Source organism: Citrobacter freundii complex sp. CFNIH4, assembly GCF_002934505.1.
Lineage (GTDB): Bacteria > Pseudomonadota > Gammaproteobacteria > Enterobacterales > Enterobacteriaceae > Citrobacter > Citrobacter freundii.
In genome coordinates this window covers 2176992-2231076 of record NZ_CP026231.1, presented here as the reverse complement: position 1 = coordinate 2231076, position 54085 = coordinate 2176992, and the positions used below count along the sequence as shown (strand labels likewise).

General features: G+C 51.3%; 67 protein-coding genes, 1 tRNA gene and 2 pseudogenes (2 of these 70 only partly in view). 48 read left to right on the top strand and 22 right to left on the bottom strand.

Annotated elements, in window-relative coordinates; genetic code table 11:
• The 3 genes from C2U41_RS11505 to C2U41_RS11490 form a co-directional block, all read left to right on the top strand.
• A protein-coding gene (locus C2U41_RS11505) for a phage tailspike protein (RefSeq protein WP_103848800.1) crosses the window boundary here: on the top strand, positions 1-893 show its end. Its footprint begins 1315 nt before the window's first position; only the last 893 of its 2208 coding nucleotides appear in the window; its start codon lies off the left edge, out of view; its stop codon occupies positions 891-893.
• Positions 894-941: 48 nt separating this feature from the next.
• Positions 942-1172 carry a hypothetical protein gene (locus tag C2U41_RS11500; protein ID WP_103848799.1) on the top strand — a complete coding sequence of 77 codons (231 nt, stop codon included), beginning with the start codon at positions 942-944 and terminating at the stop codon, positions 1170-1172.
• Positions 1173-1642: 470 nt separating this feature from the next.
• On the top strand, positions 1643-2053 hold the full coding sequence (locus C2U41_RS11490; RefSeq protein WP_048217473.1) for a hemerythrin domain-containing protein: 411 nt from the start codon (positions 1643-1645) through the stop codon (positions 2051-2053).
• A gap of 85 nt (positions 2054-2138) precedes the next feature.
• Here C2U41_RS11490 and C2U41_RS11485 read toward each other — a convergent pair whose 3' ends face one another.
• From C2U41_RS11485 to C2U41_RS11475, 3 genes and pseudogenes are all read right to left on the bottom strand, one after another.
• Complete coding sequence (locus C2U41_RS11485; RefSeq protein WP_000497460.1) at positions 2139-2378, bottom strand: DinI family protein; 240 nt, start codon at positions 2376-2378, stop codon at positions 2139-2141.
• Between the two features lie 261 nt (positions 2379-2639).
• Positions 2640-2735 (bottom strand): annotated as a pseudogene (locus C2U41_RS29700) (hypothetical protein); the annotation flags it as partial.
• Positions 2732-3298, bottom strand: coding sequence for a hydrolase (locus tag C2U41_RS11475; RefSeq protein WP_103848797.1), 567 nt, complete (start codon positions 3296-3298; stop codon positions 2732-2734). The pseudogene C2U41_RS29700 and the gene C2U41_RS11475, both read right to left, overlap by 4 nt.
• A gap of 412 nt (positions 3299-3710) precedes the next feature.
• Here C2U41_RS11475 and aspS point away from each other — a divergent pair, with 412 nt between their 5' ends.
• The 6 genes from aspS to ruvB all read left to right on the top strand — a co-directional run bounded on the left by aspS (position 3711) and on the right by ruvB (position 8967).
• Entirely contained in the window at positions 3711-5483 is a 1773-nt protein-coding gene (gene aspS / locus C2U41_RS11465; protein ID WP_103848795.1) for an aspartate--tRNA ligase, read from the top strand.
• Between the two features lies 1 nt (position 5484).
• Positions 5485-5928 (top strand): dihydroneopterin triphosphate diphosphatase, encoded by a 444-nt coding sequence (nudB, locus tag C2U41_RS11460; protein WP_103848794.1) that lies wholly within the window; start codon positions 5485-5487, stop codon positions 5926-5928.
• Between the two features lie 28 nt (positions 5929-5956).
• Positions 5957-6700 (top strand): YebC/PmpR family DNA-binding transcriptional regulator, encoded by a 744-nt coding sequence (locus tag C2U41_RS11455; protein ID WP_003034865.1) that lies wholly within the window; start codon positions 5957-5959, stop codon positions 6698-6700.
• Positions 6701-6734: 34 nt separating this feature from the next.
• Entirely contained in the window at positions 6735-7256 is a 522-nt protein-coding gene (gene ruvC / locus C2U41_RS11450; protein WP_003034867.1) for a crossover junction endodeoxyribonuclease RuvC, read from the top strand.
• Between the two features lie 80 nt (positions 7257-7336).
• Positions 7337-7948, top strand: coding sequence for a Holliday junction branch migration protein RuvA (gene ruvA / locus C2U41_RS11445; RefSeq protein WP_003034869.1), 612 nt, complete (start codon positions 7337-7339; stop codon positions 7946-7948).
• 8 nt (positions 7949-7956) lie between these two features.
• Positions 7957-8967: a Holliday junction branch migration DNA helicase RuvB gene (gene ruvB / locus C2U41_RS11440; RefSeq protein ID WP_003034872.1), complete on the top strand. Its 1011-nt coding sequence runs from the start codon at positions 7957-7959 to the stop codon at positions 8965-8967.
• 78 nt (positions 8968-9045) lie between these two features.
• Here the strand turns inward: ruvB and znuB are convergent, their stop codons facing one another.
• Complete coding sequence (gene znuB / locus C2U41_RS11435; protein ID WP_003034874.1) at positions 9046-9831, bottom strand: zinc ABC transporter permease subunit ZnuB; 786 nt, start codon at positions 9829-9831, stop codon at positions 9046-9048.
• The gene (gene znuC / locus C2U41_RS11430) at positions 9828-10583 is read right to left on the bottom strand and encodes a zinc ABC transporter ATP-binding protein ZnuC (protein WP_003034877.1); all 756 of its coding nucleotides are present in this window, start codon (positions 10581-10583) and stop codon (positions 9828-9830) included. The genes znuB and znuC overlap by 4 nt, the downstream gene beginning before the upstream one ends.
• 78 nt (positions 10584-10661) lie before the next feature.
• Between znuC and znuA the strand changes: the two genes are divergently transcribed.
• The 3 genes from znuA (at position 10662) to lpxM (ending at position 14032) form a co-directional block, all read left to right on the top strand.
• Positions 10662-11606 carry a zinc ABC transporter substrate-binding protein ZnuA gene (gene znuA, locus C2U41_RS11425; protein ID WP_003844151.1) on the top strand — a complete coding sequence of 315 codons (945 nt, stop codon included), beginning with the start codon at positions 10662-10664 and terminating at the stop codon, positions 11604-11606.
• Between the two features lie 15 nt (positions 11607-11621).
• Positions 11622-12941 carry a murein DD-endopeptidase MepM gene (gene mepM, locus C2U41_RS11420; protein ID WP_003034883.1) on the top strand — a complete coding sequence of 440 codons (1320 nt, stop codon included), beginning with the start codon at positions 11622-11624 and terminating at the stop codon, positions 12939-12941.
• Between the two features lie 119 nt (positions 12942-13060).
• Complete coding sequence (lpxM, locus tag C2U41_RS11415) at positions 13061-14032, top strand: lauroyl-Kdo(2)-lipid IV(A) myristoyltransferase (protein ID WP_003034887.1); 972 nt, start codon at positions 13061-13063, stop codon at positions 14030-14032.
• Between the two features lie 43 nt (positions 14033-14075).
• Here the strand turns inward: lpxM and pyk are convergent, their stop codons facing one another.
• Together pyk and C2U41_RS11405 are read right to left on the bottom strand one after the other, a co-directional pair.
• Complete coding sequence (gene pyk / locus C2U41_RS11410; RefSeq protein WP_003034890.1) at positions 14076-15518, bottom strand: pyruvate kinase; 1443 nt, start codon at positions 15516-15518, stop codon at positions 14076-14078.
• 118 nt (positions 15519-15636) lie between these two features.
• The gene (locus tag C2U41_RS11405) at positions 15637-16506 is read right to left on the bottom strand and encodes a MurR/RpiR family transcriptional regulator (RefSeq protein ID WP_103848821.1); all 870 of its coding nucleotides are present in this window, start codon (positions 16504-16506) and stop codon (positions 15637-15639) included.
• Between the two features lie 367 nt (positions 16507-16873).
• Between C2U41_RS11405 and zwf the strand changes: the two genes are divergently transcribed.
• From zwf to kdgA, 3 genes are all read left to right on the top strand, one after another.
• Positions 16874-18349: a glucose-6-phosphate dehydrogenase gene (gene zwf / locus C2U41_RS11395; protein ID WP_003034896.1), complete on the top strand. Its 1476-nt coding sequence runs from the start codon at positions 16874-16876 to the stop codon at positions 18347-18349.
• 233 nt (positions 18350-18582) lie between these two features.
• Positions 18583-20394 carry a phosphogluconate dehydratase gene (gene edd, locus C2U41_RS11390; RefSeq protein WP_003841668.1) on the top strand — a complete coding sequence of 604 codons (1812 nt, stop codon included), beginning with the start codon at positions 18583-18585 and terminating at the stop codon, positions 20392-20394.
• Positions 20395-20428: 34 nt separating this feature from the next.
• Positions 20429-21070 (top strand): bifunctional 4-hydroxy-2-oxoglutarate aldolase/2-dehydro-3-deoxy-phosphogluconate aldolase, encoded by a 642-nt coding sequence (gene kdgA, locus C2U41_RS11385; protein WP_103848793.1) that lies wholly within the window; start codon positions 20429-20431, stop codon positions 21068-21070.
• Between the two features lie 68 nt (positions 21071-21138).
• Here kdgA and purT read toward each other — a convergent pair whose 3' ends face one another.
• Entirely contained in the window at positions 21139-22317 is a 1179-nt protein-coding gene (purT, locus tag C2U41_RS11380; protein WP_003034904.1) for a formate-dependent phosphoribosylglycinamide formyltransferase, read from the bottom strand.
• Between the two features lie 131 nt (positions 22318-22448).
• Between purT and yebG the strand changes: the two genes are divergently transcribed.
• The 4 genes from yebG (at position 22449) to ptrB (ending at position 26109) form a co-directional block, all read left to right on the top strand.
• A complete protein-coding gene (yebG, locus tag C2U41_RS11375; RefSeq protein ID WP_003034906.1) occupies positions 22449-22739 on the top strand; it encodes a DNA damage-inducible protein YebG in 291 nt (96 codons plus the stop codon).
• 121 nt (positions 22740-22860) lie between these two features.
• A complete protein-coding gene (gene yebF, locus C2U41_RS11370) occupies positions 22861-23214 on the top strand; it encodes a protein YebF (protein ID WP_003034909.1) in 354 nt (117 codons plus the stop codon).
• Between the two features lie 94 nt (positions 23215-23308).
• Entirely contained in the window at positions 23309-23968 is a 660-nt protein-coding gene (locus C2U41_RS11365; protein WP_016150461.1) for a tellurite resistance TerB family protein, read from the top strand.
• 86 nt (positions 23969-24054) lie between these two features.
• Complete coding sequence (ptrB, locus tag C2U41_RS11360; RefSeq protein ID WP_103848792.1) at positions 24055-26109, top strand: oligopeptidase B; 2055 nt, start codon at positions 24055-24057, stop codon at positions 26107-26109.
• On the opposite strand, the gene exoX is transcribed toward ptrB, so the two are convergent.
• The 3 genes from exoX to C2U41_RS11345 all read right to left on the bottom strand — a co-directional run bounded on the left by exoX (position 26100) and on the right by C2U41_RS11345 (position 27779).
• Positions 26100-26762, bottom strand: a complete 663-nt coding sequence (gene exoX, locus C2U41_RS11355; RefSeq protein ID WP_003833802.1) for an exodeoxyribonuclease X — start codon at positions 26760-26762, stop codon at positions 26100-26102. The two genes, ptrB and exoX, sit on opposite strands and share 10 nt — an antisense overlap.
• A gap of 23 nt (positions 26763-26785) precedes the next feature.
• Positions 26786-27442 carry a carbon-nitrogen hydrolase family protein gene (locus C2U41_RS11350; RefSeq protein ID WP_003841657.1) on the bottom strand — a complete coding sequence of 219 codons (657 nt, stop codon included), beginning with the start codon at positions 27440-27442 and terminating at the stop codon, positions 26786-26788.
• Between the two features lie 121 nt (positions 27443-27563).
• Complete coding sequence (locus tag C2U41_RS11345) at positions 27564-27779, bottom strand: DNA polymerase III subunit theta (protein WP_103848791.1); 216 nt, start codon at positions 27777-27779, stop codon at positions 27564-27566.
• 143 nt (positions 27780-27922) lie between these two features.
• Here C2U41_RS11345 and yobA point away from each other — a divergent pair, with 143 nt between their 5' ends.
• Genes yobA through C2U41_RS11330 form a run of 3 tightly spaced genes read left to right on the top strand, consistent with a single transcriptional unit; the run spans position 27923 to position 29532 of the window.
• Positions 27923-28297, top strand: coding sequence for a CopC domain-containing protein YobA (yobA, locus tag C2U41_RS11340; protein WP_003034928.1), 375 nt, complete (start codon positions 27923-27925; stop codon positions 28295-28297).
• A 3-nt stretch (positions 28298-28300) separates the two neighbouring features.
• Positions 28301-29173: a copper homeostasis membrane protein CopD gene (gene copD, locus C2U41_RS11335; RefSeq protein WP_032935389.1), complete on the top strand. Its 873-nt coding sequence runs from the start codon at positions 28301-28303 to the stop codon at positions 29171-29173.
• 20 nt (positions 29174-29193) lie between these two features.
• The gene (locus C2U41_RS11330; protein ID WP_003034934.1) at positions 29194-29532 is read left to right on the top strand and encodes a YebY family protein; all 339 of its coding nucleotides are present in this window, start codon (positions 29194-29196) and stop codon (positions 29530-29532) included.
• Between the two features lie 336 nt (positions 29533-29868).
• On the opposite strand, the gene C2U41_RS11325 is transcribed toward C2U41_RS11330, so the two are convergent.
• The 7 genes from C2U41_RS11325 to C2U41_RS11300 all read right to left on the bottom strand — a co-directional run bounded on the left by C2U41_RS11325 (position 29869) and on the right by C2U41_RS11300 (position 35965).
• Positions 29869-30954, bottom strand: coding sequence for a tyrosine-type recombinase/integrase (locus C2U41_RS11325; protein ID WP_103848790.1), 1086 nt, complete (start codon positions 30952-30954; stop codon positions 29869-29871).
• Positions 30923-31195 (bottom strand): excisionase, encoded by a 273-nt coding sequence (locus C2U41_RS11320; protein WP_057107390.1) that lies wholly within the window; start codon positions 31193-31195, stop codon positions 30923-30925. Before C2U41_RS11320 ends, C2U41_RS11325 begins: the two co-directional genes overlap by 32 nt.
• 64 nt (positions 31196-31259) lie before the next feature.
• Positions 31260-31502, bottom strand: coding sequence for a DUF4060 family protein (locus C2U41_RS11315; RefSeq protein WP_103848789.1), 243 nt, complete (start codon positions 31500-31502; stop codon positions 31260-31262).
• Positions 31503-31541: 39 nt separating this feature from the next.
• On the bottom strand, positions 31542-32582 hold the full coding sequence (locus C2U41_RS11310) for a RecT family recombinase (RefSeq protein WP_103848788.1): 1041 nt from the start codon (positions 32580-32582) through the stop codon (positions 31542-31544).
• A 14-nt stretch (positions 32583-32596) separates the two neighbouring features.
• Positions 32597-35443, bottom strand: a complete 2847-nt coding sequence (locus tag C2U41_RS11305) for a RecE family exodeoxyribonuclease (RefSeq protein WP_103848787.1) — start codon at positions 35441-35443, stop codon at positions 32597-32599.
• 140 nt (positions 35444-35583) lie between these two features.
• Positions 35584-35745: a YdaE family protein gene (locus C2U41_RS29515; RefSeq protein WP_181013973.1), complete on the bottom strand. Its 162-nt coding sequence runs from the start codon at positions 35743-35745 to the stop codon at positions 35584-35586.
• 13 nt (positions 35746-35758) lie between these two features.
• Positions 35759-35965 (bottom strand): hypothetical protein, encoded by a 207-nt coding sequence (locus C2U41_RS11300; protein ID WP_016156718.1) that lies wholly within the window; start codon positions 35963-35965, stop codon positions 35759-35761.
• Between the two features lie 422 nt (positions 35966-36387).
• Between C2U41_RS11300 and C2U41_RS11295 the strand changes: the two genes are divergently transcribed.
• The gene (locus tag C2U41_RS11295) at positions 36388-36585 is read left to right on the top strand and encodes a hypothetical protein (protein WP_103848786.1); all 198 of its coding nucleotides are present in this window, start codon (positions 36388-36390) and stop codon (positions 36583-36585) included.
• Between the two features lie 29 nt (positions 36586-36614).
• On the opposite strand, the gene C2U41_RS11290 is transcribed toward C2U41_RS11295, so the two are convergent.
• From C2U41_RS11290 to C2U41_RS11280, 3 genes are all read right to left on the bottom strand, one after another.
• The gene (locus C2U41_RS11290; RefSeq protein WP_233901295.1) at positions 36615-37136 is read right to left on the bottom strand and encodes a hypothetical protein; all 522 of its coding nucleotides are present in this window, start codon (positions 37134-37136) and stop codon (positions 36615-36617) included.
• A 6-nt stretch (positions 37137-37142) separates the two neighbouring features.
• Positions 37143-37424 carry a hypothetical protein gene (locus C2U41_RS11285; protein ID WP_103848785.1) on the bottom strand — a complete coding sequence of 94 codons (282 nt, stop codon included), beginning with the start codon at positions 37422-37424 and terminating at the stop codon, positions 37143-37145.
• Between the two features lie 115 nt (positions 37425-37539).
• A complete protein-coding gene (locus C2U41_RS11280) occupies positions 37540-38007 on the bottom strand; it encodes a helix-turn-helix domain-containing protein (protein WP_103848784.1) in 468 nt (155 codons plus the stop codon).
• A gap of 13 nt (positions 38008-38020) precedes the next feature.
• On the opposite strand from C2U41_RS11280, the gene C2U41_RS11275 reads away from it, so the two are divergent.
• The 20 genes and pseudogenes from C2U41_RS11275 to C2U41_RS11175 all read left to right on the top strand — a co-directional run bounded on the left by C2U41_RS11275 (position 38021) and on the right by C2U41_RS11175 (position 48938).
• Positions 38021-38230, top strand: a complete 210-nt coding sequence (locus C2U41_RS11275) for a transcriptional regulator (protein WP_000145712.1) — start codon at positions 38021-38023, stop codon at positions 38228-38230.
• An 11-nt stretch (positions 38231-38241) separates the two neighbouring features.
• Positions 38242-38781 carry a toxin YdaT domain-containing protein gene (locus C2U41_RS11270; RefSeq protein WP_103848783.1) on the top strand — a complete coding sequence of 180 codons (540 nt, stop codon included), beginning with the start codon at positions 38242-38244 and terminating at the stop codon, positions 38779-38781.
• Positions 38782-38859: 78 nt separating this feature from the next.
• Positions 38860-39777: pseudogene (locus C2U41_RS11265) on the top strand (replication protein).
• 2 nt (positions 39778-39779) lie between these two features.
• On the top strand, positions 39780-40532 hold the full coding sequence (locus C2U41_RS11260; protein WP_103848782.1) for an ATP-binding protein: 753 nt from the start codon (positions 39780-39782) through the stop codon (positions 40530-40532).
• A 250-nt stretch (positions 40533-40782) separates the two neighbouring features.
• Complete coding sequence (locus C2U41_RS11250; protein ID WP_100272338.1) at positions 40783-41268, top strand: class I SAM-dependent methyltransferase; 486 nt, start codon at positions 40783-40785, stop codon at positions 41266-41268.
• Between the two features lie 532 nt (positions 41269-41800).
• A complete protein-coding gene (locus C2U41_RS11245) occupies positions 41801-42568 on the top strand; it encodes a hypothetical protein (RefSeq protein ID WP_100272339.1) in 768 nt (255 codons plus the stop codon).
• A complete protein-coding gene (locus C2U41_RS11240; RefSeq protein ID WP_100272340.1) occupies positions 42565-42963 on the top strand; it encodes a hypothetical protein in 399 nt (132 codons plus the stop codon). The genes C2U41_RS11245 and C2U41_RS11240 overlap by 4 nt, the downstream gene beginning before the upstream one ends.
• A 704-nt stretch (positions 42964-43667) precedes the next feature.
• The gene (locus C2U41_RS29965; RefSeq protein ID WP_103848781.1) at positions 43668-44051 is read left to right on the top strand and encodes a DNA polymerase III subunit theta; all 384 of its coding nucleotides are present in this window, start codon (positions 43668-43670) and stop codon (positions 44049-44051) included.
• A 212-nt stretch (positions 44052-44263) separates the two neighbouring features.
• On the top strand, positions 44264-44497 hold the full coding sequence (locus C2U41_RS11230) for a DinI family protein (protein ID WP_032944444.1): 234 nt from the start codon (positions 44264-44266) through the stop codon (positions 44495-44497).
• Positions 44498-44607: 110 nt separating this feature from the next.
• Positions 44608-44856 carry a hypothetical protein gene (locus tag C2U41_RS11225; RefSeq protein WP_071992545.1) on the top strand — a complete coding sequence of 83 codons (249 nt, stop codon included), beginning with the start codon at positions 44608-44610 and terminating at the stop codon, positions 44854-44856.
• Positions 44857-44890: 34 nt separating this feature from the next.
• A complete protein-coding gene (locus C2U41_RS11220) occupies positions 44891-45490 on the top strand; it encodes a DUF1367 family protein (protein ID WP_103848780.1) in 600 nt (199 codons plus the stop codon).
• Positions 45490-45696, top strand: coding sequence for a hypothetical protein (locus C2U41_RS11215; protein WP_103848779.1), 207 nt, complete (start codon positions 45490-45492; stop codon positions 45694-45696). The genes C2U41_RS11220 and C2U41_RS11215 overlap by 1 nt, the downstream gene beginning before the upstream one ends.
• 2 nt (positions 45697-45698) lie before the next feature.
• The gene (locus tag C2U41_RS11210) at positions 45699-46307 is read left to right on the top strand and encodes a recombination protein NinG (protein ID WP_103848778.1); all 609 of its coding nucleotides are present in this window, start codon (positions 45699-45701) and stop codon (positions 46305-46307) included.
• Entirely contained in the window at positions 46304-46441 is a 138-nt protein-coding gene (locus tag C2U41_RS11205; protein ID WP_016156248.1) for a YlcG family protein, read from the top strand. The genes C2U41_RS11210 and C2U41_RS11205 overlap by 4 nt, the downstream gene beginning before the upstream one ends.
• Entirely contained in the window at positions 46438-47127 is a 690-nt protein-coding gene (locus C2U41_RS11200; RefSeq protein WP_103848777.1) for a bacteriophage antitermination protein Q, read from the top strand. Before C2U41_RS11205 ends, C2U41_RS11200 begins: the two co-directional genes overlap by 4 nt.
• A 96-nt stretch (positions 47128-47223) precedes the next feature.
• Positions 47224-47299: transfer RNA gene (locus C2U41_RS11195), tRNA-Thr, on the top strand.
• Positions 47300-47453: 154 nt separating this feature from the next.
• The gene (locus tag C2U41_RS11190; protein WP_061353777.1) at positions 47454-47852 is read left to right on the top strand and encodes a putative holin; all 399 of its coding nucleotides are present in this window, start codon (positions 47454-47456) and stop codon (positions 47850-47852) included.
• Positions 47849-48130 (top strand): phage holin family protein, encoded by a 282-nt coding sequence (locus tag C2U41_RS11185; protein ID WP_086530032.1) that lies wholly within the window; start codon positions 47849-47851, stop codon positions 48128-48130. The genes C2U41_RS11190 and C2U41_RS11185 overlap by 4 nt, the downstream gene beginning before the upstream one ends.
• A complete protein-coding gene (locus C2U41_RS11180) occupies positions 48127-48669 on the top strand; it encodes a glycoside hydrolase family 108 protein (RefSeq protein WP_103848776.1) in 543 nt (180 codons plus the stop codon). The genes C2U41_RS11185 and C2U41_RS11180 overlap by 4 nt, the downstream gene beginning before the upstream one ends.
• Positions 48666-48938: a hypothetical protein gene (locus C2U41_RS11175; RefSeq protein ID WP_103848775.1), complete on the top strand. Its 273-nt coding sequence runs from the start codon at positions 48666-48668 to the stop codon at positions 48936-48938. The genes C2U41_RS11180 and C2U41_RS11175 overlap by 4 nt, the downstream gene beginning before the upstream one ends.
• Positions 48939-49160: 222 nt before the next feature.
• Here the strand turns inward: C2U41_RS11175 and C2U41_RS11165 are convergent, their stop codons facing one another.
• A complete protein-coding gene (locus C2U41_RS11165) occupies positions 49161-49712 on the bottom strand; it encodes an ATP-dependent Clp protease proteolytic subunit (RefSeq protein WP_103848773.1) in 552 nt (183 codons plus the stop codon).
• Positions 49713-49907: 195 nt separating this feature from the next.
• Between C2U41_RS11165 and C2U41_RS11160 the strand changes: the two genes are divergently transcribed.
• The 5 genes in view from C2U41_RS11160 to C2U41_RS11140 are tightly spaced (at most 28 nt apart) and all read left to right on the top strand, a layout consistent with a single transcriptional unit that may run on beyond the window.
• Positions 49908-50111: a hypothetical protein gene (locus tag C2U41_RS11160; protein WP_103848772.1), complete on the top strand. Its 204-nt coding sequence runs from the start codon at positions 49908-49910 to the stop codon at positions 50109-50111.
• 3 nt (positions 50112-50114) lie between these two features.
• Positions 50115-50765: a helix-turn-helix domain-containing protein gene (locus C2U41_RS11155; RefSeq protein ID WP_103848771.1), complete on the top strand. Its 651-nt coding sequence runs from the start codon at positions 50115-50117 to the stop codon at positions 50763-50765.
• Positions 50762-52324 carry a terminase gene (locus tag C2U41_RS11150; protein WP_103848770.1) on the top strand — a complete coding sequence of 521 codons (1563 nt, stop codon included), beginning with the start codon at positions 50762-50764 and terminating at the stop codon, positions 52322-52324. The genes C2U41_RS11155 and C2U41_RS11150 overlap by 4 nt, the downstream gene beginning before the upstream one ends.
• A 28-nt stretch (positions 52325-52352) precedes the next feature.
• On the top strand, positions 52353-53804 hold the full coding sequence (locus C2U41_RS11145; RefSeq protein ID WP_181013974.1) for a DUF1073 domain-containing protein: 1452 nt from the start codon (positions 52353-52355) through the stop codon (positions 53802-53804).
• Positions 53737-54085: the 5' end (the start) of a phage minor head protein gene (locus C2U41_RS11140; RefSeq protein ID WP_103848768.1), read on the top strand. It continues 656 nt past the right edge of the window; only the first 349 of its 1005 coding nucleotides appear in the window; it begins with the start codon at positions 53737-53739; its stop codon lies off the right edge, out of view. The genes C2U41_RS11145 and C2U41_RS11140 overlap by 68 nt, the downstream gene beginning before the upstream one ends.

The following is a 54085-nucleotide window of genomic DNA, read 5'->3' as shown; positions in this document are numbered from 1 at the left end:
CTAACTATGAGATAAAAGCCGGGATTGTCACTTATAACTGCACCCAGCGCCCGAGCGCCGATAATCAGTTCGATTATGGTTCCGCTGCTTATCGTGGGAGAACTGCGTACTTTGGCACTGGGTCGATTAACACCTCCGACGACCGTCACAAGCCAATTAAAGAATTGATCCCTGATGCCGTGCTGGATGCATGGGCGGTCGTCGACTGGCGTACCTGGTTCAAATATGATGATGCGATAGCAATCAAAGGCGAAGACGGCGCGCGGTGGCACTTTGGCCTTATTGCTCAGCGCGTGGAGGAGGTTTTTACATCGCATGGCATTGATGGATTCGGCCTCGGGATCCTCTGTTACGACGAATGGGAAGACCAATATATTTCAGTGCGAACCAACGAGGGAGAGCGAGTAACAAAAACCCGCACTGTCAGCCGCATGATGGAAGTGACAAAAACCCGTACAGTAAAACGACCTGTGATGATGACAGCCACACGCGAAATTCTTGTGGATGAAGAAACAGAAGATGGAAAACTCATTAAGAGGTTTGTTAAGGAAGAGTATCAGACACCTAAGCTTATCCAGGTATTTGTCTTTAACGATGATGGTACTCCGCGCCTTGACGAGGAAGGCAAGCATCTTTTTGTTTATGAAGCAGAGCTTGAAGATGTCGAAGAGGAGTATACCGAGCAGGTGCCGACTGAGGTAATTGAGGAATATACCGAACCTGCAGAGCCAACTTACAGCCAGGTTCTTGAAACCCCAGCAGGATCCCGCTATGGCATTCGTTATGAGGAAGCTTTGTCACTGGAGGCCGCTCTTCAGCGCCGGAACTATGAACGAATGCAAGACCAGTATGAAAATCTGGTAGCGCGTGTTGAGGCCCTCGAATCAAAATAAAAATGCCCGCTCCGGCGGGTTTTATTTTACATCCTAACAGAGGTGAATATGAAAATTGAATTAAACGATCAGCAGATGCAGGTGATAAATCAGGCGCTTGAGCAGTTGCCATACAATATTGCCGCGCCGATTATTGAACACATTAGCAGGCAGAGACAGTCGCAAGAAAACTCCCTTGTCATACTCGGAAACTGTCACGGACAATCAATACTAGGTGGCCACATTCAATGCAGTAATTTAATCGCTACATCAGATCAGCGATTAATGGGAGCGCAATAGGCTGCTAGCGGCGTATCCCCTGCGAGCACACCCAGGCTGAGTATCGCTGGATCGCGCAGTTCGGCGCAGGGAAGCGCGCCAACATGCCGTGGTGTGGAGGGTTCTCCTGGCGGTCGAACGCAGTTTGCGAAACTCAGGGGCAGGGCATTAATCACGGATGACGGCGAAGCGATCGAAGGTGATGCAGCTGAAGAGGCTGAGGTTATGAGGCGGGTGACGCACTTTATCAACAGCACTGATGCTGCGATATCTCCTGAGGCGGCATTGGCGCAGTTTTGAGACATATGTACGATAGAAAAATTCCGAAGATTGGCAATAGATCTCTTTATATTTGCATTCAAATTTTGTTTATTATGTATTTACATAACGTAAATTTATAAAATTTAATAAAAACAACTCAGGTTGCTTATTTTTAAAGATGCATTTAGTATATATGTTATAAATTGCAAAGCTCATTAAGGGATTCCCCAGTGAATATTGATAAAATGAAGATCCAGCATGCCGAGATTATCCATAAAATTAGCCGCCTCAGGGAGCTTAGCCGGGCGGGTGTGACGGCTCATGCGCAAGAAATCGCTCAAACCGTTATCAGTATGAGTTCTGTGATTAAAGTACACCTTTCTGCCGAAGATCAGTTTTTATATCCTTATCTGGAAAAGGTGAACGATCAAAAGCTAAAAACAATGAGCGTAAATTTTCAGCGCGAGATGGCTGATATTGTTGCCGAGTATGAAAAGTTTTCCCGTCGCTGGAATACGGCAAATAAGCTTATCAATTGTGACGAGGCATTTCGCCGCGACGCGAATGTAGTGTTGCGCAAGGTGCATGAACGAATGCAGCGCGAGGATCATAATTTTTATCCGCTGGTAGAGCAGCTTTAAAAAAGGGCGGCAATGGTTCATCCAATACGGGAATTTGGTTTCCCGTATCCAGAAAGGTATGAAAAGGACTTGGTAAAAGCTGGCACTACTCCGAAACTAACCACATATCGGATTCTTCAAACATTTCCTCCAGCATGCGGTTCAGCTTCTCCCGATCGCTTTTGCTGGCATCGCTGTTTAAGCCGTTCGCCTGCATCGGCTTAACCTTCACTTCTGCATCCGGAAAGATCCGGTGCACTCGCTTTGTTAACTCATTCAGAATTATTTCTCTGGCACCTGTTAATCCTTCAACATTCCGTTTGTCGTACACCAACTCAACGAACATACCGCCTCCAAAGCAACAATGATTTTGCACGCAATTTATACTGTTTATTTATACAGTGTCAACGGTTGGGCACGTAGCTTTTTAAGGAAGGTTTTTGGGGCATGTATGGGGCATAAATGCCAGTTTTGGGGCATGGTTGGGACATTTTAACTCATATGAACTTAACCGAATTTCATATGGAGGCGTCTTATAATGCACTGATTAACCTAAAGAAAACACATGCTCTTGGGCGTTCTTTAGTGATTTTAAAAATTACCGCGTCACGCAGTTAAAGTGGCGGGCATACTCTTCAAGGCTTGTGATCCCCAAACGCACCCATTTTGGATGCGACCACTGGGGTAAACCGATATAGATCATAGCGCTTGCAAAATCTCTTCCACGCTGCGAACGCGCGCAATGCGGGGGAAAATGTGAGTCATGCTGCCCAGGTGTTGCTCAGCACTGGCGGCACTACAGGCATCCTCTGCAATGATAAGACTGAAACCCAGCTCCCACGCATTTCGCGCCGTCGACTCAACGCCAATGTTCGTAGAGATGCCGCACAGGACGATGGTATCGATACCCCGGCGACGCAGCTGTAATTCCAGATCGGTGCCGTAGAATGCGCCCCACTGGCGTTTGGTTACTTCGAGGTCGCTGGTGCATTTACCCAGAGCAGCCGGGTAATCCCACCAGTTTTCGGGCAACGCTTTTGCTGGAGTCTGAGCATCTACTGGTTGTTTCAGCGCTTCGGCGTAATCGTCAGACCACCCGACGCGCACCATTACCACCGGGGAACCGTGGGTACGGAATTTTTCCGCCAACTGCGCGGTGCGGGCAATCACAGCGTGTGCCGTATGAGGTCCGCCAGCGAAAGGCAGGATCCCTTCCTGTAAGTCAATCACGACAAGGGCAGTTGTTTTTGCGTTCAGTTCCAGCATGTTCACTCCAGTAAAAAATAGAATTCCGTTACACCTTAAGCGCGAATCAGTGTGAAAGGGGCGACAATTTTTGTTATTTTTTGTGAGATTACGCAATGCCCGTCCAGGAAACAGGCGTACAGTCAGTACCGGACGTAGAGTCTATCCCAGTAAGCGTAATTGTTGCCGCCAGTTTGTCCGCGGACAGCGCGGAACAACCACAGCGTACATGAAGTACGTGAGGATTGTGAGCACTGCCCAAGGGTAAAATGGCAAATAAGATAGCCTACTGGGATAGGCTCTTATCGTGCGGCAGAATTTCCAGTATAATAGCCGCCTTTTTTCATTCAGTTGTGACATTCAGCTAAAGCTGCGACTTCGTCATCTGCGAGACAGGTGACAATCCGCCTGCGGCAAAGTTAAGGGATATCTCATGCGTACAGAATATTGCGGACAGCTACGTCTGTCCCACGAGGGGCAGCAGGTGACTCTGTGTGGTTGGGTCAACCGTCGTCGTGATCTTGGTAGCCTGATCTTTATCGATATGCGCGACCGCGAAGGTATCGTGCAGGTATTTTTCGATCCGGACCGTGCGGACGCGTTAAAGCTGGCCTCCGAACTGCGTAATGAGTTCTGCATCCAGGTTACGGGCACCGTGCGTGCGCGTGACGCGAAAAACGTCAACGCCGAGATGGCGACGGGCGAAATTGAAGTGCTGGCCTCCGATCTGACCATCATCAACCGTTCAGACTCGCTGCCGTTGGACTCTAACCACGTCAACACCGAAGAAGCGCGACTGAAGTATCGCTATTTAGATCTGCGTCGCCCTGAAATGGCGCAGCGCCTGAAAACGCGTGCCAAAATTACCAGTCTGGTGCGTCGTTTTATGGACGACCACGGCTTCCTCGACATCGAAACACCGATGCTGACCAAAGCGACGCCGGAAGGCGCGCGCGATTACCTGGTACCTTCTCGCGTACATAAAGGTAAATTCTACGCGCTACCGCAATCACCTCAGTTGTTTAAACAGCTGCTGATGATGTCTGGCTTTGACCGCTACTATCAGATCGTAAAATGCTTCCGTGATGAAGACTTACGTGCTGACCGTCAGCCTGAATTTACCCAGATCGACGTTGAGACTTCCTTCATGACCGCACCGCAGGTGCGTGAAGTGATGGAAGCGCTGGTGCGTAATCTGTGGCTGGAAGTTAAAGGGGTGGATCTGGGTGATTTCCCGATCATGACCTTTGCCGAAGCTGAGCGTCGTTACGGTTCCGATAAACCAGACCTGCGTAACCCGATGGAGCTGGTTGACGTTGCCGATCTGGTGAAAGACGTTGAGTTCGCAGTGTTCTCTGGTCCGGCAAACGATGCGAAAGGCCGCGTAGCTGCTCTGCGTGTACCGGGCGGTGCCGCACTGAGCCGTAAGCAAATTGACGATTACGGTAACTTTATTAAGATTTACGGTGCGAAAGGTCTGGCTTACATCAAAGTCACCGAGCGTGCGAAAGGTCTGGAAGGTATCACCAGCCCGGTTGCTAAGTTCCTGAACGCAGAAATGGTGGAAGCGATTCTGGCGCGTACCGGTGCGCAAGACGGCGACATGATTTTCTTCGGTGCCGACAACAAGAAAGTGGTTGCCGACGCGATGGGCGCGCTGCGTCTGAAACTGGGTAAAGACCTGAATATTACCGACGAAGCCAAATGGGCTCCGCTGTGGGTTATCGACTTCCCAATGTTTGAAGACGATGGTGAAGGCGGACTGACCGCAATGCACCACCCGTTCACCGCGCCGAAAGATATGACGGCTGCTGAGCTGAAAGCTGCGCCGGAAGACGCGGTTGCTAACGCATACGATATGGTAATCAACGGCTACGAAGTGGGCGGCGGTTCCGTGCGTATTCACAACGGCGACATGCAGCAGACCGTATTCGGTATTCTGGGCATTAACGAGCAAGAGCAGCGTGAGAAATTCGGCTTCCTGCTGGATGCGCTAAAATATGGTACACCACCGCATGCGGGCCTGGCGTTTGGTCTGGACCGTCTGACTATGCTGCTGACCGGTACTGACAACATTCGTGACGTTATTGCTTTCCCGAAAACCACTGCTGCAGCGTGTCTGATGACTGAAGCGCCGAGCTTTGCCAACGAAGCTGCGCTGGCGGAACTGAGCATTCAGGTTGTTAAGAAGGCCGAGAATAACTGATATGAGATACAAACAGCCTGTCTCGGTGTTAGTCGTGATTTATGCAAAGGACACCGGGAGAGTGCTGATGTTACAGCGACGCGACGATCCTGATTTCTGGCAGTCGGTCACCGGCAGCCTTGAAGAGGGTGAAACCGCGTCGCAAGCCGCTATGCGCGAAGTAAAGGAAGAGGTCGTCATTGATGTTGCATCTGAGCAACTGACCTTAATTGACTGTCAGCGCACGGTGGAGTTTGAGATTTTTAGCCATTTACGTCATCGCTATGCACCGGGAATTGAAAGAAATACTGAATCCTGGTTTTGCCTGGCACTTCCCTCAGAACGAGAGATCGTGTTCACCGAACATCTGACCTATCGTTGGGTTAATGCGGTTGAAGCCGCCCAATTAACCAAGTCGTGGAGTAACCGGCAGGCGATTGAAGAGTTTGTAATTAACGTCGCCTGAAAAGGCGCGCTTTTTGGAGATATTATTTATGGCAGGTCATAGTAAATGGGCCAACACCAGACACCGTAAAGCAGCGCAGGATGCTAAACGCGGTAAAATTTTCACCAAAATAATTCGTGAGCTGGTGACGGCGGCAAAACTCGGCGGCGGCGATCCGGACGCTAACCCGCGTCTGCGTGCAGCGGTTGATAAAGCGCTGGCTAACAACATGACCCGTGACACCCTGAACCGTGCAATCGCGCGCGGTGTGGGTGGTGATGAAGATTCCAACATGGAAACCATCATCTATGAAGGTTATGGTCCTGGCGGTACAGCCGTTATGATTGAATGTCTGTCTGACAACCGTAACCGTACTGTTGCGGAAGTGCGTCACGCGTTCACGAAAACGGGCGGCAACCTCGGTACCGACGGTTCCGTGGCTTACCTGTTCAGCAAAAAAGGCGTGATCTCCTTTGAACAAGGCGACGAAGACGCCATCATGGAAGCGGCGCTGGAAGCAGGTGCTGAAGACGTGGTGACCTTCGACGACGGCGCAATTGACGTTTACACCGCGTGGGAAGAGATGGGTAAAGTGCGTGACGCGCTGGAAGCGGCAGGTCTGAAAGCGGACGCGGCTGAAGTGTCTATGATTCCATCCACCAAAGCAGATATGGATGCAGAAACAGCGCCGAAGTTGTTGCGTCTGATCGATATGCTGGAAGACTGCGACGACGTGCAGGAAGTTTACCATAACGGCGAGATCTCTGATGAGGTTGCAGCTACCTTAGAATGAGGTGGCTGTACCGCAACCTGACAGGAGGTGCGTGATGTCTATCATTCTCGGCATTGACCCGGGGTCGCGCATCACCGGTTATGGCGTTATTCGTCAGGTCGGCAGACAGCTGACCTACCTCGGCAGCGGTTGTATCCGCACCAAAGTCGACGATCTCCCGTCACGTCTGAAGTTAATTTACGCGGGCGTGACGGAAATCATCACCCAGTTCCAGCCGGACTATTTTGCCATTGAGCAGGTCTTTATGGCGAAGAACGCTGACTCGGCGCTAAAGCTTGGACAGGCACGCGGCGTGGCAATCGTTGCGGCGACCAATCAGGATCTACCGGTCTTTGAATACGCGGCCCGCCAGGTAAAACAGACTGTGGTGGGGATCGGTAGTGCGGAAAAAAGCCAGGTCCAGCATATGGTGCGCACGCTGCTAAAACTCCCGGCGAATCCGCAAGCGGACGCCGCGGATGCGCTGGCGATAGCTATTACCCACTGCCATGTCAGTCAGAATGCCATGCAAATGAGCGAGTCGAGGCTGAATCTGGCGCGAGGTCGATTACGTTAGTGACAAATGAGGCTGGATATCTATCCAGCCTTTTTTTATGATAGCGCATTACCTTTTAGCCCTTAACGCAGGAGCGTCACGTGATAGGCAGACTCAGAGGCATCATTATTGAAAAACAACCCCCGTTGGTCCTTCTGGAAACGGGTGGGGTAGGCTATGAAGTGCATATGCCGATGACCTGTTTCTACGAGTTGCCGGAAGCCGGGCAGGAAGCGATTATCTTCACCCATTTTGTGGTGCGTGAAGACGCTCAACTGCTGTATGGCTTTAACAACAAGCAAGAGCGCACGCTGTTTAAAGAGTTAATCAAAACCAATGGCGTGGGGCCGAAGCTGGCGCTGGCGATCCTCTCCGGAATGTCTGCGCAGCAGTTTGTTAATGCCGTTGAGCGCGAAGAGCTTGGCGCGTTAGTGAAATTACCGGGCATTGGTAAGAAAACCGCAGAGCGTTTGATTGTTGAAATGAAAGACCGCTTTAAAGGCCTGCATGGTGACCTCTTTACCCCGGCGGCGGATCTGGTTCTGACCTCTCCGGCCAGTCCGACAACGGACGACGCCGAGCAGGAAGCGGTTGCTGCGCTGGTAGCGTTGGGCTATAAACCACAAGAAGCCAGCCGCATGGTGAGCAAAATTGCCCGCCCTGATGCCAGCAGTGAAACCCTGATTCGTGAAGCGCTTCGCGCGGCATTGTGAGGTAAAGGATGATTGAAGCAGATCGCCTGATTTCGGCTGTCAGCACGACCCCTGAAGACCTGGTGGATCGTGCGATCCGCCCTAAATTGCTGGAAGAGTATATTGGCCAGCCTCAGGTCCGTTCGCAAATGGAGATTTTTATCCAGGCGGCGAAGCTGCGTGGTGACGCTCTCGATCACCTGCTGATTTTCGGTCCTCCAGGTCTTGGTAAAACCACGCTTGCCAATATTGTCGCCAATGAAATGGGCGTTAATCTGCGCACCACGTCCGGTCCGGTACTGGAAAAAGCGGGTGACCTGGCGGCAATGCTTACCAACCTTGAACCCCACGATGTGCTGTTTATCGATGAAATCCATCGTCTTTCACCGGTGGTGGAAGAGGTGCTGTATCCGGCGATGGAAGATTATCAGCTGGATATCATGATTGGTGAAGGGCCGGCTGCACGTTCGATCAAGATCGATCTGCCACCGTTTACGCTAATCGGGGCGACGACGCGCGCCGGGTCGTTAACGTCTCCGTTGCGTGACCGTTTTGGTATTGTACAGCGCCTGGAATTCTATCAGGTGGCTGATCTGCAGCACATTGTAGGACGCAGTGCGCGTTTTATGGGCCTGGAAATGAGCGATGAAGGCGCGCTGGAAGTGGCACGCCGCGCTCGCGGTACGCCGCGTATCGCCAACCGCTTATTACGCCGGGTACGTGATTTCGCCGAAGTGAAGCATGACGGCACGATTTCAGCAGATATCGCCGCTCAGGCGCTGGATATGCTCAATGTGGATGCGGAAGGATTTGATTATATGGACCGTAAGTTGCTGCTGGCGGTTATCGACAAATTCTTTGGCGGACCGGTCGGACTGGATAACCTGGCAGCGGCGATCGGGGAAGAGCGTGAAACCATTGAGGACGTGCTTGAGCCATATCTGATTCAGCAAGGTTTTCTGCAGCGTACGCCGCGTGGACGTATGGCAACCGTGCGCGCCTGGAACCATTTTGGCATTACGCCGCCACAGATGCCTTAATGCATGATGTCGCTACGCTTATAAGGCCTGGGCGATTTTGTAGGCCCGGTAAGCGCAGCGCCGCCGGGCAACGCATGCTTAGCTCGCTTGCTTTTTCATCATGCTGAAAATAAACAGCAGCGCGGCACACAGCACCACAGAGGGACCTGCCGGGGTGTCATAGAAGGCCGAGAAGGTCAGCCCACCTGTAACCGCTATCATTCCCACACCAACGGCAACTCCTGCCATCTGTTCCGGCGTACGGGCAAAGCGACGGGCGGTCGCCGCAGGGATAATAAGCAGCGAGGTGATAATCAACGCCCCGACAAACTTCATCGCCACGCCAATCGTTAACGCCGTAACCAGCATCAGCAGCAGCTTCACGCGTTGCAGCTTCACGCCATCGACAAATGCCAGATCCGGACTGATGGTCATCGACAGCAGGTTACGCCACTGCCAGAACAGAATCGCCAGAACAATAACCACGCCGATGGCGATGGAGATAAGATCTTCAGGCGTCACGGCGAGCAAATCACCAAACAGGTAAGCCATCAGATCCACACGGATGTTGGACATCAGGCTGACGACAACCAGCCCCAGCGACAATGCACTATGCGCCATAATGCCCAGTAAGGTATCGATCGCAAGGTGAGGGCGCTTTTCAAGCCATACCAGACCGCCAGCCAGCAACAAAGTGACGGCGATAACCGCATAGAAAGGGTTTACATCCAGCAGCAGGCCAAAGGCGACTCCCAGCAGCGAAGCGTGGGCCAGCGTATCACCGAAATAAGACATTCGACGCCAGACCACAAACGAGCCGAGTGGGCCAGCAGCACAGGCCAGCATGATCCCGGCTAACCAACCGGGTAATAACAATTCAATCATGAGTGACCATTTCCCCGGCGTAAGACGATACGACCCTGTAAATCGTGGCGGTGGTTGTGATTATGACGGTAAATTCCGAGTTGTTCGGCGCCGCGTTGCCCGAACATTGAGATGAATTCCGGGTGCATGGAAACCACTTCCGGTGCACCGGAACAGCAAATATGATGGTTCAGGCACAGTACTTCATCGGTTTTGGCCATCACCAGATGCAGGTCATGGGAAACCATCAGTACGGCGCAATCCAGTTCACGTCGCAACTGGTCGATAAGGTCGTACAGTGCGACCTGCCCATTGACATCCACGCCCTGGGTCGGCTCATCTAGCACCAGTAGCTGAGGTTTATTCAATAAAGCACGGGCTAACAGGACGCGTTGCGTTTCCCCGCCAGAGAGCTTTTGCATCGGCGCATTCATCAGATGTCCGGCCTGAACGCGCTTCAGTGCCGGAAGGATATCCTCTTTTTTGGTGCCGGGACGTAAGCGCATAAACCGACTTACCGTCAGCGGAAGCGTAGTATCGAGGTACAGTTTTTGCGGTACATAGCCAATCCGCAATTGGCCATTACGCTTGATAACTCCCTCATCAGCCGCTACCAGTCCTAATACAACGCGCACCAGCGTAGACTTCCCTGCACCATTTGGGCCGAGAAGCGTTAAAATTTTACCGGGTCGAAGTTCAAGCGATACGTCAGACAGGACGCGGCGTTGACCATAAGAGACCGAGACATTTTCCAGTGAAACCAAAGTCGTCATATCAATTTTAGTCTTGCAGAAGTTATAGAATGTTATAATATCACATTTCTTACATTCATTACGATGATTGGTCGCATTATGTTACATAAAAATACGCTTCTTTTCGCAGCATTATCCGCTGCTCTTTGGGGTAGTGCAACACAGGCAGCAAATGCTGCTGTGGTGGCCTCGCTCAAGCCGCTGGGATTTATTGCTTCGGCCATTGCGGACGGGGTAACAGACACTGAAGTTTTGCTGCCTGACGGGGCTTCCGAACACGACTATTCACTGCGACCATCAGACGTAAAACGCTTACAGGGCGCGGACTTAGTCGTTTGGATTGGACCTGAGATGGAAGCGTTTATGGAAAAGTCAGTCAAGAATATTCCTAACGCGAAACAGGTAACGATTGCGCAGCTCAATGACGTGAAACCGTTACTCATGAAAGGTGCTGACGACGACGATGACGATCATGGACACAATGATGCTGGCAGTGAAAAAAGTGACGAGCATCACCATCACGGCGATTACAACATGCATCTTTGGCTTTCCCCAGAGATAGCGCGGGCCTCAGCGGTTGCAATCCATGAAAAATTAGTGGAACTTATGCCGCAAAGTCGAGCCAAACTTGACGCCAACCTGAAGGATTTTGAGGCACAATTAGCCGCAACCGATAAGCAGGTAGGTAACGAGCTCGCACCGCTCAAGGGAAAAGGTTATTTCGTTTTTCATGACGCCTATGGCTACTACGAAAAACACTACGGACTAACACCGCTTGGTCACTTTACCGTGAACCCTGAGATTCAACCTGGTGCGCAGCGTTTACATGAAATAAGAACACAGTTGGTTGAGCAAAAAGCAACCTGCGTTTTTGCTGAGCCACAGTTCAGGCCAGCGGTCGTTGAAGCCGTCGCGAGAGGGACATCCGTTCGAATGGGAACGTTGGATCCGCTCGGTACGAATATCAAACTGGGTAAAACAAGCTATTCAGCGTTTTTGAACCAATTAGCCAACCAGTATGCGAGCTGCCTGAAAGGAGATTAATGAGGAAGTGAATACGTGCAACAGATAGCCCGCTCTGTCGCTCTGGCATTTAATAATCTGCCGCGACCCCATCGTGTTATGCTGGGGTCGCTTACCGTACTGACATTGGCCGTCGCCGTCTGGCGGCCTTATGTTTACCATCCCGATTCTGCACCCATCGTTAAAACTATCGAGCTGGAAAAAAGCGAGATTCGTTCACTGTTACCTGAGGCAAGCGAACCTATTGATCAGGCTGCACAAGAAGACGAAGCCATTCCACAGGATGAACTGGATGACAAAACGTCTGGTGAAGCCGGTGTGCATGAGTATGTCGTCTCCACTGGCGATACGCTGAGCAGTATTCTGAATCAGTACGGCATCGATATGGGCGATATCAGTCAACTCGCTGCTTCCGATAAAGAGCTGCGTAATCTGAAAATTGGTCAGCAGCTTTCATGGACCTTAAGCGCGGAAGGTGACCTGCAGCGTCTGACCTGGGAAGTATCCCGCCGTGAAACCCGTACTTACGATCGCACTGCGACGGGTTTCAAAATGAGCAGCGAAATGCAGCAGGGCGATTGGGTTAACAGTCGTATCAAAGGCACTGTGGGCGGAAGCTTCGTCGCCAGCGCCAAAGATGCCGGGCTGACCAGCTCTGAAATCAGCGCAGTGATTAAGGCCATGCAGTGGCAGATGGATTTCCGCAAACTGAAAAAAGGCGATGAGTTCTCGGTGCTGATGTCTCGCGAAATGCTGGACGGCAAGCGCGAGCAAAGCCAACTGCTGGGCGTGCGTTTACGTTCTGAAGGCAAAGACTATTATGCCATCCGTGCTGCAGACGGTAAGTTCTATGACCGTAACGGTACCGGGCTGGCGAAAGGCTTCATGCGTTTCCCGACGGCGAAACAGTTCCGTATTTCCTCGAACTTTAACCCGCGTCGCCTGAATCCGGTGACTGGACGCGTAGCGCCGCACAAAGGTGTCGACTTTGCGATGCCGCAGGGGACGCCGGTACTGTCGGTGGGCGATGGTGAAGTGGTTGTAGCGAAGCGTAGCGGCGCTGCCGGATACTATGTTGCGGTTCGTCATGGTCGCACCTACACCACGCGTTATATGCACCTGCGTAAGCTGTTGGTGAAACCAGGTCAAAAAGTGAAACGTGGCGATCGTATCGCGCTGTCAGGTAACACCGGGCGTTCAACGGGGCCGCATCTGCACTATGAAGTATGGGTTAACCAGCAGGCCGTGAACCCTTTGACGGCAAAACTGCCGCGTACAGAGGGTCTGACCGGCTCGGATCGCACCGATTACCTGGCGCAGGTGAAAGAGGTTATGCCTCAGCTACGTTTTGATTAATTAGCACACTGACAAAGCCGGTACGCTATGCGTGCCGGCTTTTTTATTTTGTACGGCGCACGGTGCGCCGCTACACTATCAGCAGATTTACTTTTCGCGGCACCAGACACTGGAAGAGCATGGAAACGAAAAAAAAGAATATTGAGTATATCCCTGAGTTTCACAAATCATTTCGCCATCCGCGCTACTGGGGTGCCTGGCTGGGGGTGGCGGCGATAGCTGGGATTGCGTTAACACCTGCGTCATTTCGTGATCCGATTCTGGCAAAACTCGGACGGCTCGCCGGAAGACTGGGAAAAAGCTCCCGTCGCAGAGCATTGATCAATTTATCCCTCTGCTTTCCTGAACGTAGCGAAGCTGAGCGTGAAGCCATTGTTGATGATATGTATGCAACTGCGCCTCAGGCGATGGTCATGATGGCTGAATTAGCAATACGTGGCCCGGAGAAGATTCAAAACCGTGTTGACTGGCAAGGCCTGGAAATCATCGAAGAGATGCGGCGCAACGATGAAAAAGTTATTTTTCTCGTTCCACATGGCTGGGGTGTAGATATCCCGGCGATGCTGATGGCGTCCCAGGGACAGAAAATGGCGGCGATGTTCCACAATCAGGGGAACCCGGTATTCGATTACGTCTGGAACACGGTACGCCGTCGCTTTGGTGGTCGTTTGCATGCGCGTAATGATGGCATCAAACCGTTTATTCAGTCTGTCCGTCAGGGATATTGGGGATACTACCTGCCGGATCAGGACCATGGACCTGAACACAGCGAGTTTGTCGATTTTTTTGCTACCTATAAAGCAACGTTACCGGCGATTGGCCGTCTGATGAAAGTCTGCCACGCGCGCGTGGTACCGCTGTTCCCCGTATACGATGGGAGAACGCACCGCCTGACGATCCATGTTCGTCCACCGATGGATGACATCCTGACGGCGGATGACCACACCATTGCCAGACGGATGAACGAAGAGGTGGAGATTTTTGTCACGCCTCATGTCGAACAATACACCTGGATTCTGAAACTGCTTAAGACACGTAAACCCGGCGAGATTGAGCCCTATAAGCGCAAAGATCTCTATCCGAAGAAATAAAAAAAAGCCTCTCAAACGAGAGGCTTTTTTACATTTAAGCGACTTATTCTACGGTCAGGATACGCGTGGTATTGGTTGAGCCAATGGTGCTCATCACATCGCCCTGGGTCACGATCACCAGGTCACCAGAAACCAGGTAGCCTTTATCGCGCAGCAGGTTCACCGCTTCATTGGCGGCAACGACGCCGTCAGTTTCGCTGTCGAAGTGAACCGGGGTGACACCGCGGTACAGGGAGGTCAGATTCAGCGTACGCTCATGACGGGACATCGCGAAAATCGGCAGACCGGAACTGATACGAGAAGTCATCAGCGCAGTGCGACCGGACTCCGTCATTGCGATGATAGCGGTGACCCCTTTCAGGTGGTTAGCAGCGTACATCGCTGACATCGCAATCGCTTCTTCAACGTTATCAAACTGCACGTCAAGGCGGTGTTTAGAGACGTTGATGCTCGGGATCTTTTCAGCGCCGAGACAGACGCGCGCCATTGCCGCGACGGTTTCCGCCGGGTACTGACCTGCTGCTGTTTCTGCAGAGAGCATCACGGCATCGGTGCCGTCGAGGACGGCGTTAGCCACATCCATCACTTCCGCACGAGTCGGCATTGGGTTGGTAATCATCGACTCCATCATCTGCGTAGCGGTGATGACCGCACGGTTCAGCTGGCGCGCGCGACGAATCAACGCTTTCTGAATACCTACCAGCTCAGGGTCACCGATTTCAACACCCAGGTCGCCACGGGCTACCATCACTACGTCAGAAGCCAGGATGATGTCATCCATCGCATTCTGGTCGCAGACGGCTTCTGCACGTTCTACTTTGGCGACAATTTTCGCATCGCAACCGGCATCACGCGCCAGACGGCGGGCATAATTCAGATCTTCGCCGCAGCGCGGGAAGGAGACAGCCAGATAGTCAACGCTGATTTGTGCTGCGGTAATGATGTCGGCTTTGTCTTTTTCGGTCAGGGCTTCAGCAGAGAGACCGCCGCCCAGTTTGTTGATGCCCTTGTTATTGGATAGCGGGCCACCGACGGTGACTTCGGTGAAGACTTTCATGCCCTGAACTTCCAGCACCTTAAGCTGTACGCGACCGTCGTCGAGCAGCAGGATATCGCCAGGCACGACGTCAGCAGGCAGCCCTTTATAATCAATACCGACTTTTTCTTTGTCGCCTTCGCCTTTGCCGAGGTTGGCGTCTAACAGGAACTTGTCGCCAACGTTAAGAAATACTTTACCTTCTTTAAAGGTGGATACGCGGATTTTAGGTCCCTGCAGGTCACCCAAAATAGCTACATGACGTCCCAGTTTTGCGGCAATTTCACGGACTTTATCCGCCCGCAGTTTGTGATCTTCTGGAGAGCCGTGGGAAAAGTTCATACGTACGACGTTCGCACCCGCGGCGATAATCTTCTCAAGGTTGTTATCGCGGTCAGTTGCCGGGCCTAACGTGGTAACGATTTTGGTTCTGCGAAGCCTTCTGGACATGTAATACTCCGTTGACTGAAACAACTTGGTGTTGCGTGAACATTGATCCGGCCGTTCTCAAACATTAACGGTAAATGAACAACCCGGATGATAAAAGGGTAGAACATTGTTATTGCTTTTAGCGGTCATCACTCTTGATGAGTAATTCTTTATCAAAACGCGATTCCTTGAGCGCTTCCTTGACACGCTTCAAGTTATCTCTAAATTTTGCCCCTCGGCGCAAAGTAAATCCTGTAGCCAGCACATCTATCACGGTCAGTTGAGCAAGTCGAGAGACCATGGGCATATAAATGTCAGTATCTTCCGGTACATCGAGGGTAATTGCCAGCGTGGCTTCCCGTGCCAGTGGCGTACCGGGAGAGGTGAGGGCGATAACCATGGCATCGTTTTCCCGCGCTAACTGCGCCAGTTCAACCATACTTTTGGTTCTTCCGGTATGAGAAATAAGCACAATGACGTCGTCGTCGCTACAATTCATACAACTCATGCGTTGCAGAACAATATCGTCGGAATAAATTACCGGCACGTTAAAGCGGAAAAATTTATTCATCGCGTCATGCGCTACCGCGGCGGAAGAACCTAAACCAAAGAAGGCAATTTTCTTCGCCTGGGTTAATAAATCTACCGCCCGGTTTACCGCCGCGTTATCCAGCGACTGGCGGACGTGGTCGAGGCTTGCCATCGCTGACTCGAAGATTTTCCCCGTGTAAGATTCTACGCTGTCATCCTCATCCACATTGCGATTAACATAAGGGGTGCCATTTGCCAGACTTTGCGCCAGATGCAGTTTAAAATCAGGAAAGCCGCGGGTGTCCATGCTGCGACAGAAACGGTTCACCGTTGGCTCGCTGACATTCGCTTCTACAGCAAGTGCGGCGATGCTTGAATGGATTGCCCGCTCGGGAGAGGCAAGAATAATGTCGGCGACTTTACGCTCTGACTTGCTCAAATGTTCCAGTTTTAACTGGATTTTTTCCAGCATATTCATGATGTAGGTAGACTCATGGGTCATGGGCAAAAACGATTTCAGCGATACGGGGAAACCGATACACAATTTAGTGTATAGATATTACCCCTGCTAATGCAGCAACGGGGCAAAATGGACAGAATAGTTGTTGTTTTTTTTCATTACATGATCGGAGTCGGATTTTCATACTTCATCATGGGTACGAAAAATACGACTTTTTTATCCATTTTGATGGGTTATACGCCAATAAAGCGGCTGTTCGCGGTAACAGCACGGCTGGATAAGCGTTTACGGTTTCCGGATTCACGTAAAAGCAGTACAGTGCACTGTAATAAAATTACAACCAGTGTCTGGCAAAAGCACCAGGCACTTAATTGAGGAGAATGACATGGCGGTAACGCAAACAGCCCAGGCATGTGACCTGGTCATTTTCGGTGCGAAGGGCGACCTGGCGCGACGGAAATTGCTGCCTTCCCTGTATCAACTGGAAAAGGCCGGCCAGATTAACCCGGAAACCCGTATCATTGGGGTTGGGCGTGCCGACTGGGACAAAGCAGCTTATACCAAGGTTGTGCGCGAAGCGCTCGAAACCTTCATGAAAGAAAAAATCGATGAAGGTTTATGGGAGACCCTCAGCGGTCGTCTGGAGTTTTGTAATCTGGACGTCAATGATACCGCCGCATTTAGCCGTCTGGGTGAAATGCTGGATCAGAAATCACGTACCACTATTAACTATTTCGCGATGCCGCCAAGCACTTTTGGCGCAATCTGCAAAGGTTTGGGTGAAGCAAAGCTGAATGCTAAGCCTGCCCGCGTGGTGATGGAAAAACCGTTAGGAACGTCACTGGCAACATCGCGCGAAATCAACGATCAGGTCGGCGAGTATTTCGAAGAGTGCCAGGTTTACCGTATCGACCACTATCTCGGCAAAGAGACGGTACTGAACCTGTTGGCACTGCGTTTTGCCAACTCCCTGTTTGTGAACAACTGGGATAACCGCACTATCGATCACGTAGAAATTACCGTGGCGGAAGAAGTGGGCATTGAAGGGCGCTGGGGCTACTTTGACCAGGCCGGTCAGATGCGCGACATGATCCAGAACCACCTGCTGCAAATCCTATGCATGATCGCGATGTCTCCGCCGTCCGATCTGAGCGCTGACAGCATCCGTGATGAAAAAGTGAAGGTACTGAAATCACTGCGTCGCATCGATCGTTCGAACGTGCGAGAAAAAACGGTTCGCGGTCAGTACACCGCCGGTTTTGCCCAGGGCAAAAAAGTTCCGGGATACCTGGAAGAAGAAGGTGCGAACAAGAGCAGCAATACGGAAACGTTTGTGGCAATCCGTGTGGATATCGATAACTGGCGCTGGGCGGGTGTTCCATTCTACCTGCGTACCGGTAAACGTTTACCGACCAAGTGCTCTGAAGTCGTGGTTTACTTCAAAACGCCTGAGCTGAACCTGTTCAGAGAATCCTGGCAGGACCTGCCACAGAACAAGCTGACCATCCGTTTGCAGCCTGATGAGGGTGTCGATATCCAGGTCCTGAATAAAGTGCCGGGCCTGGATCACAAGCATAACCTGCAAATTACCAAACTTGATCTGAGCTACTCCGAAACCTTCAATCAAACACATCTGGCCGACGCTTATGAGCGTCTGCTGCTTGAAACGATGCGCGGCATTCAGGCGCTGTTTGTGCGTCGAGATGAAGTTGAAGAAGCATGGAAGTGGGTCGACTCTATTACCGAAGCCTGGGCAATGGACAACGACGCGCCGAAGCCTTATCAGGCCGGGACTTGGGGACCGGTTGCCTCTGTGGCCATGATTACCCGTGATGGTCGTTCCTGGAATGAATTCGAGTAAAATATCATCTAGCCCATAGGTGTTATTTTACCGGTAACATGATCTAACACAGATTGTAGAATAATTTTTGCACTTTTAAGCCTCGCGTGGATTCACCCGCGGGGCTTTTTTTATTACACTGCCTGAAACGATTTTGCCCCTGAGCTACGGCTAACAAGCGATTCAGCTGTTTTTAACCCAACTGAAACACATTGTTTTTCCAACGCTCTGACAGATAAATTTTAGGAGCCTCTATGAATCCGAATTTGTTACGCGTAACACAACGTATCGTCGAACGTTCTCGCGACACACGTTCCGCCTACCTTGCCCGTATTGAACAAGCGAAATCGACTACCGTTCATCGTTCACAACTGGCGTGCGGTAACCTGGCGCATGGTTTTGCTGCCTGCCAGCCGGATGACAAGGCTTCGCTGAAAAGCATGCTGCGTAACAATATCGCGATCATTACCTCCTATAACGACATGCTTTCCGCGCATCAGCCGTACGAACATTACCCGGACATCATTCGTAAAGCGCTGCATGAAGCCAATGCGGTAGGCCAGGTCGCTGGCGGTGTTCCTGCGATGTGCGACGGTGTGACCCAGGGACAGGATGGGATGGAGCTTTCGCTGCTGAGTCGCGAAGTGATTGCTATGTCGGCTGCTGTGGGCCTCTCACACAATATGTTCGACGGCGCGTTATTCCTTGGCGTGTGCGACAAAATTGTCCCGGGTCTGGTGATGGCGGCACTGTCATTTGGTCATCTGCCTTCGATCTTTATTCCCTCCGGCCCGATGGCTAGTGGTCTGGCGAACAAAGAAAAAGTGCGTATCCGTCAGCTGTATGCTGAAGGTAAAGTCGATCGTATGGCGCTGCTTGAATCCGAAGCTGCGTCTTATCACGCACCGGGTACCTGTACGTTCTATGGCACGGCAAACACCAACCAGATGGTAGTGGAGTTTATGGGGATGCAACTGCCAGGATCCTCATTCGTGCACCCGGATGCGCCGCTGCGCGAAGCGTTGACCGCCGCTGCGGCTCGTCAGGTAACGCGTCTGACCGGCAACGGCAATGAATGGATGCCGATCGGTAAAATGATCGATGAAAAAGTAGTGGTCAACGGTATTGTCGCGCTGCTGGCGACCGGGGGCTCCACTAACCATACAATGCACCTGGTCGCGATGGCGCGCGCAGCCGGTATTCTGATTAACTGGGACGACTTCTCCGATCTGTCCGATATTGTGCCGCTGATGGCGCGTCTGTACCCGAATGGTCCGGCAGACATTAACCACTTCCAGGCGGCGGGTGGCGTGCCGGTGTTAATGCGCGAACTGCTTAACGCGGGTCTGCTGCATGAAGATGTGAACACCGTTGCTGGGTTTGGTTTATCGCGCTACACCATGGAGCCCTGGCTCAACGAGGGTGAGCTGGACTGGCGTGAAGGTGCGGCGAAGTCGCTGGACAGCAATGTGATAGCCACCTTTGACCAGCCTTTCTCCCACCACGGTGGCACCAAAGTGCTGAGTGGAAACCTCGGCCGCGCAGTGATGAAAACGTCGGCGGTACCGGTAGAAAATCAGGTGATTGAAGCGCCCGCGGTTGTTTTCGAAAGTCAGCATGATGTATTACCTGCCTTCGATGCGGGACTGCTCGACCGTGATTGCGTAGTGGTTGTGCGCCATCAGGGACCAAAAGCAAACGGAATGCCAGAATTACATAAACTCATGCCGCCACTTGGTGTATTATTGGACCGTTGTTTCAAAATTGCGTTAGTTACCGATGGACGACTTTCAGGTGCTTCAGGTAAAGTGCCTTCAGCAATCCATGTAACCCCAGAAGCCTATGATGGCGGGCTGCTGGCAAAAGTACGCGATGGCGACATCATTCGTGTGAATGGACAGACAGGTGAATTGACGCTGCTGGTTGATGAAGAGGAACTTGCTTCTCGTCAGCCTCATATTCCTGACCTCAGCGCATCGCGCGTGGGCACAGGCCGTGAAATGTTCAGCGCGTTGCGTGAAAAGCTGTCCGGTGCGGAACAGGGCGCAACCTGTATCACTTTTTAAGACTTATTTTGTAATCAGGCGAGAGAAAACTCTGATGAAAAACTGGAAGACAAGTGCAGAAGCAATCCTGACCACTGGCCCGGTTGTACCGGTTATCGTGGTTAATAAACTGGAACACGCAGTGCCGATGGCAAAAGCGCTGGTTGCAGGCGGCGTGCGCGTTCTGGAAGTGACCCTACGTACCGCATGTGCGATGGATGCCATTCGCTCGATCGCAAAAGAAGTTCCGGACGCTATCGTTGGTGCAGGTACTGTACTGAATCCACAACAGCTGGCTGAAGTTACCGAAGCCGGTGCACAGTTTGCTATCAGTCCGGGTCTGACCGAGCCGCTGCTGAAAGCCGCAACTGAAGGCACTATTCCGCTGATCCCTGGTATCAGCACCGTATCTGAACTGATGCTGGGTATGGACTACGGTTTGAAAGAGTTCAAATTCTTCCCTGCTGAAGCAAATGGCGGTACTAAAGCGCTGCAGGCGATTGCGGGTCCGTTCTCACAGGTCCGTTTCTGCCCAACCGGTGGTATCTCTCCAGCGAATTACCGCGACTACCTGGCACTGAAAAGCGTGCTGTGCATCGGCGGTTCCTGGCTGGTTCCGGCGGATGCGCTGGAAGCGGGTGATTACGATCGCATTACCAAACTGGCTCGTGAGGCTGTTGAAGGCGCGAAGCAATAATTGCGCAAAATGCCCGGTAATCACTACCGGGCCTGCGAATCTGTAACGGGCCATCCGGCCCGTTTTTTTTATCCAGTAACTTTCACCTGTGCGGCAGCGTCTTTCGCGCGTATCACCGCATCTTCAATGCTCTGTGCTGTGGCCAGCACAACGCCCAGACGACGGCTCCCGTCGATTTCCGGTTTGCCAAAAAATCGTACTTGCATACCCGCACCTACAGCGGCCTGCACGTTATCAAACGTGATATTCTGACTGGTAAGTTGCGGCAGAATAACGGCGGAAGCAGAAGGCCCATACTGGCGGATTTCGCCAACGGGCAGACCGAGAAATGCGCGTACGTGCAGGGCAAACTCAGACAGATCCTGCGAAATTAAGGTCACCATACCCGTGTCGTGAGGGCGAGGGGAGACTTCGCTGAAAATCACCTCATCACCGCAGACAAACAGCTCCACGCCAAACAGTCCGTGACCACCCAGCGCCAGCACCACCTTGCGGGCAATCTCCTGCGCGCGCGCCAGCGCCAGTTCACTCATCTGTTGCGGCTGCCAGGACTCGCGATAATCGCCATCTTCCTGTCGATGTCCAACCGGCGCGCAGAAATGCACGCCATCAACGGCGCTAACGGTTAGCAGGGTGATTTCAAAATCAAAATTCACTACGCCTTCGACGATAACGCGTCCGGCACCAGCCCGACCGCCCTGTTGAGCATAGTCCCAGGCTGCAGCGAGCTGATCGGCTGAACGGATAAAGCTTTGTCCTTTACCGGATGAACTCATTACCGGTTTCACGATGCAGGGGTAGCCGATTTCAGCGACGGCTTCGCGAAAGCGGACTTCACTGTCAGCAAAGCGGTAAGAAGAGGTCGGTAGAGACAATTCTTCGGCGGCGAGGCGACGGATTCCTTCCCGGTTCATGGTCAGTTGCGTTGCTCTTGCACATGGCACAACACGCTGGCCTTCCTGCTCCAGTTTTACCAGCATATCCGTGGCGATCGCCTCAATTTCCGGCACGATATAATGTGGTTTTTCACGCTCGACGAGCTGGCGTAATGCTTCGCCATCCAGCATGTTGATAACGTATGAGCGATGGGCAACGTGCATGGCTGGCGCGTCGGGGTAACGATCCACGGCAATGACTTCCACACCCAGGCGTTGACATTCAATTGCTACTTCTTTACCCAGTTCTCCCGAACCTAATAACATCACTCGCGTTGCTGCTGGACGCAGCGCTGTGCCTAATAACGTCATAAATTAATCCCCTGTTTTATCTGGGCGCAGTATATACGAAAACGTTTTCGTCTGTCTTTATTACCAGGTTGATTTCAGGGCTTAAAAAAAATATACTGTACATAAATACAGGTAATTTAAGAGGCTGCAAAATGGCGGTTGAAGTTAAATACGTAGTCATTCGGGAAGGTGAGGAAAAAATGTCGTTTACCAGCAAAAAGGAAGCCGATGCGTATGACAAAATGCTGGATACAGCAGATCTGCTCGACACATGGCTGGAGCAATCGCCGGTAGCGCTTGAAGACGAGCAGCGCGAAGCGCTTTCCCTGTGGCTGGCTGAGCAAAAAGATGTGCTGAGCGCCATTCTGAAAAATGGCAAGCTGCCTTCGCCGCAGGCTGTCGAAAACGATGCGCACGCTGGGGATGATACTCAGGCTGCCTGAAACGACTTGCGCTCCTGACGTTTTGTACCATGCTTTTCCCTGAATCATTGTGCAATCCCTGACGTTATTTCACGTTGCTACAGGCAATCTGAATGACGAAGGGGAGATTAAGGAGAAAAGAATGTATAAAAAAAGAACGTTATTGAGCCTGCTGCTGCTGTCTGCCAGCGTATCTGTATTTGCGGCAAATATGGAAAGCAAAAACGTCCAGTTTCCCAAGTGTGAGGGACTGGACGCTAACGGTATTGCGGCGAGCGTGAAACGTGATTATCAACAAAATCGCATCGCGCGCTGGGCTGACGATCAAAAGCGCGTCGGGCAAGCCGATCCTGTCGCCTGGGTAAACACGCCCGATATTACGGGCAAAGACGGGAAATGGTCAGTTCCCCTGACTGTTCGCGGTAAAAGTGCGGATATTCACTATCAGGTAAAAGTCGACTGCAAAGCCGGAACAGCGGAGTATCAGCCGCAGTAACGGAGGTATTTGCACATCTTTTGATGACCTGAACACTTCCTGACATCCCCTCGGGTACGCTTTGATGATTATTCGTCTGTACTTGAGGGGCAAAATGGCTAACTGGCTAAATCAACTACAATCTCTTCTTGGGCAAAAAGCTTCCTCCGCGTCATCTTCTGGCGAGCAAGGGCTGAGTAAACTTCTCGTTCCAGGCGCGTTAGGCGGTCTGGCAGGATTACTGGTTGCCAACAAATCTTCTCGTAAATTACTGAGTAAATACGGCACCAGCGCGCTTCTGGTGGGCGGCGGCGCGGTTGCCGGGACTGTGTTATGGAACAAGTACAAGGATAAAGTTCGCGTAGCGCATCAGGATGAGCCGCAGTTTGGCGCACAAAGCTCACCGCTGGATGAGCGAACTGAACGTCTGATTCTGGCGCTGGTTTTTGCGGCGAAAAGCGATGGCCATATTGATGCCAAAGAACGTAGCGCCATTGAGCAGCAGCTCCGTGAAGCGGGCGTGGAAGAGCAGGGCCGCATTCTGATTGAACGCGCCATCGAACAACCGTTAGACCCTCAACGACTGGCGCATGGGATCCGTAACGAAGAAGAAGCGCTAGAAATTTACTTCCTGAGCTGTGCGGCGATTGATATCGACCACTTTATGGAACGTAGTTATCTCAATGCGCTGGGCGATGCGTTGAAGATCCCGCAGGATGTTCGTGAAGGCATTGAACAGGATCTCAAGGAACAAAAACAGGCGTTACCGGGTTAATTACTTACCGCTAAGGCGCATGTTTCGCTTGCATCATTGCTGTCTTTTGCCACCCTTATAGGATGTTTAAGCAAAAGAACAATGACATGCTACCAAAAGTTTCTCGTATTCCACACGCCATGACGCAGCATGGCGATACTCGTGTTGATAATTATTACTGGTTGCGAGATGACACTCGCTCGCAGCCAGAAGTGCTGGATTATCTGCAACAAGAAAATGCGTATGGCCGTCAGGTTATGGCCTCGCAGCAGGCTTTGCAGGATCGCGTCCTGAAAGAGATTATCGACCGTATCCCGCCTCAGGATGCTTCTGCCCCCTATGTGAAGAATGGTTATCGCTACCGGCATATTTATGAACCGGGGTGCGAATATGCCATTTATCAGCGTCAGTCTGCCTTCAGTGAAGAGTGGGATGATTGGGACACTTTGTTGGATGGGAACCAGCGCGCGGCACACAGCGAGTTTTATACGCTGGGAGGACTGGCGATATCACCGGATAACACCATCATGGCACTGGCCGAAGATTATCTCTCTCGCCGGCAATATGGCGTGCGTTTTCGCAACCTGCAAAGCGGCAACTGGTATCCGGAAGTGCTGGAAAACGTCGAAGCGGATTTGGTATGGGCGAATGATTCTCAGACTTTCTATTACGTGCGCAAGCACGAAACGACGTTATTGCCGTATCAGGTCTGGCGACATACAGTCGGCTCGCCATCGTCACTGGATGAGCTGGTGTATGAAGAAGCCGATGACATGTTTTATGTCAGTCTGCATAAAACCACATCATTGCATTATGTGGTTATCCACATTGCCAGTGCGACCACCAGTGAAGTTTTGTTGCTTGATGCAGAACTGGCAGATGCCGAACCGTTGGTCTTTTTAGCGCGACGCAAAGACCACGAATACAGTCTCGATCACTATCAGCACAATTTTTATCTGCGCTCCAACCGTCAGGGGAAAAATTTCGGCCTGTACCGTACCCGTGTTCGTGATGAGCAAGCCTGGGAGACGCTGATCCCTCCGCGTGACAACGTGATGCTGGAGGGCTTTACGTTATTCACCGACTGGCTGGTGGTAGAAGAGCGTCAGCGGGGCTTAACCAGCCTGCGGCAGATTAATCGTAAAACGCGCGAAGTGGTCGGGATCGCCTTTGACGATCCGGCATATGTGACCTGGCTTGCCTATAATCCAGAGCCGGAGACATCGCGCCTGCGCTATGGCTATTCCTCCATGACTACCCCGGACACATTGTTTGAACTGGATATGGACACCGGGGAACGTCGTGTGCTTAAGCAGACGGAGGTACCCGGATTTGATGCGGCGAATTACCGTAGCGAACACGTATGGATAACGGCACGTGATGGCACTGAGGTTCCGGTTTCGCTGGTTTATCATCAAAAGTATTTCCTGAAAGGAAAAAATCCGCTACTGGTTTATGGCTATGGGTCATATGGCGCCAGCATGGATGCCGATTTCAGCATCAGCCGTTTAAGCTTACTGGATCGCGGCTTTGTTTACGCCATTGCCCATGTGCGTGGCGGTGGTGAATTAGGACAACAGTGGTACGAGGACGGTAAGTTTCTGCGCAAGAAAAATACCTTTAATGATTACCTCGACGTCTGTGATGCGCTGCTAAAAATGGGCTATGGCGCGCCTGAGTTATGTTATGGCATGGGAGGAAGCGCCGGGGGCATGTTAATGGGCGTCGCCATTAATGAGCGCCCGGAACGCTTCCATGGTGTTATTGCTCAGGTGCCGTTTGTCGATGTGCTGACCACAATGCTGGATGAATCAATTCCCCTGACGACCGGTGAGTTTGAAGAGTGGGGTAATCCGCAGGACGAAGAGTATTACACCTATATGAAAAGCTACAGTCCGTATGACAATGTAACCGCGCAGGCGTATCCGCATCTGCTGGTCACGACGGGATTACACGATTCCCAGGTGCAATACTGGGAACCAGCAAAATGGGTGGCAAAACTGCGTGAGCTGAAAACGGACGATCGTTTGCTGCTACTTTGCACGGATATGGATTCCGGACACGGCGGTAAATCCGGGCGTTTTAAATCTTACGAAGGTGTGGCTCTTGAGTACGCTTTTTTGATTGGACTGGCGCAGGGAACACTGCCTGCTCAGGCGTGATCCAAATAGTGTTTTAGCGTTAATCGCAGTTCCGGGCTCATATTATCAAGGTTATTAAATAACCAGCGCAGATAGCCCGGATCGCGTTCAGCCACTTCTGATACCGGTTTTCCGCGGTACTTACCAAAAGTGAAAGTAGTGAGTAACGCGGGACGGCCGGTAATATCGACCATTTGATCGGCTGTCCAGCCTGACGTCTGCATGATGTCGATCAGGAGTGCAGCAGTGATGTAGCAGTCGTACAGGGCGCGGTGATGGTGGAGACCCGCTGGCGTCTGTACGCTCAGCTTGCGCGATTTATACAGCGCCATGTTGCTGTATTTGATCCCCGGCCACAAACGACGGGAGAGCTTCATGGTGCAAATCCACTCTCCGGGCATATCGGGTAATACACGGCGGTCAAAGCTGGCATTGTGCGCCACGTACCACTCGCTGCCGTAATACTGCGGGATGACGTCTTCAATCCACGGCTTATCGGCCACCATTGCTTCAGTAATGCGATGGATAGCCATCGCCTGTGGGCTGATGGGGCGGTCAGGGCGTACCAGGTGGCTCATTGGGTTGACTATTTTTCCGTCAACCACATCGACAGAAGCAATTTCAACAATGCCTCCCTGTAGACCACAGGTTTCTGTATCTATTATGCGCAACATGCCATGCTCCTGACCCAAAACGACTAGCGTAATGGAATGATATCACCTTGCCAACCCCGTGGCGTGCGTTGACCGGTTAACAGCAAAGAACCGCTGTCTGCGCGAACAATCAATCGGCCTCGCTCATCCCATAACGCGCTGCTGCCACGCGCGTTGGCCATTAATACAGCTATGGCAAACTTATGCGAGAAACTCTGTAGACGAGATGTGGAGGAGAGCAATTCGGGTTCGCTAATGGACTGACTGCTCGTGAACAGGGAGTAAGCCGGGTCGATATCGATTCCTTCCGGTTGGCTATCCACTACGCTAATGGCATTTTGCTGTCTGGCGATACAGGCTCCGTGACTTTGATGAAACGTTAAGGGCGAGGTCATCCAGGGAGAAAAGAGCGCGATGCCTTTTACGAACCGGTTGTTATGTTCCACCGGTAGTCCCGCAATGATTGTCATACGATAAGTCACGGCGGCATGGGCGAGAGGTTCTAACAGCGCTTCATCGGGCGGGGCAGGAAGCGCGTCATGTTCATCAACACAACCTAACAAGGAGAGGGAAGGAAAGACCAGCAATTCACATTGGCATTGGGCGGCTGCCTGAATGAATTGCAGGTGATGTGCGACATGCTCGGTAACTGAGGTGTGAAGAGGTTCGTACTGCGCTGCTGCGATTTTCCAGTGTGACATAATGATTTCCTTTTCATAGTGTCTACAATCATCCTGAAAGTATAGATTAAGAATATACTTATACTGTAGCAGCCATCATGTAAGGAATCGTAACGTAGTATAAGTTTTATTTAACTTTAGGCTAGTAAGGTAAACGTGAAAGGGAAACGGATGCCAGTCGGTGCGCGATGAGTCTTTCGCGAAACCAGTCGCGTAAATGTTCGGGCTGTTCACGCTCAACAACTTCGGCAACAACCGGCATGTTGTATCGCTCCTTAAACGCTACACCCGCAGCGGCCAGGTCAACATTGACCTTATCCATTTCCGCTTGCTCAAGTTTGGCCAGATTGATGTTCATGGGCTTCTCCTTTTCTCTGTCTTTCGGCGCGCAAAGTTACTAAGAGTGTGCATTAATGGCAAGACCGAAATGATGATTCTCGACTCGATCATTGTAGAAGGTTATTCTCTATAGATTAGACATAACAAAAAGGAATAGTTGAAATGGCTTCATCTGCATCTATGCTTCGCAGCGCTCTCATCGTACTTGCCAGCGTGCTGGCAACGCCCGCCGCCCTGGCGCATGCCCACCTCACAAAACAAAGCCCGGCGGCTAATGCCGAGGTTGCGGCATCTCCTCAGGCGTTGACGCTGAATTTTTCTGAAGGCGTAGAGCCGGGATTCAGCGGCGCAAAGCTAACAGGTCCAAACAAAGAACAGATCAAAACGGGTAAGGCGTCACGCAGTGAGCAGGACAAAACACAGCTGATTGTTCCGCTTGATCAAACACTTGAAGCTGGAAAATATACGGTCGACTGGCACGTTGTTTCCGTGGATGGTCACAAGACGAAGGGGCAATATACCTTTAGCGTGAAATAACCGATGCTGGCATTTACCTGGGTTGCATTACGGTTTATCCATTTTACCACGTTGATGCTGGTGTTTGGCTGTGCGCTTTACGGCGCATGGCTGGCTCCCGTTTCGGTTCGTCGTTTAATGATGCGTCGTTTTTTGCGTCTGCAACGGCATGCCGCAACGTGGAGCTTTATCAGCGCGACGCTGATGCTGGCGATCCAGGGCGGGTTAATGGGCTCAGGCTGGCGGGATGTTATCTCTACAGATGTATGGGGCGCGGTGTTGCAAACGCAGTTTGGCGGCGTCTGGTTATGGCAGATTATCCTCGCGCTGGTCACTCTGGTGGTGGTTATTATCGTACCGCGTAGCATGCCGCGACGGCTGTTAATGCTGACGATTGCGCAGTTTATTTTGCTGGCTGGCGTCGGGCATGCGACGCTGCATAGTGGTATTACTGGGGCAATCCAGCAGGTTAACCATGCCTTGCATCTGATATGCGCCGCCGCCTGGTTCGGTGGCCTGCTACCCGTACTTTACTGTATGCGAATGGCGCATGGCCGCTGGCGAGAACAGGCCATCAGCACCATGATGCGTTTCTCCCGCTACGGGCATCTTTTTGTTATTGGTGTTTTACTTACCGGTATTATGAATGTGCTGTTTATTGTCGGTTTTTCTGTTCCCTGGCACATGGCTTACGGGCGACTGCTTTTGTTAAAAGGTGCCCTGGTCATGCTAATGGTGGCGATTGCGCTGGTGAATCGGTATGTTCTGGTACCACGCATGCAGCAGGATAACCGCGGCATGACTCTCTATTTTATTTGGATGACCAAGCTGGAATGGGGTATAGGAGCCGTTGTGCTGGCAATTGTCAGCCTGTTTGCAACCCTTGAACCTTTCTGATTGATGGACTGGCGAAACGCATGAAAAAAATCATTATCTCTTTATTACTCCTGGCAAGCTCCGGAGCCGCGCTGGCTGCGCCGCAGGTCATTACCGTCAGCCGTTTTGAGGTTGGCAAAGATAAGTGGGCGTTTAATCGGGAAGAGGTGATGCTGACCTGCCGCCCGGGTAACGCGCTGTATGTCATCAATCCCAGTACGCTGGTGCAATACCCGTTGAATGATGTTGCCAGACAGCAGATGGAGAGCGGAAAAACCACGGCAAAGCCGATCGAGATTATCCAGATTGATGATCCGGCGAAACCGGGCGAAAAAATGAGCTTGGCACCGTTTGTGGAGCGTGCAGAAAAGCTCTGCTAATTGTCAGATGTAGCGCTCTGATTTCCAATAAAAAACCGCAAGGATCTCACACGAGAACTTGCGGTTTTTGCGTTTGGATGCGTAACAAACGTCCTTTTTTTCCGGCCACTTTAGTCGCGGACTGGAAAACCTGGCGCTGTCATCTATTCTTAAATGGCAGGGTAACTTAGCCTGCATTAATGCCAACTTTTAGCGCACGGCTCTCTCCCAAGAGCCATTTCCCTGGACCGAATACAGGAATCGTATTCGGTCTCTTTTTATGTCTTTGTTTTATATGGGTTTTTTCGGCGTCCTCACGAAATCCCACGAAAATTACTCGAAATGTCCATATCCTGTCTAAACCATAACATACTCTGCACCGCGTGCGTCCAGGTATTTTTTCGTCATTGTTAAATTTTTGTGGCCCAGTAATCGCTGTGCAAAATCCTCGCCACGTTCCTTTTCATAGAGTCTGCTCGCCAAGCTCCTGATCTCATGGTACGGAGGCGGGTTAGGGCCAAATTTTAAAGCAGTCGCATCACGAACGTCGGCAAACGCCTGAGTTAATCCGTCTGGGGTTAACGGCCCCGGCTTTCTACCTCCGCGCCTTACTGGTGAATAAAGCATAAAATCAGTTGGATTATTCACCCTACAGCGCTCGATCACATCCCCCAAGACCAGGTCGACGGCCTCCAGTTTCAAATCGAGTGGAAGCGCCAGTTTGTGCCCGGTCTTTTCCTGAGTAACGAACAACCTGTCTTCTTTTACATCACTGAACCGGAAAAGCGAAATATCTTCGCGGCGCTGCCCAGACACCAGGGCAAGATCGCACGCATTCGGCAGCCATTCCGAATGAGTGAAAGCCGCCTCCCTGATCACAACAAAATGCTCGAGCAGCAAACGCTCACGTTTAACCTTCGGCGTTGGCGTTCTTGTAGGCTCCGCCGGGTTCCTCTCTATATGCCCCTCCACGATTGCCTCCCTGAATATGTCCAACAGCACTGACCGCAAGCCGGCAGCCATGCTCTTCTTGTCACAGAGGATGTATGACTCCAGGAAGTTCGATATGTCCTTTGTGCTGACTGACGACAGCGGCGTGCGGCCGAACTCATCATTAATAGTGGCGATCTGATTTCGCCTGACCTTCATCGTATTGGGCTTCAGCTCTCTTCGCTCCAGAATTACCTCGTATCGCTCAAGCCACGCCGACACCGCGAAAGTCGGCGCGTCCTTAATGCGGTCCAGAAGTGAGGACGGGAGGTAGTTCTGGTCGATGTAGTTGTTGGCTTCGATTGCCTGGGCGACGGCGTCTTTTCTGTCGATCCGGCCAAGAGATATTTCCTGGCCGGTAGTCTGGTTTCGCCAGCTGTAAAGCCTGTCTCTTTTGCGATAGGTCAGGTTACGGGGCAGATTAGCGTCGTAACGAACTGGCCTTTTCGCCATGAGTCAGTCTCTCCAGTAAGGTGCCGCCAGCTGGCAGCTTCATGTGTTTTGTCTTGGGGCGCAGATTCTTTTTGCTCGGATCCACATACGTGGCGCCAGGCTCAACCTGATATTCCCTACCGTGCAGTTGGGGGGCAGGGTAAATACGCCCCTCTCGTGCCCAGCGGCGAAGAGTGGAAAGGGAAGGCGGCTTTGAGTAAGTCAGGTCTGCCCATTCCTGTAAATTTAGAAGCTTGGCCATATAACCTCCTGCTTCCGACAACTCATTATAAAGTTGCCGGAAAAGTGTTTGTGATATTTCAATATCAGGCGGCATGCCCGGATAAGGATCGCAGGCGGCGCATGCCGGTCATCGCCGTGGCCACGTAGCTCGCTTTGCGGTTCACCACCTCCACCCAGACCTTTACGCCTTCCACCCGCACCGTGTACGTCTCCCGCATTTTGCTGCGGCCATAATCGCCGTAACGTTCCTGATGGGCTGCCAAAGCGATGTCGCATGCCTGGCGCGCAAGCGGTGACTGCTGATTGCCGCGGTTAATCAGTCGCATTACATCTCCTCAACGGGAGGGAGAACCCTCCCAAATCTGTTAGCCAACGTATTCCGGTTTCATATCCGCCAGGGTGATGCTGAACTGATCGTGCAGCTCGTCGCCCAGGTGACGTTTCGCCGTTGCAAGAACTCGCTCAACTTCCCCGAAACGTGCTGCTGCATTCGGTTCGTCCGAAGACGGTAGGGAGTTGATTGCGGCTTCAACCTTGTTGCGCGAATCAACCAGGTAATAACGTTTCACCGCTTTGTTCTTCAGCTCAGTGAACAGGGCTGAACCGAGCGTGGCCTTCGCGCTTTCGATATCAGCACGCAGTGCTTTGGCGCTATCAACATCCTGAGCAGCATCGATGCGTTCGCGGAAATCATCGGCAAGAGAGTCGATATTTACCGACGATTCCTGTGCGCTTTGCGTGGTTGTGACGGTGTCACCAGAAATTTCAGCCAGGTTAACGTGCTTCGGTGCCGGGTTAATCTCTTTCTCAGTACGCGGCTCAACTTCATCTGGGCTGTAGACGCCGAGGATGACTTCAGGGCAGTACAGGCGTGCCCAGTACTTGACTGCCAGATAAGCGATCTGCTGTTTCGGCGCTGTTTTCCACAATGGAGAGTTACGTGTGGTGATATCTGCCAGGTAGATTGGTTCACCCCAGGTGATTTCTTCTTCTCCGCGCAGTACGGCGCCAACCCGGATAAACAGGCCTAATTCATCGCGGCCGTCTTTTTTGCCGGCAATTTTTGCCCAGTCACCGCCGTATTCGTAATGGAAGCGGCCAATAATGGCGCTGGAACTGGAAATCACTGCGTTAACCAGTTGCGCTTCATAACCCAGAACGCCATTCACTAGGTGCGTTTTCTGGGCAACCGCATATGGGTTCATTCCCCACTGCATAGCCTGCATGACGATAGCCATACAGTCGGCGGGTTTCCCCGCAAGGTGTTTGGGAACGGTGACGGCAGACTGCGCCATCAATTCAGCGAAAGAGGTAAGCTGGCCGAGCGCCTGTACGTTGAACACAGCGTTGCTGGCGGAAATGGTGTTAGGAGCCTGCTCAGTCGTAATGATGTTGGTATTTTGCATGGTCAAATCCTCCCTTAAGCCAGACGCAGCGCTTCAAGGCGGCGCAGGTCGAAGTCGTTCAGTTCGTCGGTGTAATCAGCGGTGATCGGCGCTGGCCATTCGCCAGTGTCAAAGCCGGTAGCGATAGCGCGCATCGCCTTGCGGTACTCGAGCATGCCCAGTTCCAGCAGTTCGGCTGATGCCTCGATGATGGCGATCCAGTGGTAGTTCTCGTCTTTGTTGACGAAAATCCAGAAGAACTGGTCCAGCGCAGCTGTCTCGCAATACATTGCCGCGCTCAGGTGGTAGTCACGGTCGATGATTTCGCGGTGCAGTTTGGCGCGCAGTCCTTCCTGCTTAATGTTCCACATACTGATGGTTTTCAGGTCGGCGCCGATGCGCACCCCGTCCAGGTCGATTTCCAGATCCGGGCGCACACGGACTTCGAGTCCGGTTTCATCGTCAAAGCCGAAGTAGCTCACCTCAACGGCGCGGCTTGGGTGCTGAAGCAACATGCCGGCGGTCGGGTGCTGGAGCAGGGCTTTCTGAATGCTCAGTGCAGTGCTCAGCTGCTGGCGGGTGACCAGCACTTTCCCCTGCGGATTCTCACGCCAGGCATCCAGCAGTTCGTCGGCGAAGACGGCGTCCGGATTAACAGACTTCACGGCCTGAATCAGATCTGCTTTAGTACCGGACACTTTCAACGGCGCAGGCTTCTGCGCTTCCTGTGCAACCAGGTCAGGATTGATGATTGCCAGCTGCTCGAGTAACGCATCACGGCTACCGCTGGTTTTCACCTGTGCAGGCAGAGTAGCGTTGTATTCCTTGATGCAGGCCTTCATTGCCGTTGCGGTCTGTTTCTGGTCCGCTTCGATACGCTGGTACTCTTCTGGCAGCGACATATAGCTCTGGCCAGTTTCCTCGACTGACCCACCCAGCGGCACCTGAGCAGGCAGTGTGGCGTTGTAATCTTCGAGCAAGGCTTTGATATCATCTGCACTCAGCAGCGCTGGCAGACCTGCGTTGTACACATCGATAAACGCGCGGATCGTTGCCGTCGTGGTGAATGCGCCTTCCGGGATTACCGGTTCAACGCTGAATTCTTCATCGAGTTGCTCTGGCTGCAACGCCAGTGCATGCACCAGGTTACCCATGTCCAGAACAGGAGAGCGTTCTTTGATAATGGTTTTCTCTACATGGCGCGCATTGAAGTACATCAGCGACACACGCGCATCTTTCACCTGGGTAGAGCTGATTCCGTTCGCTGCGTGATAAACCTCGTTCGGCAAACCTTCATAGCGGCCTGGCTCGAAGTAAGCGGGGTACACAACAGCCGGTTCGTCAGATCGCGCTTCTGGCTCGGTTTGATTCACTTTTTGGGCGTTTTGATGCGCAGATTCATCATTCTGATGCGCGTTTTCTGGTTTTTGTTTCACATCGGCTTGCTGGCCGGTATGTGACTCTTCACCAGTTTCCAGACTGCTTTCGCCTGACTGCACTTCATCACCAGCCTGTTCTTCATCACTGACAGTTTCTTCCATCTGAACATTGCTGGTGGTTTCCTCATTAACTGGTGAACGGTCATCTTTTTGTTGGGCGGTTGATGCGAGGTCTTCTGTGATCCATTTCGGGTCTGTAGGGTCACTAATCCCCTCAACATATTCGCCGCGGGAAGCTGCAAGAATTTTGTTTACCTCTTCAGCCGTTACTTTTTCCTGTTTCATAGGTACAGGTATAGACGAACGACCGCAGGCTATATCAACGAGCAACGGATCTGGGTTTGTGTGGTCGGTTTCCGTCAGCACTCTATTCAAATATTCTTGGTGTTTTACAGGATCAGCGTAAAGCCCTTCTGGTGTGGTTTTTACTGTTGCGATGATGCAGGCACGTGAGTAGTCCAGGCCACCAGGAATTGAAACGAACCTCTCTCGAGTCGCCAGCCATTCGGGATCGTCCATCTTATTCATGATGGAGTTTGCCTGCAGTTCTATATCCAGAGGGACGTTGTAAATATCAAATTCGCGGTCACGGGCACGTAACGCCAGAGCAATCTCATGCTCCAGACCGAGAATGGTTTGCGGGAATTTACGGTCAGAGACAAAGCCGCCGCCGGCATTCGCACCTGAAGGTGTGCGATTAATGGTTGTTACACGATTGCCTTTCTGCCATTCCTTGACCAGCAGGCCGCGATCGATGTATTCAGTTTTGAACCACACCGTCAGGAACTGGATAACTGTTGCCAGCTCCGGTTTCTTACCGTCAACAGGGAAGACTTTCTTAACGGCATTCACGACTTTATGAATATCGTGCTCAATGGCTTTTTTGAATGCTTCCACATTCTCAGCTGCCAGCAGCAGGTTCTGGACGTACGCGTCATCAGTATCCATTTCGAGGCCAACGATTTCTTTTTTCTGCGCTGCATCGACGTGATAGAGATACTCACCATCACCAATGAACTGAGCCAGTACGCGCTGACGGAATGGCAGCGTGGCGACAACGATCAGGTTCGGCTGCTCTGACTGCTGAGATTCTTCTGCGGTGCTGTCTTCAATATCTGCGGTGCTGTCTTCAATATCTGCGTTGTCGACAGACTCATCTTCAGCCTGTTGTTTAACATTCCAGGTGCGCTGGTCTTCGGCCAGTTCGTAACGATCGCACCAAGTGAAATCAACTTCGCCTTCTTCTGGCAGGTCATCAACAACCGGAAAATCAGTGCGAATCGGTTTGGTGTAGTCCTTACCACGGCCAGTTTCGATGCCAGCATCTTCCAGCGCAACGTCCAGCATCAGGTTGGCGCGAGCCTCGGTTTTGGCAGTGAACCAGACCACTGCATCTTGCTTTCCGGATTTCTGAGTGGCTTTAACCACATTAAAGAATTCCATGTGAGATCCTCATTTTTGGGTGTTAGAATCCCCGGACCATTGATAGCGCCCATTGGGTGTCTTATTTGGTTTGCTATAAATTCCGGTGTAACTTTGGTCGGTGGCACCGGACGTAGATCCCGCCTTGCGCGGGTTTTACGTTAGCCTTCGTGAGCCATCTGGTCGTGCGAAGCGCAACGTTTGGAGCAATACTCTTTCTCTTTGCGAGCCAGCTGTGAGCCGTTGCAATAGAGAAGTGTGCTTTTGATTACTTCTTCCGGTTTAACCGGCTTGCTGCAATAACCGCATTTCTTGTCTTGCATGACACTCTCTCCGTTAATGGCTGAGGCCATTCCCCAGACCGTTCAGATAAACTTCAACCAGCAAATCCCTGGTGTAAGTCATCTCAACGCCGCGATGCAGATACAAACGACCACGAGCGTTAGCTGATGCCGTCCAGGTTGAGTCCTTGTGTTTGACGAGCATTCCAGGCTGAACTGCGCCGCGGTTTACCGTCTGTGTACCGTAGTGCTGATGAACCATGATGTTCTCCACTATTGCTGAGTGAACTTCGCTGGTGGTGCCGTGATGCTGATCTTCACGGTTGAGCGTTTTAACTCTGCAATTCACCACCGCGAAGCTCACTTCTGTGTTTGCCCTTGTCGCCAGGCTGGCGGAACGTTTCAAACCTACTGCGCGTTAATCTCACCACCTCATTCCGGTCTTCGTATGCCCCGGACGGCTACTTCGTGGGCGTCCTGCCTGAGTGGTTCGTGTTGCGATGGAGCAAGTAAAGCATCATTTTACTTTGTGGTCAAACAAAACATGTTGCCCATGGAGGATGTTACGTGACAGCAGGCAAAAAAAAACCGGCACGATGACCGGGATTGGAGTTAGGAACAGGCATTTAGCATGTTCGTCACTCGGTGCTAATCTTTCTGGGGGGGGGACAACGGAGCGGAACGATGAAGAATAAAGACGAACAGACTGGGTTGGTTGGCTTGGCGATTGGCGCGGCAGTGATTGGATTGGTATCAGTTCAAAAACCCATTAACCGGGCGAGCATCATTGATGAACTGGTGAGACTGGGTAGACAGAAGGGCGATGGCGTTCAGGATGAGGTGTTTGAGAAGGCGGCGGAGCTGGTGAGTAAAGGGGTATAAAAAACCCGGCTCGGCGGCCGGGTAGAGTTTTACATGTAATGCTTGAAAGCTTTGTATAAACCAGTGCCGATGGCGATGATACCAGGAACCCCTAGGAGCACCGCTAGTTTTGCTTCAGATATCTTTTTATCAACCGCATCTGCTGAAGGTTTCTTATCTAAAGAATCTTTGATGGCTGATAATTTTTCTAAAACAACAGCCATATTTTTATCTAAGGAGTTCGCCGTGGTATCAATTTTCGACACGGCAGTTTTAATTTCTGATACATCTTGCTTGATGTGGGAAACTTCAACTTCAAGAATGGCTATTCTTTTTTCCATGTTGTCACCCCCATCATCAGTTGCTGTTTGAATGATCTCAGTATCATCCATTGCGGTCGATGTGACAATCCGTTTTTGTTTACCGGAAGCGGCAACACTACAAGCACCCATCAAAAATGTTGCCTGACTCGATGCTACAGCAGAAAACTCTAAACCTATTGTAGAACCACTCTTATCAGAGTAAGCGATAAGTAACTTACCATCATCGAGAGATGATTGAGCCGCATCCATCAGCTTTTATTCCTCGAACAGATTTTTTAACGACTCGTAAAAATCATAGGCTTTTTGCTTGCTAAGGGTCACTGACACTACCTTAGTACGTTGCATGCCAGTAACAACAACCTCACCATTTTCTTGACCGATCACGGGGTTACTATTGAGAAAAACAAAATTAAAAATATCGTAACCGTTGTTTTGAGTTCCAATAGTTACGACTCCGTCAGCATTGGTTTCAATATAATTTTTGGATTCCAATACATCATTAAAATGTGGTAAATCAATGGTTTGAGTTGTACTCACTATTTCCTCCATAACAACTAGACAAAGTTTAAAGGACAAAATTACAGCTTCAAATAATCTGTACTTATTTCAGAATATAAGAGCGAGAAATTACCAAGCTAAGCGGCTTATATGGTCAATCCCCCTGCGACCGAATCCGCCCCTTCATGTACCGCTCATACAACTCATCAAGTTCCTTCAGGCGAATGGCAAAGATGCGGAGCATGTTCTGCTGCTCTTCTTCCGGCAACTGGCGGTAGAGCTCCAGCAGTCGCTGTTCGTCCGGCTTCAGGCCGTCTTTCTCATCGACATCCTCGCCGAGTAGCCATGGCACAGACACGCCAGCTGCATCAGCGATGGCCAGTGCGGATTGTTTACTAATCCTTCCTGTTTTGAACCAGCTGGATACAGCTTGCTTACTGACACCAGCAATCTTGGCCATCTCCGTTTTGGAGAAGCCTTTATTGTTCAGTTCTGTGAGTCTCGAAATAAGACCGTCTGTCAATGTGTTTTCACTCATCTCATGATTGTAAATGATTGCTTTACTCTCTGATAGGGATGTATTGTTTGACACGCAAGTAAAACAATGCTTTACTTCCTTCATCTAAGGAGGTCCCATGACTGGTATTGAAAATGCAATTCTCCGATCTGGCTCGGCCAGCGCGCTTGGCGCTTTGATCGGCGTTTCAAAAATGGCTGTTTCGCTGTGGCGCCGTAAAGGAATTCCTGCTGAACGAGTGCTACCAGTGTTTGAGGCAACCGGCGTAACGCCCCACGAACTGCGCCCAGATCTCTACCCAAATCCAACTGACGGTTTACCAAAGTAGGAGCATTAACTATGCAGACACTTACTTATCAGAATGATAGCGACATTACTCAAGGGGTAATGATAAATCGCGCTCAAGCTCGCAGGGGGCCGAACCATGAAGATATTCGTGATGCGGTTCGATCCTGGGCTGCTGCTGATGGTCAGGACGTAGTTACGGCTCTGATCATCGAAGAGTACAAGGCGCAGGGTGGTGATGACATCACTTTCCCTGATGATCTATGCCGAAAGCGCCAGAAGCTTTTCCGCTTTCTGGATAACCATTTCAACAGCGAACGGTACCGCGAAAACGTTCGCCAGCTGACTCCGGCAATTCTTGCAGTCCTGCCGATTGAGTTCCGCAACCGCCTGCTACCAGAAGACAATGTTATGGCCCGTCTGGCGCGGCTGGAGAAAGAAACCAGCGAAGCGAAGATAGCCGTCGCGATGGATGCTCCACGTCATCAGAAGTTGAAAGAGCTGAGCGAGGGGATCGTGGAGATGTACCGCGTTGACCCTGGCTTAACCGGTCCTCTGATGGAGATGGTGCAGATGATGCTGGGGGCTGTATGACGGGTTCAAAAATGGCGAAAGCCGCGGTGCTCGAACACCAACGGCCTTCAGGTGCAAAAACGTCAGGTAATTGCGGAGATAAGTATGTCAAATACCGCTGAAATATACAAATTCCCCACGCGGCAGGGGATACAGGAGAGCAGCATGGCTGAACTGGAGAAAGGCTATCTACGCTTAGCCAACCAGATTCAGGATGCCCTTTGTATCGTCGAGCTATCCGGGCGCGAGTTCCGGGTACTGAATGCTATCGTTCGCCTGACCTATGGCTGGTCTAAGAAATCAGACCGCATTGCCAATAGCCTTATTGCAGACAAAACGACGCTGAAGGTGAAGCACGTATCAGAAGCCGTGTTGAGCCTTGCCTATCGGAACATCATCATCCTGCGCCGCATTGGGCAAACCAGATACATAGGGATTAACACCAACCTGGATAAATGGGCGTATACCAAGCCAAATTGTACGAAGTGTCCAGCGGTGTTTCCTGCTGCTGAAGTTGTTACATGGGTTATTACCATCCCTGAATACAGGGATAGCAATTTTACCCCTTCAACCATCCCTGAAAACGGGGATAACCATCCCCCAAAACAGGGAGAGGTATCCCTGAAAACAGGGAACACCAAAGACATTCTTCCAAATACAAATATAAATACAGATCTAACCCCCTCTAATCCCCCAAAGGGGAAGGTGAAGTTTGAGCCGCTGACAATTCCAGTTCCTGAGTGGCTTGATTCTGTGTCCTGGAGTGAGTGGGTTGCCTATCGCCAACAGTCTGGCAAAGCCATCAAGACCGAAATAACTGTCACCAAAGCATTCAAGTTGCTGAAGGCCTGCCTGGACGAAGGGCATGACCCGGTTGATGTGATCAACACCAGTATCGCCAACGGGTACCAAGGACTATTCAAACCGAAGTTTGCTCTCAACGACCGCAAAAAAGGCCGGGATGTGAATCACATTTCTGAGCCAGATAAAACCATTCCGACCGGATTCAGGGGTTAGCGATGAAAAACTTGGTGGGTACCGGAAGTGCGCTCGAACGCCTGAAAAAACTCATTCCACCTGGTGTTCAGCCGAAATTCACCAGCGCAGCAGAGCTGCTGGCATGGCAGAGGGAAGAAGGCCTGAAGCGGTGTGAAGAACTGGACAGGCTGAATCAGAAAGCCCGGACAGAGAAAATTTTCGGTCGCTCAGGAATTCAAAGCCTGCACCGCAGCTGCACTTTCGAGAATTACCATGTATCCGGGGAAGGGCAGCGCAAAGCCTTCACGATGGCAAAGAGCTACGCACAGAATTTCGGTGCTGGGTTCGCGAGCTTCGTGTTTAGCGGTGGCCCTGGTACCGGGAAAAACCATCTCGCTGCAGCAATCGGAAATCATCTGCTTTCTGGCGGGCATAGCGTGCTGGTCGTGACTATCCCTGACCTGATGCTACGCGTTCGCGAGTGCTACGACGGTGGTCAGTCAGAGGCCGCATTGCTGGATGACCTATGCAAAGTTGATCTGCTGGTCCTGGATGAAGTCGGTATTCAGCGCGGAAGCAACGGCGAGAAAGTCATTCTGAATCAGGTTATTGACCGTCGCCTGTCGTCGATGCGTCCGGTGGGGATCCTGACGAACCTGAACCACGAAGAACTTCTCGGAGCGTTGGGCGCGCGGGTTATCGACCGTCTCCAGATGGATGGCGGAATGTGGGTGAACTTTGACTGGGGCAGCTATCGCAAGAACGTTAGCCATCTCCGGATCGTCAGACCGTAACACCACGTCAGGTTCAGAACCTTCTGGGATGCGACTGTAAGAAGGCACACAACCTGCTGCTTCACCTGGTGCGCAGAGCGGTAATAATCCGCACTGGCGAACCGCATCGCCCGGTCTATTCGCTGCAACCCGGCGGGGAGCTGAACATCAAGCAGCTCAAATCGAAAGTGAGAAGAAACATGGTTACTTCAGTTTGCCGAACTAGTCCGGCGATGAAGCGGGTTCTGGCGTTTTACGGGAGAGCATTAGTATGACCGACAACATGACGATTCTTGATATGTGTTGCGGCTCCCGCATGTTCTGGTTCAACAAGCAGGATACCCGCGTCGTGTTTGCTGATATTCGCGCCGAAGAGCACGAGTTGTGCGACGGTCGCCGCCTGGTTATCAGTCCCGACCTGATTGCCGACTTTCGTTCACTGCCGTTCGCTGATTCTTCTTTTCCGGTTGTAGTGTTTGACCCGCCGCACCTCGAGCGCGTGGGCCAGTCTGCCTGGATGGGTAAAAAATACGGGCGACTGAACAAAATAACGTGGCGCTCTGACTTACGCTCCGGTTTCAAAGAAGCGTTTCGTGTGTTGCGGCCACACGGCGTTCTCATATTCAAATGGAACGAGACGCAGATCCCGGTTAGCCAGATTCTGGCGCTTACAGATGTAAAACCTGCAATTGGTCAACGTACTGGGAAAAACGACAAAACCCACTGGATTATTTTTGTTAAAGGCGGTGCAGCATGACATTCAACTTAACAGACTCAACTAACCACCCGGCAAACGGACCGCTGACCGTTGAGTGAATCACCCGCCTCATCGCAGAGTTGCAACACTCCCTCCAGTACCAGAACGGCGGAGACATGGCATACGTCATCGCTGATGCGATTAAAGGGCTGGAAGAGTTGCTTGTGAGTCGGGAGGCTGAGATGGTATTACCGGATGGGTTGCGCCATTCTTTGAAAAGTTGGTGACGCAATGTTACCAAGCGAGAGCCTCTGCAGAACAAGTGTTGCGACTGGTTACGCGTTAATTTAAAGCTTGAAAGGCAATAAGAAACGATCTTACTTTGCGCGATGATGCCCTTTCATAAAGAAGGGCATTTTATGCAATGCCTCCTAAGCACTGATATTTAGGGGGATTGTTAAAAATCGCATCTTTTTTGCTGCGTTTTCCGTGACAAGATCCCGTTACCTGTTAAAATCTTTTGCACAGATTCAGTGATGTGAATCTTCATAAAAAAAATAAAAACATAAATTTCAAAGAGTAATCAATAAAAATGCAGGCTCAACCAAAGACTAAACACCAAGAGTTGGTCGATAAGCTAACATCCTATATAGACTCTAAATCTCAGTTATCTGAGTCTGATGTGTTGGAAATTGAGCGCGAGATCGCGGCATTGCACGTTGAATCTCGTTCTTATGTAACTGCGTTACTAAAGGTTGCGTTGCAAAAGCATGATGAAGCTGTTGAGTGGTTCAAAGATGCTATGGTTACAGCAGGTGACAATTCCTCAATTGTTGCAGGTAACTATGTTGGATATCTGAGTTGTTCGGCACATAACCTCTTCCATAGAATTGAAGTGTTTCGATTGGCTGAATTGTTCAGCAGTCAACGAATTTGGAAGATGGCCCGAAATGCGGCGTTTTGTGTAGGCAATGAAAAGCTTGTCAAAAGGTTTACCGTTAAGTTGAAAGCATTTCTCGACGGTAAGGAACGGGAAGACCTTGAGCAGGAGGGCGCGCGAATGGTGGAAGTTATTGCACAATTCAAAGAGGCCACTAAGCTGACTTCATCTGAGATCGAGCAACTATGTGATGCGGCTGAGAAAATTGCTAATGATCATGGCGTGAACTGTGTTGGAGTGGAGTATTTCATCTCTGGTGGTTATGACAATGCCCTGATCGTTTGCGCAGAAACCCAAGACGCGAATGTGCTCACAACGTTGAATTTAGAACTGATTTCTATGCTTACTGAAGACGCCTATATTGATCGTCCTTTTACTTCGTGGTTTAAAAGCACTGAATTGAAAGGGGTGGAGCTATGAGCGTATCCGGGCAGGATTTCATTGAGTTTGCCAAAAAATGCCTTCAATTCAATGATGAAATTGGTTATAGGAATGCCGTTGGCCGCTCTTACTATGGCGTATACCATGAGATCAGCGGCAAGCTTGAACACTGTTATGTATTGGATTCTCACGAAGAGGTGAGAAAGTATTTGATGAGTCCGGCTCGGTGTAAAAAGGAACCTTACGATAAAGAAGGGCTCAAAAAAATAGGGGCTTATCTGCACCATCTTCATGTTCAAAGAAAATGGGCTGATTATACCCTTAACCGCGACATGCACAGGTCTGATGCTGAGACGGTGATAAATATTGCCAAGGAAGCTATGGATAAAATCCAGTCTGTTCATGAGGAAGTTTACCCACCTCCAGCAGCGTAAAACAGCTCTAAGAAAACCACCTCAAAGGTGGTTTTTTTTCGTCCTTCTATGGAGAAAAGACAAGCAGGTTACACGCTGCGGCGCTGGTAAGGGCTAATTAGCCGGAACCGTGCCAAACTCGGAAGGTCGCCTGATGGCTAAATCCTCCCCAGAGCAGAAATCTGTTGAGGGTGCCATGTGAGATATGTTGAGTTTATAATTAATAGCTAACTATTATATTTAGTTTGGATCCTACAGTCTTAAGAGATGATGTGATGTTCGAGTCTGAAGGTGTGGATGAGTATGTATAACCAGGATTTTCAAGGATAGATGCTATTAAATTCAAGTGTCTAGAAGCGTCAATAACATCCTCGTAATTAGGAACTAATCCTATTTTAGAGAAGTGTTTATAGCAAGGAATTGCTTTTGATTTGGCTATTAATAAACCAGAGGATGCTTTTATCTCATTAATCAACTCAGCATTTGCACGAAAGTTCATAATCTTACTTTGTTCTCTAAGCAAGAGTGAAGAGACCTTCCCTAGATGCTCTTTAAACGACACGTAGGGATCTAATGCGCACTTGGTTATTATTTGCCCTATTACATATACTGTTACGCCAGAAAGAACCGTAGTAAAAACCGTAATCCACATAATCAGTTATCCCCCTTTTCTAATTAAAACTACTCATTTTATAACATCACTGCTTCATTCGGAGAAAGTATTTATGTTGAAGCATAACATTGCAGCAAAAACGCCAGAAGAGCAGGACAAGATGAACGTCGACTTGGCTGCTTCCGGCGTTGCATTCAAAGAGTGGTTAGAACAGTTTGTACCTATTGAGGAGGTTGTAAGTATGCAACCTTCCTATTTGCAGGATTTTTTCAAGGAAAGGTTAAGCTTCTACCGAGATAAACTTCCTCAAAAACGCCAATGGGAAAGCGGATTCCCTCCAAGAGGACTGCCAGTATTGGCATATGTAAATAGAGTTTATGAACTGGCTATGTACAAGACCGAAGGATGGTTTTACCTCGATGATGGTAGATTCGATAAAAAGGCTGAAGTCGCTCCTAAATACTGGATGACGTTGCCCCCATATCCCTCCCGCTAGGATATCCATTATCTTACTGTCGAAAAGCCCGCTTTTGCGGGTTTTTTCTTGTCTGGACAGTTTTGCCAATCTGATTTGGTAAATTCCGAATACTCAGAAAAACTTAGCGGATACAACGGCATGGCTTTGGCTAAAAGTGCTATTAACCACTTGAATATGAGGTTTAATAGGTATACTGTATGAATGTACAGTATATTGATGCAGAGGGAATTATGAAGATAGAACTTACCATCAACAAATCAAAAGACCTGCCGCGCGGCGCCATACCCGCACTCGAGAAAGAGTTGCTTAAACGACTTCAAAATCAATATGAAAATTGTTCTCTGGTTATCCGCAGGGCTGGCGGCGATAGCCTGACTGTTTTCGGTGGCGACAAGGGCGATAAAACGAAGGTGGAGGAAATCCTTCAGGAAACATGGGAAAGCGCCGACGACTGGTTTTACTGAACTTGGGTTAGCCGGCGCGCAGATAATAGAATACCAAACGTGTGTATCCCTTTAATGCTGTTGCCGACAATTTTTAACCGCGTCTGTGTCGATTGAAGGGAGAAAAATTAGTGAGTAATTCAGCATTGCAGGCATCAGATGATCATTGGTACGACCTTGTCAGACGTTCTGATGGTTGTGTTATGTTTAGCTTTCCTTCATCTGGCAGGCATCTGATTTATCGCGTTAATGGAATGGTATCAATGCGACCTTTGCTCGATGATGAAGAAGTCTTTACTCCCAATGGTTTTGTGCAATTTATCCGCCATCTCGGCTACCGGGTAACACCGCCTTCTGATAATATGAAATCAACGGTCTGAACAACCGTAACCTACTGCGCCACGGAGAGAAACCATGGCGCACGAACTACATCTTATTAAGCATCAATCAGGAATTCTGATCCCGGCCACACCCGAGACCAGCGATTTACTGCAATCAAAATTCAAACTCGGTGCTGTGTTGGTGGCCGAGTTCCGGCAGGCACGCAACCCGGCCTTTCACCGTCGCTTCTTTGCGTTACTCAATCTCGGTTTCGAATACTGGGAACCTACTGGTGGGGCGATCTCTTCCAACGAACGCAAGCTGGTAACCGGCTATGCCAAGTACCTTGCCTCATTCGCGGGAAGCGAAGCCGCACTCCTGGATGCTGCCGAGCAATATCTCGACCGCATCGCCGATAAGCGTGCCGGTAGTATCAGCATCTGCAAATCCTATGACGCTTATCGCGCTTGGGTGATCATCGAGTCTGGCCACTACGACGCTATACAGCTCCCTGACGGTACACTCCGTAAACATCCCCGCAGCATTGCCTTTGCCAACATGGACGAATCCGAGTTCCAGCAGTTGTACAAAGCCGCGCTCGATGTTCTGTGGCGCTGGGTATTGTCCAGGGCATTTAAGGATCAGCGTGAAGCGGAAAACGCCGCATCGCAGCTAATGAGTTTTGCGGGGTGATGGCGATGAAAATAAGTTGGTTTCACCATCACGAATGCACAACCGAACAGGCCGACGAGCTGGTGGCGAACTACCAGCGCCGCGGCGTCAAAGTCGAGCGCAGCCTGAACCGCGACAATATCACCTGGACTGTTAGCGTTCAGCTGCCGGAAAGCGAGAAAGCGCCGCGCCCGAGTAAGGTCTGGCAAAACAGGGCGTGGGGTTGAGCATGGCTAAGCTACCGCGCCGTAAGTGCGCCAACAAAGAATGCCGCCAGTGGTTCCACCCTGTTCGCGATACGCAGACTGTCTGCGGTTATGAGTGCGCCAGCGCGGTTGGAAAAGAGCAGACCAGAAAGGTCAGGGAGGCGGCACAACGCAAGGAGTCTGCCAAAAAGCGCGCCACTGAGAAAAAAGAGCGAGCCGCTTGGCGCCAGCGTAAAGCTGCGGTTAAGCCGCTGAAGCACTGGGAAGATTTAACGCAGCGTGTAGTCAATGACTATATTCGCGAGCGTGACCATTATTTGCCATGCATCAGTTGCGGGACGTTCGAAACCGTCCAGTGGGAAGCAGGTCACTACCGCTCACGCGGTAAGGCATCACATCTTCGCTATCACGAAGACAATATCAGTAAACAGTGCCACCACTGTAACGTGCAGTTGTCGGGCAATCAGCAGCAGTACCGCCTTGGCCTTATCGAGAAAATTGGGCCTGAGCGCGTCGAGGCACTCGAAAACAATAACGTCCCACACCGATACACCATCGAAGAACTCGAAACCATTAGGAAGCACTACAGCGCGCTTCGCCGTGGATTAATTAAGAGCAGGGAGGCTGCATGACATTTGAATCCTATTTTGCCGATCACCTCCGCGTTCGTTGGCAACGATTGCGCTTATATCACTTTCCCGGCTCTGTACTGACGGACTACCGAATACTGAAGAACTACATCAAAACCATAGGCGGTGCTGTATGAACACTCAATTTCTCGAATACGTGCGCCAGCAACTGATAGTGGCCACCGCCGATCTGAGTGGTGCGACAAAAGGGCAGTTAATGGCCTGGCTTGAGAACGCACAGTTCGATACCGGTACCTTTAAGCGGAAGAAGATGAAGGTGAGGGATGAAGTTACTGGCGAGATGATAACTCTGGATAACCCGCCAATCCCCGGTAAACAGTCGCATGCCAAGGGATCGCATATTCCGCTGGTGCAGCCGGTTGAATACTCCACTGCATCGTGGCGCCGTGCACTGATGACGCTCGAAGAACACCAGAAGGCCTGGCTGCTATGGAACTACAGCGAGAATGTGCGCTGGTGCTATCAGGTTGAAATCACTCAGTGGGGTTGGCAACAGTTCAGCCAGCAACTGGCCGGGAAGAGGGTGGCGAAGAAGACCATTGACCGTTTACGGCAGTTGATATGGTTGGCGGCGCAGGATGTGAAAGCGGAACTGGCCGGGCGTGAGACGTACGAATATCAGGCAATGGCGGAGCTGGCAGGCGTAGCGAAATCCACCTGGACGGAAACGTATTTGCCTCACTGGCTGGTAATGCGTAACAGCTTTAAGCGGCTCGATAGCGGTGCGCTTATCTCAGTAACGCGATCACGTTCACAACAAAAGGCGACAAATTCGCAAGCAAGTCTTGCAAAACCGAACTGAAACGCATATATTTCATGTAAATCTGATATCGTCGCCATAGCTTCGAAGGTCGACAAAGAATTAACAGTCTCGCCATCGTGCGGGGCTTTTTTATTGGCTGATTTAGCTCAGTAGGTAGAGCTCCTGCCTTGTAAGCAGGATGTCGGCGGTTCGATTCCGTCAATCAGCACCAGAACCCGCTACCTGGGACTATAAGCGCATAGCGCAACGCAGCACCCATCGATTGGCGGACCAGAACCCGCCTTTTTTACTCAGGCCGCAGACAATCACCCTCAGATGCCACGCAGCCCTCGTGTCTGACGGCCTTCTCTACACATGGACCACCTATGTCTGAACCTCTAACCATTGCTGGCGGTGTCACGTCCGCAACAATCGGAGTGACGTTCGCATCTCTGTTCCCCGAGGCAACGCCCGGCGTAATGCTGTGCGCGCTGGCTGGCGCAGCAATGTACGTTCTGACATCCGATCCACACCAACTGTGGAAGCAGTTCCTGTTCGCCGTCATCAGCTTTGTCGGTGGGGTTTTCTTCTCAGTACCGATGGCGAAGATACTGGCCGGGGTGATTAATACCGCCCTTGGCTTGCTCCAGCCACCGGTAAGTATCGAAGTATCCCCGAACATTGGCGCGCTGGTTTCCGCTTCCATCTCTGTCGCAGTCCTGTTACGCATCCTCGCCAAATCAAAACGGGGGAAAATGCCGGGACTGGAGGAGGAAGGTAAATGACATGGCAAGCCATCGTTCTTGATGTAAACGCCATTATCTGCGCGCTTATCGCCGTCCGGCTGATGTTCTTCAGTAAGAGTGGAAAGCGACACCGTCCAGCTGTTGCATGGATGGCGTACATGATGATCCTCGCCGCCGGTTTTACGGCATTCCGCATCCTCTACGGGAAATACCTGCAGGTTGACCCGGGCGAGCTGATGCTGAACATCGCTATCTGTATCGCCGTGTGGCGCTCCCGCGGCAATCTCGCAAAAGTATTCCAGAAGGCCGGGCAATGACCAAAGACGACATCTTCAACGCCATCCTCGGCAAAGAGGGCGGTTATGTGAATCATCCGGATGACAAAGGCGGCCCGACTAACTGGGGCATTACCCAGGCGACAGCTCGCGCTCATGGATATTCCGGTGATATGCGCAACCTGACCCGCGAGCAGGCTCTCAACATCCTCGAGGCCGATTACTGGTACGGCCCTCGCTTTGACCAGGTTGCAACTGTCTCCCCGCTCATCGCCGCCGAACTCTGCGATACCGGCGTGAACATGGGGCCATCGGTACAGGTGAAGTGGTTCCAGCGCTGGCTGAACGTATTCAACAACCAGCAGCAGTTCTATCCCGACCTGATCGCCGACGGCCAGATTGGTCCGCGCAGCATAAGCGCGCTGAAGTCCTTCCTGGCGAAACGCGGTAGCGAAGGTGAGGCCGTATTGCTCCGCGCACTGAACTGCAGCCAGGGCCAGCGATATCTCGAGCTGGCAGAGCAGCGCCCGGCTAACGAGTCATTCGCGTATGGCTGGATCCGGGAGCGAGTGAGCCTATGATCAAACTGAGAGCTATCCTGGCCGGGATCGGACTCGCCATAATGCTGGTACTGGCCGCATTTGGTATTGGCGGTATGCGTGGCCGGGAAAAGGCCGAAGCAGAGGCAGAAAAGAAACGTACCGACGAGAACGCCGCTGCCACCAAAGCAGCTGCAGAGCGCCGCGTCGAAGTTACCAGGGAGGCCAGCAATGTTCAGCAGACTGTTAACCATATGCCTGATGACGATGTTGATCGTGAGCTGCGCGCAAACTGGACCCGCAAAGATTGAAGTTATCGACACCGGCTGTGACTGGGTGAAGCCGATCTACGGTACGGCCCATGATTGGGATGTACTGGACAAGCAGACGAAGAAAGACATTCTGGCGCACAACAAAGCGTGGCAGGTCAATTGCAAGAAAAAGATTCTTAATTGAACATTTATTTGACAATCGCAATGATTAAGCCCGACTATAATCTTAAAAATAGTCGGGCTCTGAAAGGTTACTTTATGTCAACAATTAATCCACCAGGTAGCGTTGGGTTCAACGATGCTAGCCTCCTGAATACCTTCAATAAGGCCGAGAGTTGCAGCTCTCTCAGGATTCAGAATGGAAGAAGTTCTGATCAGCTCACGCCAGTCAGTGAAATGTCCAGCGGAAACAGTTTCTTCGTTAAAGATAGAAACGAGGCGGTCAAGGTCGTGATCTAAACTAGATACCCATTCGCGCATTCGTTCGTGATCGACACTTTGCATTCCGCCGAAGTTCCACTGAAACGGATGCAACAAAAATCTTGCTCCATGATTAGCAAAGCGCTTTGTACCAGCGAGGAAAATCGCATTAGCAATTGAATCTATATTGCTAATGTTGAAGCAATAAACTGGAATTGGAAGGGTTTTGATGAAATTGTAAGCGGTGAAGCCGGATGTCACGTCGCCGCCAGAGCTCGAAATGTGTAGGTTGATTCGGGTTGCCCCTTGAGCTATCGCTGACAAAATGTTGTTTTGAAGCAAGCTTACCGTGCTTGGATTAACTGGGCATAAAAAATGAACAGTATGAATCATAGGATTTTCCAGAGGTTATCCCGGATTGGGCAAATCTGATATTGGTGCGAAAATTCTTAATTCAACATGAAATATTTTCAAGAAGTATAAACCGCCTCCGGGCGGTTTTTTTATTGTCATCACCATGGGCAGACTCATCGTAATGGCTATAACGGTTAAATCGTAAATATGCCCTACAGGGGGTAAAGAGGTTTTATGGCTGACATTCACCAGATCACGATAACCCTTGATATGAAGGAGCACGTTGCACGCTCTCAAGAAGTGCTTGAGGAACTGCAGCGAAGGGTGAGTGAGCTTAGTCCGCGTGTCTCAGAAGAGGACGCGCTGCGGATCCTTCTTCTCGACATGACCTTCGATTACCTGAAGGAAAAGAGCCAGGCACAGAAAATAACGGAGTAACGAATGAGCAAACCGGACTGGGAGGCTATCGAATCGGCTTACCGGGCCGGAGTGCTATCGGTAAGGGAGTTGGCCGGAAAATATGGCATCTCTCACCAGGCCATCAGCAAGAGAGCCAAAAAGGATGGATGGGAGCGAGATCTAAAAGCCAAAGTCCAGGCAAAAGCAGATGCGCTGGTTGCCAAACGTGAGGTTGCCAGGCAGGTTGCCACCGAAAGCACTATTTCAGAGCGGCAACTAATCGAGGCGACGGCAGAGGTAATCGCTACTGTTCGAATGGAGCACCGAGGAGATATCCGCCGGGCTCGCGAACTGACCAACACGCTATTCGATGAGTTGGCTGGAAAGTGTGGCGACGTGGCCGCGCTTGAGCAGCTCGGGGAGTTGATGCGACGTGAAGATGACAAGGGTATGGATAAGCTCAACGATCTGTACCACAAAATTATCAGCCTGCCTTCCCGAGTTAAATCCATGAAAGACCTGAGCGACAGTCTTAAGACGCTGATCGGCCTCGAGCGTGAGGCGTACAGCATCGAGAACAAGGCTGAAACGAAAGAGGTCACGCACAACGTCATGCTGGTACCAACCAGCGACAACGTGGACGACTGGGAAGCGGCAGCACAGAAACAACAGGACGGGGTGCTCGGTGGATGAATTACAAAGCTGTATGGAAGCCACTGCCCGGATCTCAGTCTCTGGCGCTGAGCTGCCCGTGTAACGAAATTCTTTTCGAGGGCACTCGCGGCCCGGGTAAAACTGCCGCGCAGTTAGCTAGGTTCCGGCGTAATGTCGGCGTGGGCTATGGCTCATTCTGGCGCGGCGTCATCTTCGACACCGAATATAAGAACCTTGCCGACATCATCACCCAGTCGAAGCGTATGTTTCGCCTGTTCAACGATGGCGCTAGATACCTGTCATCTGCTAGTGAGTTGCGCTGGGTGTGGCCGACAGGCGAGGAGCTTCTCTTTCGCTTCGGCAAAGAGGCTGACGACTACTGGGATTTCCACGGGCAGGAATTCCCCTTCATTGGCTTTAACGAGCTGACGAAACAGCAGTCTCCTGAGTTTTACGAAATGATGTTCTCCTGCCGACGCTCATCTTTCCGGCCGGAAAACTACCCGCTGGATAATGGCAAGTTACTGAGGCCGATTCCGCTGGAGACGTTCAGCACGACCAACCCGTTTGGCATCGGCCACACCTGGGTGAAGAAGCGCTTCATTGAGCCAGCGGCGCGCGGGACCGTGCAACGCGACAGGCAAATGGTATTCAACCCCCAGACTGAACGCGAAGAGGAAATAACGCTGACCCGCGTGGCCATCCACGGATCGTTCAAAGAGAACCCGTACCTCGACCCACAGTACATCGCGACCCTGATGGCCATCAAAGACCCCAACCGGCGTAAAGCGTGGGTTGATGGCTCATGGGATGTGACCAGCGGCGGGCGCTTTGACCACCTGTGGAATGAGTCCCTGCACGTCATTAAGCCGTTCCGCATACCGGATAGCTGGACCGTTGACCGATCTCATGACTGGGGTGAGTCGAAGCCGTTCTCTAACCTGTGGTGGGCACAGGCTGATGGCACTGCCGCCGAGCTGCCAGATGGTCGCCAGTTCTGCCCGCCTGCCGGGTCTCTGATCCTGATTGGCGAGTGGTATGGCTGCCCGCCTGACGAGCTGAACAAAGGCCTGAATATGTCGTCTACCAACGTCGCTAAGGGCGTGGCGTGGATTGATAAGCGGCTGACAGGCGATGATGTCGACGAGCCGGAAGAGATCCATCTCGACGGCGTAACTCAGGGGCAACTGAACATAATGCCGGGCATATGCTCGGAAGTTATCCCCGGCCCGGCGGATAGCGCCATCTTCAACACCGGTGACGATGAATTGTCTATCGGACAGAAAATGGAAAATCAGGGTGTGGAATGGCTTGAAGCCAATAAAAAGCCAGGCTCGCGAGTAAATGGAGCTTCGGTTTTCGCTGACATGCTTGAGGCAGTGGTTGAAGGTAAAAAGCTGGAGTCTGGCATTCCTGAGAAGCCTGCATTTTACGTATTCGAGCATTGCCGTGGCTGGATTAGCCGCATACCCGTGCTGGTCAGAGACAGCAAAAACCCTGATGACGTAGATACCCAGCAGGAAGACCACGACTGGGACGCCACCCGCTACCGCGTACTGCACTCTCCTCGCCGTTCTGGGGCGATATTCTTCACATAAGGACAACTCAGTGAGTAACGATACAGAAATGCAAGTCCTCGCTGGGCTCATTGTGAACAGCCTCAACGAGGTCTCGAGATCACGTCAGCTTTATGCGGCTGGCTTCAACAAATCAGGTAACACCAAGCGGCACCATCTGTGGTGTGAATTTGGCTACCCTGAGCGTCTCGACTTTGACCACTTCTATAACATGTACGAGCGCAATGGCGCTGCGTTCGGCGCGGTTCATAAACTGCTGGATGCATGTTGGTCTGATAGCCCGGTAATCGTGGATGGAGACGAGACCAAAAAGGCTAAAAAGACCACGCTCTGGGAAAAGAAAGTCACCAAGCTCATGAAGAAGTACTGGGCAAAGGTGAAAGATGCCGATCGACGGAATCTTGTCGGGCACTATTCCGCTCTCATCCTGCAGTTTGCAGACAGCCGGGAATGGTATGAGCCAGTAAATCGTGACGTAATGCGTAATTCCCGTGAGCGCGGCCTGGTGAAGATGATTCCTGCATGGGAATCGCAGGTTAAGCCGGGGGAACTGGAGCAGGATCAGAAGTCTCCTGATTACGCCATGCCGAAGTTCTATTATTTCCAGGAACAACCCGTCGGGGATAGCGGCAATATTGTCGGTCCGATGCGCTCCATCAAAATCCACCCTGAACGTATCATCATGTTTTGCGAGGGATCAGAAGATGAATCCTCGCTGGCTGGCATCCCTTTCTTGCGTGCAGGCTATAACGACCTGCTGGACATGGCTAAAACCTCCGGCGGCAGCGCTGAAGGATTCCTGAAAAATGCCAGCCGGCAGCTCGGCATTAACATGTCAAAAGACACCAAGATTGAAAAAATCATGGAGGATGCCAAGAAAGCCGGATATTCAGGGCTGGCTGAGGCACTAAACGCTGCCATACAGAAGCTTAACTCTGGTACAGATTCCGCGCTGGTAACCCAGGACGGCGAGGCGAAAGTCCTCTCTGTCGCCGCTGCCGACCCGGGCCCAACGTGGACAGTGTCAGCGAACCAGTTCTCCTCTTCAGTTCAGATGCCATTCACTATCCTGTTTGGACAGCAGACAGGAAGGCTTGCATCAGATCAGGACAAAAACGACTTTGCCAAGCGCTGCAATGGTCGCCGAAACGGGTTCCAGACTGACCGCGCCAGCGCAGTCATCGAGCGTCTTTGGACTGTGGAAGTTATCGAGCCGCCGGAGTCTGGCGAAATCACGTTAACCTGGTCTGATCTTCTCGCGCCAAGCGAGAAAGAGAAGATTGCGAACATGAAGGAAATGGCCGCAGTCGCGAAGGATACTCAGCAAGCCTACGGCACACCTGCTGTTGACGAGAACGAAGTGCGAGAGGCCGGAGAGCTTGAGCCGCGTGAAGATGTTAAGCCCCCAGACCCTGGCAAAAAGGTAACGACCGATGATCCTCTTTCCGATGACGCCGGAGCAAAAGACGAAGGTGGGGACGCCGGTAGTTCCGCGCAGTAAAGTTGACCCGACGAGATCGGCAAAGCAGGTCACCGCGATGTTCCGGGATATCGAAGAACGCTATCTCGGCATCAAGCGCGCGCTGAAATCCCTGTTCGACCAGCGCCTGACCGGACGTGAGCGGGAGGTCAACAGCCACAGCTGGCATTTCCTGTGCCACGTCAACGGTGATGACCAGAGGCTCTACCAGGTCAATGCCGGGAAGTTCATCTACGACATGACCCCGCAGGAGCTGGCAGAGCTGCTCGAAGCGGTGCAGGGCATTCTGGATGACTACCTGC

Bases quoted from the DNA above. Each gene is read 5' to 3' on its own strand.
- C2U41_RS11315 (WP_103848789.1), bottom strand. From the start codon at position 31,502: ATGCGACTGATTAACCGCGGCAATCAGCAGTCACCGCTTGCGCGCCAG.
- C2U41_RS11475 (WP_103848797.1), bottom strand. From the start codon at position 3,298: ATGCTGGAACTGAACGCAAAAACAACTGCCCTTGTCGTGATTGACTTA.
- C2U41_RS11500 (WP_103848799.1), top strand. From the start codon at position 942: ATGAAAATTGAATTAAACGATCAGCAGATGCAGGTGATAAATCAGGCG.
- yebF (WP_003034909.1), top strand. From the start codon at position 22,861: ATGTATAAAAAAAGAACGTTATTGAGCCTGCTGCTGCTGTCTGCCAGC.
- znuC (WP_003034877.1), bottom strand. From the start codon at position 10,583: ATGACGACTTTGGTTTCACTGGAAAATGTCTCGGTCTCTTATGGTCAA.
- C2U41_RS11455 (WP_003034865.1), top strand. From the start codon at position 5,957: ATGGCAGGTCATAGTAAATGGGCCAACACCAGACACCGTAAAGCAGCG.
- C2U41_RS11280 (WP_103848784.1), bottom strand. From the start codon at position 38,007: ATGAAGGAAGTAAAGCATTGTTTTACTTGCGTGTCAAACAATACATCC.
- znuB (WP_003034874.1), bottom strand. From the start codon at position 9,831: ATGATTGAATTGTTATTACCCGGTTGGTTAGCCGGGATCATGCTGGCC.
- C2U41_RS11230 (WP_032944444.1), top strand. From the start codon at position 44,264: ATGAAGATAGAACTTACCATCAACAAATCAAAAGACCTGCCGCGCGGC.
- C2U41_RS11205 (WP_016156248.1), top strand. From the start codon at position 46,304: ATGACATTTGAATCCTATTTTGCCGATCACCTCCGCGTTCGTTGGCAA.
- C2U41_RS11350 (WP_003841657.1), bottom strand. From the start codon at position 27,442: ATGTCACACTGGAAAATCGCAGCAGCGCAGTACGAACCTCTTCACACC.
- C2U41_RS11250 (WP_100272338.1), top strand. From the start codon at position 40,783: ATGACCGACAACATGACGATTCTTGATATGTGTTGCGGCTCCCGCATG.
- C2U41_RS11220 (WP_103848780.1), top strand. From the start codon at position 44,891: ATGGCGCACGAACTACATCTTATTAAGCATCAATCAGGAATTCTGATC.
- C2U41_RS11200 (WP_103848777.1), top strand. From the start codon at position 46,438: ATGAACACTCAATTTCTCGAATACGTGCGCCAGCAACTGATAGTGGCC.
- copD (WP_032935389.1), top strand. From the start codon at position 28,301: ATGCTGGCATTTACCTGGGTTGCATTACGGTTTATCCATTTTACCACG.
- edd (WP_003841668.1), top strand. From the start codon at position 18,583: ATGAATCCGAATTTGTTACGCGTAACACAACGTATCGTCGAACGTTCT.
- zwf (WP_003034896.1), top strand. From the start codon at position 16,874: ATGGCGGTAACGCAAACAGCCCAGGCATGTGACCTGGTCATTTTCGGT.
- C2U41_RS11485 (WP_000497460.1), bottom strand. From the start codon at position 2,378: ATGTTCGTTGAGTTGGTGTACGACAAACGGAATGTTGAAGGATTAACA.
- C2U41_RS11155 (WP_103848771.1), top strand. From the start codon at position 50,115: ATGAGCAAACCGGACTGGGAGGCTATCGAATCGGCTTACCGGGCCGGA.
- ruvB (WP_003034872.1), top strand. From the start codon at position 7,957: ATGATTGAAGCAGATCGCCTGATTTCGGCTGTCAGCACGACCCCTGAA.
- purT (WP_003034904.1), bottom strand. From the start codon at position 22,317: ATGACGTTATTAGGCACAGCGCTGCGTCCAGCAGCAACGCGAGTGATG.
- C2U41_RS11405 (WP_103848821.1), bottom strand. From the start codon at position 16,506: ATGAATATGCTGGAAAAAATCCAGTTAAAACTGGAACATTTGAGCAAG.
- C2U41_RS11180 (WP_103848776.1), top strand. From the start codon at position 48,127: ATGACCAAAGACGACATCTTCAACGCCATCCTCGGCAAAGAGGGCGGT.
- C2U41_RS11210 (WP_103848778.1), top strand. From the start codon at position 45,699: ATGGCTAAGCTACCGCGCCGTAAGTGCGCCAACAAAGAATGCCGCCAG.
- nudB (WP_103848794.1), top strand. From the start codon at position 5,485: ATGAGATACAAACAGCCTGTCTCGGTGTTAGTCGTGATTTATGCAAAG.
- C2U41_RS11215 (WP_103848779.1), top strand. From the start codon at position 45,490: ATGGCGATGAAAATAAGTTGGTTTCACCATCACGAATGCACAACCGAA.
- C2U41_RS11145 (WP_181013974.1), top strand. From the start codon at position 52,353: ATGCAAGTCCTCGCTGGGCTCATTGTGAACAGCCTCAACGAGGTCTCG.
- C2U41_RS11270 (WP_103848783.1), top strand. From the start codon at position 38,242: ATGCAGACACTTACTTATCAGAATGATAGCGACATTACTCAAGGGGTA.
- C2U41_RS11345 (WP_103848791.1), bottom strand. From the start codon at position 27,779: ATGAACATCAATCTGGCCAAACTTGAGCAAGCGGAAATGGATAAGGTC.
- ruvC (WP_003034867.1), top strand. From the start codon at position 6,735: ATGTCTATCATTCTCGGCATTGACCCGGGGTCGCGCATCACCGGTTAT.
- C2U41_RS11325 (WP_103848790.1), bottom strand. From the start codon at position 30,954: ATGGCGAAAAGGCCAGTTCGTTACGACGCTAATCTGCCCCGTAACCTG.
- aspS (WP_103848795.1), top strand. From the start codon at position 3,711: ATGCGTACAGAATATTGCGGACAGCTACGTCTGTCCCACGAGGGGCAG.
- C2U41_RS11160 (WP_103848772.1), top strand. From the start codon at position 49,908: ATGGCTGACATTCACCAGATCACGATAACCCTTGATATGAAGGAGCAC.
- C2U41_RS11295 (WP_103848786.1), top strand. From the start codon at position 36,388: ATGAAGAATAAAGACGAACAGACTGGGTTGGTTGGCTTGGCGATTGGC.
- C2U41_RS11245 (WP_100272339.1), top strand. From the start codon at position 41,801: ATGCAGGCTCAACCAAAGACTAAACACCAAGAGTTGGTCGATAAGCTA.
- C2U41_RS11275 (WP_000145712.1), top strand. From the start codon at position 38,021: ATGACTGGTATTGAAAATGCAATTCTCCGATCTGGCTCGGCCAGCGCG.
- C2U41_RS11320 (WP_057107390.1), bottom strand. From the start codon at position 31,195: ATGGCCAAGCTTCTAAATTTACAGGAATGGGCAGACCTGACTTACTCA.
- C2U41_RS11185 (WP_086530032.1), top strand. From the start codon at position 47,849: ATGACATGGCAAGCCATCGTTCTTGATGTAAACGCCATTATCTGCGCG.
- C2U41_RS11290 (WP_233901295.1), bottom strand. From the start codon at position 37,136: ATGGATGCGGCTCAATCATCTCTCGATGATGGTAAGTTACTTATCGCT.
- C2U41_RS11365 (WP_016150461.1), top strand. From the start codon at position 23,309: ATGGCTAACTGGCTAAATCAACTACAATCTCTTCTTGGGCAAAAAGCT.
- kdgA (WP_103848793.1), top strand. From the start codon at position 20,429: ATGAAAAACTGGAAGACAAGTGCAGAAGCAATCCTGACCACTGGCCCG.
- yobA (WP_003034928.1), top strand. From the start codon at position 27,923: ATGGCTTCATCTGCATCTATGCTTCGCAGCGCTCTCATCGTACTTGCC.
- C2U41_RS11240 (WP_100272340.1), top strand. From the start codon at position 42,565: ATGAGCGTATCCGGGCAGGATTTCATTGAGTTTGCCAAAAAATGCCTT.
- znuA (WP_003844151.1), top strand. From the start codon at position 10,662: ATGTTACATAAAAATACGCTTCTTTTCGCAGCATTATCCGCTGCTCTT.
- lpxM (WP_003034887.1), top strand. From the start codon at position 13,061: ATGGAAACGAAAAAAAAGAATATTGAGTATATCCCTGAGTTTCACAAA.
- C2U41_RS11305 (WP_103848787.1), bottom strand. From the start codon at position 35,443: ATGGAATTCTTTAATGTGGTTAAAGCCACTCAGAAATCCGGAAAGCAA.
- C2U41_RS11175 (WP_103848775.1), top strand. From the start codon at position 48,666: ATGATCAAACTGAGAGCTATCCTGGCCGGGATCGGACTCGCCATAATG.
- C2U41_RS11300 (WP_016156718.1), bottom strand. From the start codon at position 35,965: ATGGTTCATCAGCACTACGGTACACAGACGGTAAACCGCGGCGCAGTT.
- C2U41_RS11150 (WP_103848770.1), top strand. From the start codon at position 50,762: ATGAATTACAAAGCTGTATGGAAGCCACTGCCCGGATCTCAGTCTCTG.
- pyk (WP_003034890.1), bottom strand. From the start codon at position 15,518: ATGTCCAGAAGGCTTCGCAGAACCAAAATCGTTACCACGTTAGGCCCG.
- exoX (WP_003833802.1), bottom strand. From the start codon at position 26,762: ATGTTGCGCATAATAGATACAGAAACCTGTGGTCTACAGGGAGGCATT.
- C2U41_RS11330 (WP_003034934.1), top strand. From the start codon at position 29,194: ATGAAAAAAATCATTATCTCTTTATTACTCCTGGCAAGCTCCGGAGCC.
- C2U41_RS29515 (WP_181013973.1), bottom strand. From the start codon at position 35,745: ATGCAAGACAAGAAATGCGGTTATTGCAGCAAGCCGGTTAAACCGGAA.
- C2U41_RS11310 (WP_103848788.1), bottom strand. From the start codon at position 32,582: ATGCAAAATACCAACATCATTACGACTGAGCAGGCTCCTAACACCATT.
- C2U41_RS11165 (WP_103848773.1), bottom strand. From the start codon at position 49,712: ATGATTCATACTGTTCATTTTTTATGCCCAGTTAATCCAAGCACGGTA.
- C2U41_RS29965 (WP_103848781.1), top strand. From the start codon at position 43,668: ATGTTGAAGCATAACATTGCAGCAAAAACGCCAGAAGAGCAGGACAAG.
- ptrB (WP_103848792.1), top strand. From the start codon at position 24,055: ATGCTACCAAAAGTTTCTCGTATTCCACACGCCATGACGCAGCATGGC.
- C2U41_RS11260 (WP_103848782.1), top strand. From the start codon at position 39,780: ATGAAAAACTTGGTGGGTACCGGAAGTGCGCTCGAACGCCTGAAAAAA.
- C2U41_RS11190 (WP_061353777.1), top strand. From the start codon at position 47,454: ATGTCTGAACCTCTAACCATTGCTGGCGGTGTCACGTCCGCAACAATC.
- yebG (WP_003034906.1), top strand. From the start codon at position 22,449: ATGGCGGTTGAAGTTAAATACGTAGTCATTCGGGAAGGTGAGGAAAAA.